The sequence below is a fragment of the Acidiphilium multivorum AIU301 genome (genome assembly GCF_000202835.1).
Classification (GTDB): Bacteria; Pseudomonadota; Alphaproteobacteria; order Acetobacterales; family Acetobacteraceae; genus Acidiphilium; species Acidiphilium multivorum.
The window spans coordinates 3,113,029-3,169,101 of record NC_015186.1 but is presented as its reverse complement, the minus strand read 5'-3'; the positions used below and the strand labels follow the sequence as shown (position 1 = coordinate 3,169,101).

At 67.9% G+C, this 56,073-nt stretch carries 55 protein-coding genes (2 of these 55 cut by a window edge); 13 read left to right on the top strand and 42 right to left on the bottom strand.

What is annotated here, in order from left to right:
- The 8 genes from ACMV_RS14390 to ACMV_RS14355 form a co-directional block, all read right to left on the bottom strand.
- A protein-coding gene (locus tag ACMV_RS14390; RefSeq protein WP_007422609.1) for a 2-hydroxyacid dehydrogenase crosses the window boundary here: on the bottom strand, positions 1 to 151 show its 5' end (the start). 899 nt of this gene lie to the left of the window's left edge; only the first 151 of its 1,050 coding nucleotides appear in the window; its start codon is at positions 149 to 151; the stop codon falls past the left edge of the window.
- On the bottom strand, positions 141 to 1,703 hold the full coding sequence (locus ACMV_RS14385; protein ID WP_012040149.1) for an FGGY-family carbohydrate kinase: 1,563 nt from the start codon (positions 1,701 to 1,703) through the stop codon (positions 141 to 143). Before ACMV_RS14385 ends, ACMV_RS14390 begins: the two co-directional genes overlap by 11 nt.
- Complete coding sequence (locus tag ACMV_RS14380) at positions 1,700 to 2,797, bottom strand: ABC transporter ATP-binding protein (RefSeq protein WP_013640888.1); 1,098 nt, start codon at positions 2,795 to 2,797, stop codon at positions 1,700 to 1,702. Before ACMV_RS14380 ends, ACMV_RS14385 begins: the two co-directional genes overlap by 4 nt.
- The gene (locus ACMV_RS14375) at positions 2,794 to 3,882 is read right to left on the bottom strand and encodes an ABC transporter ATP-binding protein (RefSeq protein WP_007422612.1); all 1,089 of its coding nucleotides are present in this window, start codon (positions 3,880 to 3,882) and stop codon (positions 2,794 to 2,796) included. Before ACMV_RS14375 ends, ACMV_RS14380 begins: the two co-directional genes overlap by 4 nt.
- Positions 3,879 to 4,736, bottom strand: coding sequence for a carbohydrate ABC transporter permease (locus tag ACMV_RS14370; RefSeq protein WP_012040148.1), 858 nt, complete (start codon positions 4,734 to 4,736; stop codon positions 3,879 to 3,881). Before ACMV_RS14370 ends, ACMV_RS14375 begins: the two co-directional genes overlap by 4 nt.
- Complete coding sequence (locus ACMV_RS14365; RefSeq protein WP_007422614.1) at positions 4,723 to 5,649, bottom strand: carbohydrate ABC transporter permease; 927 nt, start codon at positions 5,647 to 5,649, stop codon at positions 4,723 to 4,725. The genes ACMV_RS14370 and ACMV_RS14365 overlap by 14 nt, the downstream gene beginning before the upstream one ends.
- Before the next feature lie 73 nt (positions 5,650 to 5,722).
- Positions 5,723 to 7,159 (bottom strand): ABC transporter substrate-binding protein, encoded by a 1,437-nt coding sequence (locus ACMV_RS14360; protein WP_012040147.1) that lies wholly within the window; start codon positions 7,157 to 7,159, stop codon positions 5,723 to 5,725.
- Complete coding sequence (locus ACMV_RS14355) at positions 7,156 to 8,166, bottom strand: sugar-binding transcriptional regulator (RefSeq protein WP_012040146.1); 1,011 nt, start codon at positions 8,164 to 8,166, stop codon at positions 7,156 to 7,158. Before ACMV_RS14355 ends, ACMV_RS14360 begins: the two co-directional genes overlap by 4 nt.
- Before the next feature lie 203 nt (positions 8,167 to 8,369).
- Here ACMV_RS14355 and ACMV_RS14350 point away from each other — a divergent pair, with 203 nt between their 5' ends.
- Together ACMV_RS14350 and ACMV_RS14345 are read left to right on the top strand one after the other, a co-directional pair.
- Positions 8,370 to 9,641, top strand: a complete 1,272-nt coding sequence (locus ACMV_RS14350; protein WP_013640887.1) for an FGGY-family carbohydrate kinase — start codon at positions 8,370 to 8,372, stop codon at positions 9,639 to 9,641.
- On the top strand, positions 9,638 to 10,480 hold the full coding sequence (locus ACMV_RS14345; RefSeq protein ID WP_012040144.1) for a TIGR01459 family HAD-type hydrolase: 843 nt from the start codon (positions 9,638 to 9,640) through the stop codon (positions 10,478 to 10,480). The genes ACMV_RS14350 and ACMV_RS14345 overlap by 4 nt, the downstream gene beginning before the upstream one ends.
- Before the next feature lie 7 nt (positions 10,481 to 10,487).
- Here the strand turns inward: ACMV_RS14345 and ACMV_RS14340 are convergent, their stop codons facing one another.
- From ACMV_RS14340 to ACMV_RS14285, 12 genes are all read right to left on the bottom strand, one after another.
- On the bottom strand, positions 10,488 to 11,516 hold the full coding sequence (locus ACMV_RS14340; protein ID WP_013640886.1) for a hypothetical protein: 1,029 nt from the start codon (positions 11,514 to 11,516) through the stop codon (positions 10,488 to 10,490).
- Entirely contained in the window at positions 11,516 to 12,145 is a 630-nt protein-coding gene (locus tag ACMV_RS14335; RefSeq protein WP_013640885.1) for a DedA family protein, read from the bottom strand. The genes ACMV_RS14340 and ACMV_RS14335 overlap by 1 nt, the downstream gene beginning before the upstream one ends.
- A complete protein-coding gene (gene cysK / locus ACMV_RS14330; RefSeq protein WP_013640884.1) occupies positions 12,142 to 13,074 on the bottom strand; it encodes a cysteine synthase A in 933 nt (310 codons plus the stop codon). Before cysK ends, ACMV_RS14335 begins: the two co-directional genes overlap by 4 nt.
- A 106-nt stretch (positions 13,075 to 13,180) precedes the next feature.
- A complete protein-coding gene (gene ilvC / locus ACMV_RS14325) occupies positions 13,181 to 14,200 on the bottom strand; it encodes a ketol-acid reductoisomerase (protein ID WP_007422622.1) in 1,020 nt (339 codons plus the stop codon).
- Positions 14,201 to 14,373: 173 nt separating this feature from the next.
- On the bottom strand, positions 14,374 to 15,435 hold the full coding sequence (rseP, locus tag ACMV_RS14320; RefSeq protein WP_013640883.1) for an RIP metalloprotease RseP: 1,062 nt from the start codon (positions 15,433 to 15,435) through the stop codon (positions 14,374 to 14,376).
- Positions 15,436 to 15,505: 70 nt separating this feature from the next.
- Entirely contained in the window at positions 15,506 to 16,681 is a 1,176-nt protein-coding gene (dxr, locus tag ACMV_RS14315) for a 1-deoxy-D-xylulose-5-phosphate reductoisomerase (protein ID WP_012040140.1), read from the bottom strand.
- Positions 16,672 to 17,367, bottom strand: a complete 696-nt coding sequence (locus tag ACMV_RS14310; RefSeq protein ID WP_013640882.1) for a phosphatidate cytidylyltransferase — start codon at positions 17,365 to 17,367, stop codon at positions 16,672 to 16,674. Before ACMV_RS14310 ends, dxr begins: the two co-directional genes overlap by 10 nt.
- Positions 17,364 to 18,128, bottom strand: a complete 765-nt coding sequence (gene uppS / locus ACMV_RS14305) for a polyprenyl diphosphate synthase (protein WP_007421639.1) — start codon at positions 18,126 to 18,128, stop codon at positions 17,364 to 17,366. The genes ACMV_RS14310 and uppS overlap by 4 nt, the downstream gene beginning before the upstream one ends.
- Before the next feature lie 8 nt (positions 18,129 to 18,136).
- On the bottom strand, positions 18,137 to 18,703 hold the full coding sequence (frr, locus tag ACMV_RS14300; protein WP_007421638.1) for a ribosome recycling factor: 567 nt from the start codon (positions 18,701 to 18,703) through the stop codon (positions 18,137 to 18,139).
- 9 nt (positions 18,704 to 18,712) lie between these two features.
- Entirely contained in the window at positions 18,713 to 19,453 is a 741-nt protein-coding gene (gene pyrH, locus ACMV_RS14295) for a UMP kinase (protein ID WP_007421637.1), read from the bottom strand.
- Positions 19,454 to 19,462: 9 nt separating this feature from the next.
- Positions 19,463 to 20,368, bottom strand: a complete 906-nt coding sequence (locus tag ACMV_RS14290) for a D-amino-acid transaminase (protein ID WP_007421636.1) — start codon at positions 20,366 to 20,368, stop codon at positions 19,463 to 19,465.
- Positions 20,365 to 20,805, bottom strand: coding sequence for a hypothetical protein (locus ACMV_RS14285; RefSeq protein WP_007421635.1), 441 nt, complete (start codon positions 20,803 to 20,805; stop codon positions 20,365 to 20,367). The genes ACMV_RS14290 and ACMV_RS14285 overlap by 4 nt, the downstream gene beginning before the upstream one ends.
- Before the next feature lie 145 nt (positions 20,806 to 20,950).
- Here ACMV_RS14285 and ykgO point away from each other — a divergent pair, with 145 nt between their 5' ends.
- The 5 genes from ykgO (at position 20,951) to ACMV_RS14260 (ending at position 27,058) form a co-directional block, all read left to right on the top strand.
- A complete protein-coding gene (gene ykgO / locus ACMV_RS14280) occupies positions 20,951 to 21,076 on the top strand; it encodes a type B 50S ribosomal protein L36 (RefSeq protein WP_007421634.1) in 126 nt (41 codons plus the stop codon).
- Between the two features lie 167 nt (positions 21,077 to 21,243).
- Positions 21,244 to 22,704: an FAD-linked oxidase C-terminal domain-containing protein gene (locus ACMV_RS14275; protein WP_013640881.1), complete on the top strand. Its 1,461-nt coding sequence runs from the start codon at positions 21,244 to 21,246 to the stop codon at positions 22,702 to 22,704.
- Positions 22,701 to 23,879, top strand: coding sequence for an FAD-binding protein (locus ACMV_RS14270; protein ID WP_013640880.1), 1,179 nt, complete (start codon positions 22,701 to 22,703; stop codon positions 23,877 to 23,879). The genes ACMV_RS14275 and ACMV_RS14270 overlap by 4 nt, the downstream gene beginning before the upstream one ends.
- 40 nt (positions 23,880 to 23,919) lie before the next feature.
- Complete coding sequence (glcF, locus tag ACMV_RS14265; RefSeq protein WP_012040135.1) at positions 23,920 to 25,230, top strand: glycolate oxidase subunit GlcF; 1,311 nt, start codon at positions 23,920 to 23,922, stop codon at positions 25,228 to 25,230.
- Between the two features lie 88 nt (positions 25,231 to 25,318).
- Positions 25,319 to 27,058, top strand: a complete 1,740-nt coding sequence (locus ACMV_RS14260; protein WP_231844431.1) for a hypothetical protein — start codon at positions 25,319 to 25,321, stop codon at positions 27,056 to 27,058.
- 63 nt (positions 27,059 to 27,121) lie between these two features.
- On the opposite strand, the gene clpA is transcribed toward ACMV_RS14260, so the two are convergent.
- From clpA to ACMV_RS14245, 3 genes are all read right to left on the bottom strand, one after another.
- Entirely contained in the window at positions 27,122 to 29,449 is a 2,328-nt protein-coding gene (gene clpA / locus ACMV_RS14255) for an ATP-dependent Clp protease ATP-binding subunit ClpA (RefSeq protein WP_007423195.1), read from the bottom strand.
- Between the two features lie 217 nt (positions 29,450 to 29,666).
- Positions 29,667 to 30,023 (bottom strand): ATP-dependent Clp protease adapter ClpS, encoded by a 357-nt coding sequence (gene clpS, locus ACMV_RS14250; RefSeq protein ID WP_012040133.1) that lies wholly within the window; start codon positions 30,021 to 30,023, stop codon positions 29,667 to 29,669.
- 74 nt (positions 30,024 to 30,097) lie between these two features.
- Positions 30,098 to 31,093: a lipid A deacylase LpxR family protein gene (locus ACMV_RS14245; RefSeq protein ID WP_007423193.1), complete on the bottom strand. Its 996-nt coding sequence runs from the start codon at positions 31,091 to 31,093 to the stop codon at positions 30,098 to 30,100.
- Positions 31,094 to 31,371: 278 nt separating this feature from the next.
- Between ACMV_RS14245 and ACMV_RS14240 the strand changes: the two genes are divergently transcribed.
- Positions 31,372 to 31,845: a DUF2147 domain-containing protein gene (locus tag ACMV_RS14240; protein ID WP_231844528.1), complete on the top strand. Its 474-nt coding sequence runs from the start codon at positions 31,372 to 31,374 to the stop codon at positions 31,843 to 31,845.
- Here ACMV_RS14240 and ACMV_RS14235 read toward each other — a convergent pair whose 3' ends face one another.
- Positions 31,846 to 33,351 (bottom strand): Ppx/GppA family phosphatase, encoded by a 1,506-nt coding sequence (locus tag ACMV_RS14235; protein WP_013640877.1) that lies wholly within the window; start codon positions 33,349 to 33,351, stop codon positions 31,846 to 31,848.
- 183 nt (positions 33,352 to 33,534) lie between these two features.
- Here ACMV_RS14235 and ACMV_RS14230 point away from each other — a divergent pair, with 183 nt between their 5' ends.
- Together ACMV_RS14230 and argF are read left to right on the top strand one after the other, a co-directional pair.
- On the top strand, positions 33,535 to 34,731 hold the full coding sequence (locus tag ACMV_RS14230) for an aspartate aminotransferase family protein (protein ID WP_035186632.1): 1,197 nt from the start codon (positions 33,535 to 33,537) through the stop codon (positions 34,729 to 34,731).
- A complete protein-coding gene (gene argF, locus ACMV_RS14225) occupies positions 34,728 to 35,669 on the top strand; it encodes an ornithine carbamoyltransferase (RefSeq protein ID WP_007423189.1) in 942 nt (313 codons plus the stop codon). The genes ACMV_RS14230 and argF overlap by 4 nt, the downstream gene beginning before the upstream one ends.
- Before the next feature lie 6 nt (positions 35,670 to 35,675).
- Here the strand turns inward: argF and ACMV_RS14220 are convergent, their stop codons facing one another.
- From ACMV_RS14220 to purM, 4 genes are all read right to left on the bottom strand, one after another.
- On the bottom strand, positions 35,676 to 36,578 hold the full coding sequence (locus ACMV_RS14220; RefSeq protein ID WP_013640876.1) for an EamA family transporter: 903 nt from the start codon (positions 36,576 to 36,578) through the stop codon (positions 35,676 to 35,678).
- Positions 36,579 to 36,648: 70 nt separating this feature from the next.
- The gene (locus ACMV_RS20910; RefSeq protein ID WP_154653547.1) at positions 36,649 to 36,810 is read right to left on the bottom strand and encodes a hypothetical protein; all 162 of its coding nucleotides are present in this window, start codon (positions 36,808 to 36,810) and stop codon (positions 36,649 to 36,651) included.
- Positions 36,811 to 36,950: 140 nt separating this feature from the next.
- Positions 36,951 to 37,571 (bottom strand): phosphoribosylglycinamide formyltransferase, encoded by a 621-nt coding sequence (purN, locus tag ACMV_RS14215; protein WP_013640874.1) that lies wholly within the window; start codon positions 37,569 to 37,571, stop codon positions 36,951 to 36,953.
- A complete protein-coding gene (gene purM / locus ACMV_RS14210; RefSeq protein ID WP_012040126.1) occupies positions 37,568 to 38,638 on the bottom strand; it encodes a phosphoribosylformylglycinamidine cyclo-ligase in 1,071 nt (356 codons plus the stop codon). The genes purN and purM overlap by 4 nt, the downstream gene beginning before the upstream one ends.
- A gap of 154 nt (positions 38,639 to 38,792) precedes the next feature.
- Between purM and ACMV_RS14205 the strand changes: the two genes are divergently transcribed.
- Genes ACMV_RS14205 through ACMV_RS14195 form a run of 3 tightly spaced genes read left to right on the top strand, consistent with a single transcriptional unit; the run spans position 38,793 to position 42,837 of the window.
- Positions 38,793 to 39,887, top strand: a complete 1,095-nt coding sequence (locus ACMV_RS14205) for an AI-2E family transporter (protein WP_012040125.1) — start codon at positions 38,793 to 38,795, stop codon at positions 39,885 to 39,887.
- A gap of 22 nt (positions 39,888 to 39,909) precedes the next feature.
- Positions 39,910 to 40,623, top strand: a complete 714-nt coding sequence (locus tag ACMV_RS14200; RefSeq protein ID WP_007422427.1) for a P-loop NTPase family protein — start codon at positions 39,910 to 39,912, stop codon at positions 40,621 to 40,623.
- Between the two features lie 30 nt (positions 40,624 to 40,653).
- Positions 40,654 to 42,837 carry an RNA degradosome polyphosphate kinase gene (locus ACMV_RS14195; RefSeq protein ID WP_013640873.1) on the top strand — a complete coding sequence of 728 codons (2,184 nt, stop codon included), beginning with the start codon at positions 40,654 to 40,656 and terminating at the stop codon, positions 42,835 to 42,837.
- Here the strand turns inward: ACMV_RS14195 and ACMV_RS14190 are convergent.
- From ACMV_RS14190 to ACMV_RS14130, 14 genes are all read right to left on the bottom strand, one after another.
- Positions 42,807 to 43,112 (bottom strand): YajG family lipoprotein, encoded by a 306-nt coding sequence (locus ACMV_RS14190; RefSeq protein WP_013640872.1) that lies wholly within the window; start codon positions 43,110 to 43,112, stop codon positions 42,807 to 42,809. The two genes, ACMV_RS14195 and ACMV_RS14190, sit on opposite strands and share 31 nt — an antisense overlap.
- Complete coding sequence (locus ACMV_RS14185; RefSeq protein WP_013640871.1) at positions 43,109 to 43,504, bottom strand: hypothetical protein; 396 nt, start codon at positions 43,502 to 43,504, stop codon at positions 43,109 to 43,111. The genes ACMV_RS14190 and ACMV_RS14185 overlap by 4 nt, the downstream gene beginning before the upstream one ends.
- A complete protein-coding gene (locus ACMV_RS14180) occupies positions 43,492 to 43,677 on the bottom strand; it encodes a hypothetical protein (protein WP_013640870.1) in 186 nt (61 codons plus the stop codon). The genes ACMV_RS14185 and ACMV_RS14180 overlap by 13 nt, the downstream gene beginning before the upstream one ends.
- 48 nt (positions 43,678 to 43,725) lie before the next feature.
- Entirely contained in the window at positions 43,726 to 45,093 is a 1,368-nt protein-coding gene (locus ACMV_RS14175; RefSeq protein WP_013635006.1) for an IS5 family transposase, read from the bottom strand.
- 34 nt (positions 45,094 to 45,127) lie between these two features.
- Positions 45,128 to 45,307, bottom strand: a complete 180-nt coding sequence (locus ACMV_RS20020; RefSeq protein ID WP_085947342.1) for a hypothetical protein — start codon at positions 45,305 to 45,307, stop codon at positions 45,128 to 45,130.
- A gap of 16 nt (positions 45,308 to 45,323) precedes the next feature.
- The gene (locus ACMV_RS14170) at positions 45,324 to 45,677 is read right to left on the bottom strand and encodes a hypothetical protein (RefSeq protein WP_007422432.1); all 354 of its coding nucleotides are present in this window, start codon (positions 45,675 to 45,677) and stop codon (positions 45,324 to 45,326) included.
- A 5-nt stretch (positions 45,678 to 45,682) separates the two neighbouring features.
- The gene (locus ACMV_RS14165; protein ID WP_013640869.1) at positions 45,683 to 47,821 is read right to left on the bottom strand and encodes a hypothetical protein; all 2,139 of its coding nucleotides are present in this window, start codon (positions 47,819 to 47,821) and stop codon (positions 45,683 to 45,685) included.
- Between the two features lie 2 nt (positions 47,822 to 47,823).
- Complete coding sequence (locus ACMV_RS14160) at positions 47,824 to 49,716, bottom strand: hypothetical protein (protein ID WP_013640868.1); 1,893 nt, start codon at positions 49,714 to 49,716, stop codon at positions 47,824 to 47,826.
- 27 nt (positions 49,717 to 49,743) lie between these two features.
- Entirely contained in the window at positions 49,744 to 52,287 is a 2,544-nt protein-coding gene (locus ACMV_RS14155; protein WP_013640867.1) for a right-handed parallel beta-helix repeat-containing protein, read from the bottom strand.
- Between the two features lie 9 nt (positions 52,288 to 52,296).
- Positions 52,297 to 52,788: a phage fiber-tail adaptor protein gene (locus ACMV_RS14150; RefSeq protein WP_013640866.1), complete on the bottom strand. Its 492-nt coding sequence runs from the start codon at positions 52,786 to 52,788 to the stop codon at positions 52,297 to 52,299.
- 14 nt (positions 52,789 to 52,802) lie between these two features.
- On the bottom strand, positions 52,803 to 54,056 hold the full coding sequence (locus ACMV_RS21840) for a glycine-rich domain-containing protein (RefSeq protein ID WP_013640865.1): 1,254 nt from the start codon (positions 54,054 to 54,056) through the stop codon (positions 52,803 to 52,805).
- Positions 54,057 to 54,148: 92 nt separating this feature from the next.
- Entirely contained in the window at positions 54,149 to 54,823 is a 675-nt protein-coding gene (locus ACMV_RS14140; protein WP_007422920.1) for a hypothetical protein, read from the bottom strand.
- Between the two features lie 3 nt (positions 54,824 to 54,826).
- Positions 54,827 to 55,951, bottom strand: a complete 1,125-nt coding sequence (locus ACMV_RS14135) for a baseplate J/gp47 family protein (protein WP_013640864.1) — start codon at positions 55,949 to 55,951, stop codon at positions 54,827 to 54,829.
- Between the two features lie 18 nt (positions 55,952 to 55,969).
- Positions 55,970 to 56,073, bottom strand: the 3' portion of a protein-coding gene (locus ACMV_RS14130; protein WP_012040115.1) for a hypothetical protein. The gene runs 265 nt beyond the window's last position; 104 of the gene's 369 nt are visible here — the last part of the coding sequence; the start codon falls outside the window, past its right edge — the gene reads right to left on this strand; it ends in the stop codon at positions 55,970 to 55,972.

The following is a 56,073-nucleotide window of genomic DNA, read 5'->3' as shown; positions in this document are numbered from 1 at the left end:
AGCCATGCTCCATCGGCTCATCCGGCCAGGGCAGCGTCATCGAGCGAAGCGCGAGCGCATCGCCGCAGCGCGCCGCGATGGCGCGCGCGAACATCTCGGGACGCATGAAATTGTCACCGATCACGGCGCAGTCGCGTTTCTCAGCCGCCATGGAATTTCTCTCCGAACGAAGCAAACCGGTGCCAGAAGGGCGCGTTGGCGAGTCTGGCCTCCTGATAGATGGGGAGTAGCCCCTCGTAGCGCGCCATCAGCGCCGGGTCGGGCAATTCGGGTTCGCCGAGCAACGGCGCAATCCAGGCGCGCGCGCAAGTCGCAAGGTCGGGCATGATGCCGAGCGAGACGGAGGCGATCATCGCCGCCCCCAGCGCCCCGCTGCCGTGTTCCTTGACGATTCGCACCTTGCGGCCGAGCATCGCGGCGAAGATCTGCCGCATCGCCGCCGAGCGCGACGCGCCGCCGGTCAGGCTGATGATCTCGGGCGCGCCGCCGATCGCCGCATAACAGTCCGCCGCCGCGAGGGCGAGGCCTTCATAGATGCTGCGCATCATGCCGGGCAGGTCGAGCCCGCGGCCGATGCCGGCGAGGCTCGCCCTCGCCCGCGCATCGGTGAACGGGCCGCGCTCGCCGCCGGCCGAGATGTAGGGGTGCCAGACCGCAACCGCCGGTGGGGCCGCAGGCACCGCGGCATCGAGGGCTGCGAGGAGGGCGGCGGAATCCGGCTCCTGCCCGGCCAGACGCAGGGCCTGCCCGGCAATGCCGACCAGCCAGTCGATATTCAGCGTCGCCGCCAGGGTGGATTGCAGCAGCGCCGTCTTGCCCGGCACCGGGAAGACCATGCGGTAGCCGCTCAGCGGCGCATCGGCCGGGCGTTCGAAATCATCGTCGGCGAGGCGGATGTTCATGCCCGTGCTGCCGATGATCGAGGTGCCGGAATCGGCGTCGATCCCGTAGAGACCGGCACCAAGGGCGCTGCACAGCACGTCGACATAGCCGAGCACGACCGGCGTGCCGGCCGGGATGCCGAGCCGGGCCGCGGCATCGGCGGATAGCGGGTGATGCGTCGTCACCCCATCGACGATCGGGGGCAGCTTGCCGGCCTCGGGACGCAGGCCGAATGCATCGATCACCGTGTCGGAATAGGCGCGGCTTCGCCACGAGCCGAAGGTGAAGCAGCCTTCGGAGGGGTCGGTCGCGCGGGTGCCGGTGAGGCGGAAATAGAGCCAGTCCTTGCAGTGCAGGGCGGTGGCGGCGCGGGCGAGCTGTCCGGGGCGGTTCGCGCGCAGCCACAGAAGCTGGCCGGATTGCTGGCAGGCGGCGGGACCGGTGCCGGATTCGGCGAAGATCGCGCGCCCGCGGGCATCGGCGCGAATATCCTCGATGATCGCGCCCGCCCGCGCATCCAGCCAGAGCAGCGCGGGGCCGACCGGCGCGCCGGCGGCGTCGATCAGCCAGGTGCCGTCACCCTGCCCGGTGACCGCGAGGCCGACCACCTCGGCGCCTTCGAGCCTGGCGACGAGGCCGGCGATCACCGCCGCGGCGGCGTCCCAGGTCGCCTCCATGTCCTGCTCGACACCGCCACGCCCGTCCTCGACATAGTGGTTCTGCCTTGATTCGAGGGCCACCGGCCGGCCCTCGATGTCGAAGGCAACGGCCTTGAGCACCGAGGTTCCGGCATCGAGCGCGACAATCACCTGCTTTGTCATGACACGGCTCCATGCGCGAGCGCGATACCGCTCGCCTTGTCGAACACATGCAGATCGGCGGGATCGAAACCGAAGGGCACGGTGCTGCCGAGACGCGCGCCGAAACGCTCGGGATGAATGCCGATCAGCATCCGCCCCGCCGCCTCGATCGCGACATGCGCCTGATCACCGAGCCACTGGTTCGAGACGACCTCGCCCTGGAACGCCCCGGTGCCGAGATGCAGCCGGTGGGGCCTGAGGCCCAGCACCACGTCACGGCCCGGCTCGATCCCCGGAGGCAGTGGCGCGGGAATCCGCAGCGCCACCGCGCCGGCTTCATCGAGCGCCTCGAACCCCTGCGCGGTCGCGCGGCCCGGCAGCGTGTTCATCGGCGGCTCACCGAAAAAGGTGCCGACGAAGAGATTGGCGGGCCGCTCGCGCAGATCCGCCGGCGAGCCGAACTGCTGCAACACGCCGGCTTCCATCACCGCGATCCGGTCCGCCATCGCGTTCGCCTCGCCCTGGTCGTGGGTGACGAGAACGGCGGTGTAGCCGCGCTCCTTGATGCGCGCCTTCACCCGGCCGCGCAGCACGGCGCGCAACTGCGGCTCCAGCTGGCCCATCGGCTCGTCGAGCAGGTGCAGGTCGGCGCGGCGGATCAGCGCCCGGGCAAGCGAAGCGCGTTGCTGCTGGCCGCCGGACAGCCCGTTTGGCTTGCGGCCGAGGATCGGGCCGATTTCGAGCAGGTCGGCCACCTCGCGCACTTCCTGTTCCACCGCCGCCTTGTCCCGCCGTTCGCCGCGAAGGGCAAAGCCGATATTCTCGGCGATGGTCAGCGGCGGATAGAGCGCGTAGCCCTCGAACGCCATGGCCACGCCGCGGCGGGCGGGGGGCAGCGTGTCGATCCGCCTGCCGGCCAGATTGATCGTGCCGTGGCTGACCGTTTCGAACCCGGCAACCATACGCAGCGTCGAGGTCTTGCCGCAGCCGGATGAGCCGAGCAGCGCGATGATCTCGCCGTCCGCGATGTCGAGATTCATGGTGCGGACGGCGTGGACGGGATGGCGCGAACCCTCGCCGTAGATCTTGTCGACGTTTTCGAGAACGAGACTCATGCGCTCACCTCCTCGGCGACCGGGGATGTCGCGACCGCGAGGCCGCTCGCCGCGTCGAACAGCGTGCCCGCCCCGGGGGCGATGCCGACATGAAGCTCCGTCGCGGCGGGTGCGGCGGCCTCGCTCGCCACCAGTTCGGTGCCGTCCGCCAGGCGCAACAGGACGATCTGCCGCTCGTTCATCGGCGTCACCGCGAGCACACGGGCCGGCACGCGGCCTGGGCTGCCGACGTCGTGCAGCGTGACCGCCTCGGGGCGGACTCCGAAAACCGGCTCGGCCGGGGATGCCGCGGCAAAACCGAAAGCGAGACCCGCGACGTTCACCCGGCAGCCGCCGCCGGCAGCCACCCCGCGCGCGGGGATCAGGTTCATCGGCGGATCGCCGAACAGCCGCGCGACCGCGATCGTCGCCGGATTGTCATAGACCTCCGCCGCGGGCGCGCATTGCACGATTGTGCCATCGAGCAGCACGGCGACGCGCTCGCCCATCGCCATCGCCTCGCGGAAATCCTGCGTCACATAAACCGAAGCCGTTTCGCGCGCGGCAAGCAGGCGCGGCAGCTCGATCCGCATCTCGTAGCGCAGCTTGGCATCGACGTTGCGGAGCGGATCATCGAACAGGATCAGCCGCGGCTCGCCGACCAGCGCGCGGGCCAGCGCCGTGCGCTGTTTCTGCCCGTTGGAAAGCGCGCGCGGCGCATGGTCGAGCACATGGCCGATGCGCAGCAATTCCGCCACCGCGTCGACGCGGCGCGCGATCTCCGCCGCATCGCGCTTCTGCGCCCGCAGCGGACTCGCGATGTTCTCGCGCGCCGACATGTGCGGATAGAGCGCGAAGTTCTGGAAGGCGACGCCGATATGCCGCGCTTCGGGTGCGGCATCGGAAACATCCCGCCCCTGTAGCAGCACACGACCGCGCGCATTCGGCTCAAGCCCGGCGATCGCGCGGAGCATCACCGTCTTGCCGACGCCGGACGGACCGAACAGAACGACCCGCTCGGACGGCGCGACATCGAGCGCGACATCGCGGAGCACCTCGTGCGTGCCGAACCGGACCGACAATCCTGAAACCGAGAGCGCGCTCATCCCTTCACCGCCCCGAGGCTCAGCCCCTCGACCAGCCAGCGCTGCGCGTAAAGCGCGATCGCGAAGGTCGGAATGATCGACAGCACGACAGCCGCCGCTATCTGACCGTATTGAATGCCCGACGCGGTGACGAAGGCGAGCGCCCCGACCGTGACCGGCTGCTTCGAGCCTGACGCCAGCACCAGCGCGAAGATGAAGTTGTTCCAGGCGAAGATGAAGGAGAGCAGGCCCGCCGCCGCGATGCCCGGCCCCGCCAGCGGGATCGCGATCTTCACGAAGCCTCGGAACCAGGAATGGCCGTCCACCCGGTAGGCATTCTCGATGTCCGGACTGACATCCTCGAAATAGCCGCGCACGATCCAGAGGATCAGCGGCAGGGTGATGAGCTGGTAGATCCAGATCAGCCCGGCATAGGTATTGTCGAGGCCGATCTGCTGGAACTCGAGCGAGAGCGGCAGAAGCACGAGCAGCGGCGGCGCGAATTTCAGCGAGAGCAGCGTGAAGGCCATGTCCTCCCCGAGGCGGAACTTGAAGCGCGCGAAGGCATAGGCGGCGGGAACGCCGAGGATGAGCGCGAGCACCACCGAACAGGACGACAGCAGGAACGAGTTGAACAGGTTGTGCATGAAGGCGATGTTCAACTGGCCGACGGAGGTGCTGAGCCGGCCGGTGATCAGCGCGATGTAGTTCGAGAGCGTCGGGCTGAAGACCAGCTTCGGCGGCAGCGAGAGAATCTGCGAATTCGTCTGCAACGACATGACCGCGATCCAGAAGATCGGAAACATGAAGAACAGGACGATGAGCGTGAGAGCGGCGCCACGAAGCAGCCGCAGGGAGCGGTCATGCACCGGCATGGTTCCTTTCCCGCATCTTGTGCCATTGATTGACGAAGAGCTTGGAGAGCACGAAGGTAATGGCCCACAGCACCATCAGGATCGCAGCCGAACGGCCGACATTCGTGTTCTGGTAGAAATCGACATAGGCGCGCACCTGGAACACCATCAGCGCATTGCCAGGCCCACCCTGCGTCATGCCGTAAACGATCGAGAATTCCTGGATGGCCGACAGCAGGCGGAAGAGCGTCGCCGTGATGATGTAGGGCATCAGCATCGGCAGCGTGATCCGGAAGAAGACGAAGCGCGCGGGCACGCCATCGAGCCGGGCGGCCTCGAAAGGCTGGGTCGGCAGCGAACGCAGCCCGGCGAGCAACAGGATCATGATGAACGGGGTGTTCACCCAGATATCGATCAGCACGACGCTGAACATGGCCGTGCTCGGGTCGGAGGCCCAGCGGAAGCCGGTGAACCCAAGTCCGTTGACGATCCAGGCATAGACCCCGAAATTCGGATTGGTCATCAACTTCCAGATCAGCGAGGCGATGACCGGCGCCACCATCAGCGGCAGCAGCAGCGCGACCGAGATGATATTGTTGATGCGTGTGCGCTCGCGCAGCAGCATCGCGATTCCGAGGCCGAGCAGAAGTTCGAGAATGACGCTGGCGCCCATGTAGATCATGGAAACCGCGATCGTGTGGAGAAAGTCGGAACTTGTGAAGAGATCTATGTAGTTGCCGATCCCCACGAAATGCCGGCCGGCCGGAAACGCCATGTTATAGGCTTCCAGGCTGTAATACGCCGCCGTGAAAAACGGGACGAGAATGCCGATGCAGACGAGCAGCGCCGGCAGGCTGAGCAGATAGGGCAGCACCGTGCCGCGCCGGGTGACGCGGGCAGGATGCGTTTGCCCATCAATGACGGTCTCGGACATCGAGCTCTGTTCCGCTGGAGGATAGGGAGTGGCGCGGCACGACGGGAGCCGTGATCATGCCGCGCCGGCGCCTTCAGATTCCGGCGCTCTTCATTTCGTGATCGATATGCGCGGCGAGCTTGTCGAGGCCCTCATCAACGCTGACCTCCTTGGCGACCATGCGCTGCAGCGCCGCCGCCCACTCGGTGGTGACATTGAAGAAGAGCGGCTGCGGGGTGAAGTAGATCTTGGCGTCGGGTAGCGATTTTTCGAATGCGCTGTAGAAGCCTGGATAATTCTTGTCGAGCCGCGCCTTGAAGGCGGGATCCTTCCAGGTGGTTTCACGCACGGGATCGACAAGCTGCTTCTTGACGCCGCCAAAGATCCCGAAATTCTTGCCGCTCGCCCACTGGATGAAATACCAGGCGGCATCCTTCTGGTGCGAGAAGCTGCTCATCGCCAGCGACCATATCCAGACATTGGAGGTGGAGTGGTCCATCTTCGGATTCGGCACGAAGGGCGCGTAACCGATATGGCCGGATTCCTTGTTGCCGGGACCGTTCTCGAAGAAGCCGATGATATTGGCATCGTAGATCATGCCGCAGCGGCCGGCGCCGAGATCCTGCGCGACTTCGTACCACGTATAGGTCGCCCAGTTCTTTGGACCGCATTTCTGGATCATCTCGACCCAGAGCTTGTTCATCTCCTTGCTCTGCGCGGAATTGACGACCGATTTCATGCCCTTCGCGGAAACGTCGAAATCCTTCGCGCCGTAATTGGTGTAGGCCGAGAGATAACCAGGATGGATCGTTGCCCAGGACCGGCTGCCACGCACGGAGACACCGTAGGCGCCGCCGGCATCCTTGGTGATCTTCGTGCCGATCTCGATCATGTCCGGCAGGTTCTTCGGCGGCTCCAGCTTGAGCTTGTCGAAGATACGCTTGTTGTAGCTGATGTTGTAGAGCTCGAACCCGAGCGGTATCGCCCATTGCTTGGCGTTCTTGCTGCCCAGGGCCTCACCCGGCTTGCCGGACCACGCATCGGACTTGCGGAGATTTTCGATGATGCCGTTGAAGTCGTAATTCGGCGCGGTCTTCGACGAATCCTTGAGGTATTCGTTCATGTCGACAAGCCATCGCGCCGGGCCATATTGCCAGGTCTGGTAGGCGCCGGTCATCAGCACGTCGTAACGGTTCGAATGCGAGGAGAGTGCCGCCGTCACCTTGTCGAAATACACGTCTTCCGGAAAGATGTCGTACTCCACATCGATCCCGGTCATCGCCTTGAAATGCGCGAGGTCGGCGATCATCGCGTCGGCATAGGGATGCTTGTTGAGAAGCAGGCGCAGCTTCTTGCCCTTGTGAGCCTGCCAGTTGAAGTCCGCGGCCATCGCCTGCGTGACTGCCCCGCCCAGGGCGAAATTCACGGCAGCGGCACCGACGCCGAGCGCGCCCGCACGCCGCGCGAAATCGCGGCGAGAGATGTTGCCGTTCACGAAATCGGCGGCTAGATCCTTGATCTTGTCAGTCATTGGTCCTCCCATTCTCTGGTCTGGTCCTCGGAGGTGTCCGGCGACGACATGTCGTCGGCAAGCGCCGAGGCAGTTTCTTCATCGGTAATGAATGCCGTAACGATGCCGCTCTTCAGTGCGGCATCGATCGCGCGGCGCTTGGCAGTTCCACCCGCCATCGCGATCACTTCGCGGCCGCGCATCACCTCGGGATCGATGGCGATGACACGATCCTGCAATTCGGTTTCGACTCGCTGGCCCGCAGCATCGAAAAAGGTGCCGAGCAGTTCGGCCACGGCGCCATCCCGCCGCGCAGCGGCGAATTCAGCTTCGAGCACCATGCCGCTCATCCCGAGAAAGGCCGATGGCTTGACCTCGCCGATGCCCAGCAGAAACAGCCCCGCATCCGCCGCGAGACGGAACGCGTCGGCGACGCCGCGCTGACGAAACAGCACGGCGCGGTCCTCCGGCGTGTTGGCATAGAACGGAACGGGCGGCAGATAGGCGGCAGCGCCCGTCTTCTGTGCAAGGGCATGAACCACGTCGAACGGGTTGGTGCCGACGCGGCGCGGCACATCACCGAGCACGGAGACCACGGTCAGTTCGGGAAACGGCACGGCTTCGAGATGATCGACCGCCGCGGCAACCGTTCGTCCGTGGCCAACACCGAATACGGTGTGGCGGCGGGTTTCGAATACTTCGGCGAGATAGTCGGCGCCGGCACGCCCGAGTGCGGAAAAAAGCCCCTCGGGGTCGGGCGGCGTCGGCACGACCCGGCAGAAATCGAGCCCGTAGCGTTCGGTAAGCCGCCGCTCGAGCGTCACACAGGACGCAACCGCACCGCCGATCGAGATACGGACAATGCCGCTCGCCATCGCCCGCGCGATCAATCGCTGGACGCGCGTCTGCGGCATACCCAGCGCGGCACCGATTTCCGACTGGGTCATCGAGCACTCGTAGTAGAGCCACGCCACCCGTGTGGCGAGTTCCATATCGTCGTTGCCCAATCGTCGGCTGGACCGTGCCACCGCGCTTCCTCTCCTGAATAATTTTGTATCGACACGGAGAAATATTCGGTTTACAGACGTTGTCAACGGAAATCGTCGCTGCGACGCAGCAAGAAATTGTGTATACGCGTGCAATGCCGGATATATCCTGAGAAAAATGCTGAAATATTCAATGTTGAATATTCGAAATGACAATTAGGCAGCGATTCGGGGGGAACGGCAAAATGGATGAGGTGCCGGATGCGGGGCGGCTCGTGGTCGGGGTCGATCTCGGGACGTCGGGCGTGCGCGCCATCGCGATCGATGACAGCGGCACGATCGTCGCCGAGGGTCGTGCCGCGATCTCCGCCACACGTCGCCGCGATCCTGCCTCGATCTGGTCCGCCGTCACCTCCGCGCTCGACATGCTCTGCGCGGCGCTGGACCCGCGCCGCATCGCGGCCATCGCGGTCGATGGCACCTCCGGCACGATCATTCCTACCGACATGTCAGGCGCGCCGATCGGCCTGGCCACGCTGTATAATGACAAGGCCGAAGCCGCTTCCGTCGCGCGCGTCAGCGCTGCCGCACCGGAAGACAGCCCGGCGCGCGGACAATCCTCCCCCCTCGCGCGTATGCTCGACCGCGCTTCCCTTCCGGGCCTCGCCGGCTTCCTGCACGAGGCGGACTGGATCGCCCACCGTCTCGGCGCGCCCCATGGCGTTTCGGATGCCAACAACGCGCTGAAATCGGGATACGATCCGCGCGCCGGCCGCTGGCCGGGGTGGATTGCGGCCACTGGCCTCGACCTCGCGTTGCTGCCCAGCGTCGTCGAGCCAGGCACCCCGGTGGGCCATGTCGGCGCGGATATCGCCACCCGCTTCGGCTTTTCACCCGAGGCCCGCCTCGTCGCCGGCACGACCGATGGCTGTGCATCCTTCCTCGCCACCGGCGCCGACACGGCGGGCGACGGCGTTTCCGCCCTGGGTTCGACACTGACGGTCAAGCTGCTGTCGGAACGTCCGGTCTCCGCGCCCGCCTTCGGCGTCTACAGCCACCGCCTGCTCGGGTGCTTCCTGCCGGGCGGTGCATCGAATGCCGGCGCCGCCGTACTCGCCCGTTTCTTCACGCCCGACCAACTCGCGGCACTCTCGACGCGCATTGATCCGGCGCGGGATTCGGGACTCGACTACTATCCCCTGCCGAGCCCCGGCGAGCGCTTTCCGGTGAGCGATCCGGCGCTGCCGCCCCGGCTCGAACCGCGGCCGGACGACGATGCCCGCTTCCTGCACGGGCTGCTCGAAGGCCTCGCGCGGATCGAGGCGGAGGCCTATCGGCGTCTCGCCGAACTCGGCGCGCCGCCGGTTCGCCGGATTTTCAGCGTCGGCGGCGGGGCTGCCAATCCGGTCTGGACCGCACTGCGCGCCCGGATCATCGGAGTCGAGGTGACCGCCGCAACCCACACGGAAGCAGCCTATGGCGCGGCCCGCCTCGCGCGACACGGAGTCGCCACATGACGATCCGCGCCATCTCCGGACTCGCCGCTCTCGCGGATGCGGCGGATGCCTTCCTGATCGACCAGTTCGGCACGATCCACGATGGCGAAACGCCCTATCCCGGCGCGATCGAAACGCTGCGGACGCTGCGCGCGGCGGGCAAGCGCGTCATCCTGCTGTCCAATTCAGGCCGCCGCGCGTCGAACAACATCCACCGTCTCGCCGCGATGGGCATCACCGCTGACTGCTTCGACGCGTCACTATGCTCCGGCGAGGTCGCCTGGCAGGTCCTGCGCGCGGCGCCGCCGGCATATCTCCGCCGCCGCTGCCGGGTACTGCTCTTCGCCCGCGATCCGGCGCTCGACATTCTGGAGGGCTTCGACATCGCGCCAGTCGAAACGGCCGAAGAAGCCGACCTCGTGATGATCGCCGGATCGGAAGCCGACCGCCATGGCTACGATGCGCTTTGGTCACGCATGGCGCCGGCGGCCACGCGCGGGGTGCCGGCGATCTGCACCAATCCCGACCGCCTCATGCTCGCGGGCGGCCGGCTGCATCCGGGCGCCGGCGCCCTGGCGGAGGCCTACCAAGCTGCGGGAGGAACAGTGCGCTGGTTCGGCAAGCCTCATGCCGACGTCTACGACGCCGCCCTCGCTCTGTTGCCCGGCGTTCCCCACGCACGCATCTTCGGCGTGGGCGACAGCCTCGAACACGACATCGCCGGCGCCGTCGCGGCGGGTTGCCGGGGGCTTCTGGTCCGCACCGGGATCATCGACGGGCTCGACGACGCGGCCCTGCGCGTCGAAATGCGACGGTTTTCGACCCTGCCGGACGCCGTCGCCCCGCGCTTCGCATTCTGAGGCTGCTCTACGTGCCGAGCCGCGCCTCCAGCGCCTCGATCCGGCCGCGCTGGGCCGCGAGTTCGCGATGCTGATGGAGCAGGAGTTCGAGCAGGGCGGCGATCAGATCGGTATTCACCGGCCCGGAATGCGGCCGGCGGCCAAGTTGCGGCGGCACGCCGCCCCGGCGCGGCGCGAAGCCACAGAGCGGGATCAGGGCCTCGTTCCGCGCGTCGTATTCGCCGGCGATCGCGGCGGCGGCCTCATCCGTCAGGTCGATCAGGCACGGATCGACCGGATGGAAATCCCTCTGGTAGACGCCCGCTCTGGCAAGCAGTTCGATCAGGTCGCCGGCAAGGTGCGGCTCGTCGTGCTGGTCGCCGATCAGTTTGGTCAGCACATGCGCCGTATACCCGGGCGTCGGGTGCGCGCGGTCGCCCACCAGCATCCCCTCGATGCCGGCAACGGACGCGAAATCCGCCACGGCGTCGATGCCCGGTTCATAGGGCCGGACGATCACCTCGGCGGGTGAGGCCGCCTGCCGCCAGCGGGTGACAAGGGCGGGATAATCCAGAAGGGCGGCCGATTCGGCGCGATAGCGCTCGAAGTCGATCACCCGGCCCGGCGTCAGCTTGTCCTTCACGCACCATTGCAGATAGGCCGAGACCAGCCAGTCGAGCTGGTGGCGAAGATAGAGCACGATGCGGGCGCAGCCACCGGCAGTGGCGAAGTCCGCCGCAAAGGCGCCAACGGCGTCCCAGGCCGAAACCAGCGCCTCATTGCTCCAGATGATTTCGTTGCTGAGCGTCAACATCTCGTTGCTGGCATCGAAAATCCGCCCGAGTCGTGCCGCGAAACCCGGCGGATCAACGCCGAGCAAGTGGGCGAACTCGTCCGCGCCGGCGAATCCGCTGCCGCCCATCGTCCCGGAGAGCAGCCAGTGGTCGCAGCAGAACACACCGCGGCCGCGCAGCGCCGGGGCCGCGGCACGCAGTGCGTTCTGGATCGCTGTCGTCCCCGTCTTGCCCATGCCGACATGCAGGGTCAGCGTCCTCATCAGGCGTCCCGGCGACGCGGGTGATGATCGCGCCAAAGCTTGCGTGCATACCAGGCGGCAAAGATCAGGATGGCCAGCCCGGTGAGCAGGGTGAAGCCGTGCATGAACGACTGCAGGCGCGGTGAGTTGTCCCAGGCGCGCCCAAGCCTGAGTCCGGCATAGGCGAGGCCCAGGCACCAGGGCAGCGAGCCGACGAAAGTGTAGAGCTGGAACGTCCAGAAATTCATCCGTGCGATGCCGGCCGGCAGGGCGATATAGGTGCGCACGATGGGCAGCATGCGGCTGACCAGCACCGTGACCGCGCCGAATCGCGCGAAAAACCGCTCGACCAGCACGAGTTCACCCTGATCGAGCAGGATGTACCGCCCCCAGCGCTCGACCAGCGGCCGCCCGCCCACATAGCCGACCGCCCAGGCGACCGTGGACCCGAGATTGCAGCCGATCGCCCCGGCGAGGGCGACCATCCAGAGATCGAACCGCCCGGTCGAGACCAGGTAGCCGGAAAACGGCAGGATGATCTCGGAAGGCAGTGGAATGCAGGCCGATTCCAGGGCCATCAACCCCGCGACCCCGGCATAGCCGAGGGCAGAGATGACGCTGGTGATGAAATGTGCGAGCGCGGCGATCAATCGGCGAGGCCGGCGAACAGGGCGGTGGAGAGATAGCGCTCGCCATAGGAGGGGATGATCGCGACGATCAGCTTGCCCTCGGTCTCGGGACGCCTCGCCACCTCGATCGCCGCATGCAGTGCGGCGCCGGAGGAAATGCCGACCATCAGCCCCTCCTCGCGTGCGGCGCGACGGGCCATCTCAAGCGCCTGGTCGTTGGTCACGCGCACAACCTCGTCATAGACGCTGGTATCAAGAATATCGGGCACGAAGCCGGCGCCGATCCCCTGGATCATGTGCGGCCCCTTCTCCCCGCCGGAGAGGATCGCCGAAGCGTCCGGCTCGACCGCGACACAGCGGAACGAGGGCTTGCGCTGCTTCAGCACCTGACCCGCCCCTGTGATGGTGCCGCCGGTGCCGATGCCGGCAACCAGAATGTCCGCCGTGCCATCGGTATCGCGCCAGATTTCCTCGGCGGTAGTGCGACGATGGATTTCCGGATTGGCCGGATTCTCGAACTGCTGCGGGATGAAGAAATTGGGGCCGGACGCCGCGATGGCCTTCGCCTTCGCGATTGCCCCGCCCATGCCCTCGGCACCCGGAGTCAGCACCACCTCGGCGCCGTAGCCGCGCAGCACCGCGCGGCGCTCCTTGCTCATCGTCTCCGGCATGGTGAGGATGCAGCGATAGCCCTTCGCCGCGCAGACCATGGCGAGCGCGATGCCGGTATTGCCCGAGGTCGGCTCGACAATCACGCTGTCCGCGTTCAGCAACCCGTCGCGCTCCGCCGCCTCGATCATGGCAACGCCGATGCGGTCCTTCACCGAATTGGCCGGATTGAAAAATTCGAGCTTGGCGAGGACTGTGCCGGGCAGACCGGCGGCGAGGCGGTTGATCCGCACCAGCGGGGTGTTGCCAACCAGTTCGGTGGCGTCCTTGGCGATCTTCATGTGCTGCCTCCCTCGAAACGAACGATCCCCGGTCCGCAAGCGCGGCCGGGGATCGTTGTAATGAAGAAGCGCGCGGCGCGAAAGCCGCGCGGCTCTTCGCGCGCGATCAGTTGCGGGTCTTGTCGACCAGCGCGCCCTTCTTGATCCAGGGCATCATGGCGCGCAGCTTCTCGCCGACCTCCTCGATCGGGTGCGCGGCGTTGGCGCGGCGCATCGCCTTGAAGTTGGTCTGGTTCACCTTGTTCTCGAGCATCCAGTCGCGGGTGAAGCGGCCCTTCTGGATATCGTCGAGAACGCGCTTCATCTCGGCCTTGGTCTCCGGCGTGATCATCCGCGGACCGGTGACGTATTCGCCATATTCGGCGGTGTTCGAGATCGAGTAGTTCATGTTGGCGATGCCGCCCTCATAGATGAGGTCGACGATCAGCTTCACCTCGTGAAGGCACTCGAAATAGGCCATTTCCGGGGCATAGCCGGCTTCGACCAGCGTTTCGAACCCGGCCTTGATGAGCTCGACAAGACCGCCGCAGAGCACGGTCTGCTCGCCGAACAGGTCGGTCTCGCACTCTTCCTTGAAGGTGGTCTCGATGATGCCGGCGCGGCCGCCGCCAATCGCCGAGGCGTAGGACAGCGCGATGTCGAGTGCGTTGCCGGAGGGGTTCTGCGCGACCGCGACAAGGCAGGGCACGCCGCCGCCGCGCTGGTATTCGCTGCGCACCGTGTGGCCGGGGCCTTTCGGCGCGATCATGAACACGTCGATATCCGCGCGCGGCTCGATCAGGTTGAAATGGATGTTGAGGCCGTGCGCGAAGGCGATCGCGGCGCCCGGCTTCAGGTTCGCGGCGAGGCTGTCGCGGTAGAGGTCGCCCTGGCCTTCGTCCGGCGTCAGGATCATCACCACATCGGCCCAGGCGGCGGCCTCTTCCGGCGTCATCACCCGAAGGCCGGCGGCCTCGGCCTTGGCCACCGCGGCCGAGCCCTTGCGGAGTGCTACGACAAGCTCCTTCACCCCGGATTCCTTGAGGTTCAGGGCATGGGCATGGCCCTGGCTGCCGTAACCGACCACGGCGACCTTCTTCGCCTTGATCAGATTCACATCGGCATCACTGTCGTAATAAACGCGCATTGCAAGCCTCCCTCGGGCGCTGGGTAACCGATCCGGCGGATCGAATGGGGGAAAACACGCCGCTTGGCAACCACCCCGGCGCAACATGGCTGCCGTGAAACCGGGTGCTGCCGCAATTTTCGGCGTCCTGCGTGAGCCCCGCCCGCACGAAATCGGACCGGGTCGGCGCCGCGTCAGCCGAAAAGATGCGCGATATCGTGCCAGGTGACGAAGATGATCAGGCAGACCAGGAGTGCGGCGCCGAATTGCAGCGCGATTTCCTGAACCCGGCGCGGCAGCGCGCGGCCCGCGGCGGCCTCCGCCGCATAGAACAGCAGATGGCCGCCATCGAGCACCGGGATCGGCACGAGGTTGATCAACCCGAGATTGACCGAGAGCAGCGCCATGAAACTGACGAGATCGGCGAGGCCATGCGCCACCGCCTGGCCCGAGATCTGCGCGATCCGGACCGGGCCGCCGAGCTGATTCAGCCCCTTGTGCTGGTCAATCAGCTGCCAGAGTCCGTGCAGCGTCGCCGCCGTCGCCTGCCAGGTCACGGCAACGCCGCGCACGATCGCCTGCGGCGGTGACAACCGGCGCATTTCCACATCGGCCCCCTCGATGCCGAGCCGGCCGATTGTATTGCCATCGATCTTCGCGGTGCCGAGGGTGAGGTTCAGGCTGTGGGTTTCGCCGCTTCGCGTATAGCTCAGCGCGATCCGGCCATCGGGATGAGCCGCGACCACCGCGCTCAGCTGGTCAAAGGTGCGGATCGGCTGGCCATTCATGCTCATGATCCGGTCGCCCTTAGCGAGCCCTGCCGCCGCCGCCGGCGACCCGGCCATTACCTTGCTGACCACGGGCAATACGGTCGGCACGCCGGCCGTGGCGAAGACGCCGCTGAACAGCACGATCGCCAGCAGGAAATTCGCCGCCGGGCCCGCCGCCACTACCGCGGCACGGGCCGAAAGCCGCTTCGAGCCGAAACTGCCGGGGTCGGTCGCACCGGCCTGTTCTGCGCCGAATTCGGCCCAGCCTTTCATCCGCACATAGCCGCCAAGCGGGATGGCGGAGATTTTCCAGACCGTGCCGTGCCGGTCCGTGCGGGAAAAGAGCGCCGGACCGAAACCCAGCGAGAACGCCTCGACCGTCACGCCGCGCCAGCGCGCGACGAGATAATGCCCGAGCTCATGAACGGTCACCAGCACGCCGAGCACGACGATGAAGCCGAGAGCGGAACGGAGGAAATCGATCATGGAACCTTCGTGTCGTCAGCCGTTGGAATGGCCTTGGAGATATGGGATTGCGGCCACCGGGCGACAGGGGTCACGCCGCGCGCGGGTCGGACTTCGCGCGCAATTCCGCCTCCGCCATGGCGCGCGCTTCGGCATCGAGGGCAAGCACGGCCGCGAGATCGCCGATCGGGGGCGCGCCGAGGCGCTGCATGACCCGTTCGACCACCGCCGTGATGTCGAGAAAGCCGATCCGCCGGCGCAGGAACGCCTCAACCGCGATCTCATTCGCGGCGTTGAGCACCGTCGAGGCGCCATGGCCGGCTTCCAGTGCCTCGCGCGCAAGACGGAGCGCCGGGAAGCGCACCGGATCGGGGGCAAGGAAGTCGAGCCGCGCCGCGGCGGCGAGGTCGAGCCGGGGCGAGGAGGTCGCGAGGCGCGCCGGCCAGGCCAGGGTGTGGGCGATCGGGATGCGCATGTCCGGCGCGCCCATCTGGGCCAGCACCGATCCGTCGCGATAGCAGACCATGCCATGCACGATCGACTGCGGATGCACCAGCACCTCGATCTCATGCGGCGCGAGGCCGAAGATGCGCGCGGCCTCGATCACCTCCAGCCCCTTGTTGAAGAGGGTGGCGGAATCGATCGAGATCTTCGCACCCATCGACCAGACGGGATGCTTCAGCGCGGTCTCCGGCGTCGCGTCCTTCATCTCGTCGAGGCTTGCTTCCCGGAACGGGCCGCCCGAAGCGGTGAGGATGATCTTTTCCAGAGCGGCGCGGTTGCCGTCGGCGAGCGACTGGAAGATGGCGTTGTGTTCGGAATCGACCGGCAGCAGCGTCGCTCCGCCGGCGGCGATCGCGGCAAGGAACACGTCGCCGGCGGAAACCAGCGCCTCCTTGTTGGCGAGCGCGATGGCCCCACCGTTGCGGGTCGCGGCGAGGGTGGGTTCGAGGCCGGCGGTGCCGGTGATCGCGGCCATCGTCCAGTCGGCCGGCTCGGCGGCGGCGGCGATCACGGCGGCGCGGCCGGCCTCGGCGCGGATGCCGCTGCCGGCCAGCGCGTCGCGCAGGGCGGGGAAGGCGCTCTCGTCAGCAATGACGGCGATCTCGGCGTGCAGCGAGCGGGCCTGCTCGGCGAGCAGGGCGGCGTTTCGCCCGGCGATCAGCGCACGGACCCGATAGTTTTCGGGATCCGCCTGCAGCAGGTCGATGGTCTGGGTGCCGACGCTGCCGGTCGAGCCGAGGATCGTGACTGTCTTCACCGCCATAGCGGTACCCCTCCCTGGGCAAGCAATGCAAGGACGGCGGCGACCGGGGCTGCGGCGAGCACGCCATCGAGCCGGTCGAACAGGCCGCCATGGCCGGGAATCGTGCGGCCGGAATCCTTGACGCCGAGCCGCCGCTTGAGCGCGCTTTCCGCAAGATCGCCCGCCTGCGAGACGATGCTGATGATGGCACCCGGCAGGATTGCGGCAGGGGACCTTGCCACGAGCAATCCGGCCGCAACACTGATCACGAGGCCGCCAACCGCGCCGCTCACCGTCTTGCCGGGCGAGATCGCCGGGGCGAGCTTCGGGCCGCCCGCCAGCCGGCCCACCGCATAGGCCCCGATATCGGTCATCCAGACGACGACAAGCAGGAACAGCACGTCGATGAGCCCGCCCGGCCGGTCGCGCAGCCAGGCCAGCGCCGCGCCGGGAACCGCAGCGTAAACGACACCGGCGAGCAGGAAGCGCGGCCGCGCGGCGGATACGATGTGACGGCTCAAACCAGCCCATTCCCACATCAGTCCGGCGAAAAGCAACACGAGCAGCACCGCCCAGACGAGACCGCCCCATGCCAGTGCACCGAGGGCAACCGGCACGAGAACGGCGGCGGACGCCGCGCGAAGGCCGAGATCGTGAAAGCGCCGGGACCTTTCGCCGGGCGTCGGGGGGGACTCCGGCACGCTCATGGCCCTTCGCCGTCCGGCGGTGCATCAGCCGGGCCAGGCCGGGCGCCGAAGCGGCGTTCCCGACGGGCATATTCGGCAATCGCGCGGCCAAGATTGGCGGCGCCGAAATCGGGCCACAGCGCATCGTCGAACACCAGTTCGGCATAAGCGGCCTGCCAGAGCAGGAAGTTGGACAGGCGCTGTTCGCCGCTGGTGCGGATCACAAGGTCGGGGTCGGGCATGCCGGCGGTGGAGAGATGGGCGGCGAAGATGGTCTCATCGACCGTCGTGGGGTCGAGCGTTCCCGCCATGGCGGCCTCGGCGATGCGCCGCGCCGCCGTCGCGATCTCGGCGCGCGCGCCGTAGGATAGGGCGATCACCAGGTTGAGCTTGCGGTTCGCCGCAGTACGGGCTTCGGCGTCGGCGAGTTCCGCCTTCAGCGAGGAACCGAAGCGGTCACGCTCGCCGATGATGTGAAGCCGCACCCCGGCCTCGGCCAGTTCACGCAGTTCGGAGCGCAGGTAGTGGCGCAGCAGGAAGGTGAGATCGGTCACCTCCTCGACCGGCCGTCGCCAGTTTTCCGAGGAAAAGGCGAACAGCGTAAGCCATTCGACGCCGTGGCCGATCGCCGCCTCGATGGTCCGGCGCACGGCTTGCACCCCCTCGCGGTGTCCGGCCGCGCGGGGCAGGCCGTGCCGCGCGGCCCAGCGCCCGTTGCCGTCCATGATGATGGCAATGTGGCGCGGTACCGGCGGCGGTGGAACCGGAGGCGGGGCGGACATCGGGCCGCTCAGACCTGCCGGATGTCCTTCTCCTTCTCGACGAGCAGTTCGTCGATCTTCTTGATCGTCGCGTCGGTCAGTTTCTGAACGCGGTCGGCCCAGTCGCGCCCCTGATCCTCACCGATCTGGTGCTTCTTCTCGAACCCCTTGATCGTCTCCATGCCATCGCGGCGCACACCGCGCACGGCGACGCGCGCACCCTCGGCATATTTGCCGGCTGCGCGGGCGAGTTCGTTGCGGCGCTCCTCGGTCAGCAACGGCAGCGGCACGCGGATGAGCTGCCCGTCCGGCTGTGGGTTGAGGCCGAGCCCGCAGTCGCGGATGGCGGCGACCGTCGCATTGACCATGCCGCGATCCCAGACCTGAACGGTGAGCATGCGGCTTTCCGGCACCGCCACGGTGGCCACCTGGTTGAGCGGCATCAGCGTGCCATAGGCCTCGACCTTCACCGGATCGAGCAGGGCGGGGTTGGCGCGGCCGGTACGCAGGCCGGAAAATTCGCGCTTCAGCGTTTCCATCGCGCCGTCCATCCGGCGTTGCAGGTCGGCGAGAAGGGTGTCGAGATCGGCGTCCATGGCGGGCTCCTAGCGCTGTTCCACGATGCGGGTGAACTTCCCCTCGCCCCGCATGACGCTGGCGAAGGCGCCCGGCGCGTGGATGTTGAAGACGATGATCGGCAGGTCGTTCTCGCGGGCGATGCTGATCGCCGCCGCATCCATCACCGAAAGGTCGCGGGCGAGAACCTCGTGATAGGTGAGTTCGGCGTAACGTTCGGCGTCGGCCACCTTGCGCGGGTCGGCGGAATAGACGCCGTCGACCTGGGTGCCCTTGAGCAGCACATCGCACTTCATCTCGACGGCGCGCAGCGCCGCAGCGGTGTCGGTCGTGAAGAACGGGTTGCCGGTGCCGGCGGCAAAGATCACCACGCGGCCCTTTTCCATATGCCGTTCCGCGCGACGGCGGATATAGGGCTCGCAGACCGCGGACATCGGGATGGCCGACTGCACGCGGGTCGCCACCCCGCGCTTCTCGAGGGCCGACTGCATGGCGAGCGCGTTCATCACGGTGGCGAGCATGCCCATATAGTCGGCCTGGGCGCGGTCCATCCCGCCGGCGGCACCGGAAATGCCGCGGAAGATATTGCCGCCACCGATCACAAGACACACCTCGACGCGCATGGCGACGACATCGGCAATGTCCTGGGCAATGGCGGCCACGGTGTCCGTATCGAGCCCGTAGTCCCGCCTGCCCATCAGGGCCTCGCCGGAAACCTTGAGCAGGACGCGCCGGTAGCGCGTATGGTCAGTCTGGTCTTGCGCTGTCATGGGGGCGTTTCATCCGATTCCGCCGCAAGACGCAAGGCGGGGGGAAGCGGGCGGCACATTGTGCGCGGCGCCGTCGGCATGGCGGGCGAAAAGTTCGAACAGGCGGCGGGCCACCGGGCCCGGCGTGCCCTCGCCGACCGCCACGCCGTCGAGCCGGACCATCGGCTTCACGTAAGACGTCGCACTGGTCAGGAAGATCTCGCGCGCCGCGCGCAGTTCCGCCTCGGACAGGCCGCGCTCCTCGAAGCGGATGCCGGCCTCCTCCATCAGCGAAATCACCGCAGCCCGGGTGCAGCCGGGCAGGATGTGATGATCGAGGTGGCGGGTACGCAGCACCCCGTCTTCATCCACCGCCCACACGGTGGTGGATGACCCTTCCGTGACATTGCCGTCGCGGTCGATCAGGATCGCCTCATAGGCGCCGGCCTCGCGCGCCTTCTGCTTGGCAAGACAGTTGGGCAGCAGATTGACGGTCTTGATGTCGACCCGCCCCCAGCGGATGTCCGGCGCGGTGATGGCGGTACCGGTCCATGTGTCGATTTCGCGCGGGAAGGCCTTGCCATGACGCGCCGTGACCACCAGTGCGGGGGCGACATCGCGCGGGAAGGCGTGGTCGCGCCGGGCGACGCCGCGGCTGACCTGCATATAGACGATGCCCTCGCGGATTCGGTTGCGACGCACGACCTCGCGCAGCACGACGAGCAGCGCGCCATCCTCCATCGGCTTCGGGATGGCGAGTTCACGCAGCGAGCGGGCGAGCCGGGCGAGGTGCAGCCCGGTATCGACGAAGCGCCCGTCATGGACGTGGATGACTTCGTAGACGCCGTCGCCGAACTGGTATCCCCGGTCCTCGACATTCACCGAGGCCTCGCGCTGGGGTACGTAGCGTCCGTTGACATAGGCGATGCGGCTCATGGTTCGGGTGCCTTCATGATGATGGGAGTGGGCCGGCTTTCGCCGATGCCGAGCAGGGCGATGCCGAACAGCGCGGCAAGCACGCCGATCACGATCACCAGCAGGCGCAGCCGGTAGGAAACAAGGCCGCTCGCCAGCTTCGTGTCGGCGGCGACCAGGCCGGCTGCGCGGGCAAGCCCGGCCCGGTCGGGCGTGAGCGTGGCGAGCGTTTTCTGCGCGGTCACGCCGAGCAGCGGGCGAGCCTCAGCGAGCGCGGATTTCATCGCCGCCGGGTCGCCCGTGGCGGCGGCGCTGGCGATTGCCCGCTCCGCCAGGACGCCGCGCATGGCGGGGATCGGCGCCGCAAAGGTCGCGAACACACCGATCAGCGTGATCATCAGGAACGCGGTCAGCATCAAGCCGATCCGCTGGGCCGAAATCCGCATCCGCTCCGCCATCGATGTCACTCCTCGCCGATTTCCGATCCATGCGGCCCGCCAACCGCCGCGTCAATCGGGGCCGATCTGCGCCCCGACGGTTGACAGATGGCGCCATGCTTCCCATAAGCCGCCCCAACATCCTGAACAGCCCGAGAACCGTGTCATGAAAGTCCGTAATTCGCTTCGCTCCGCCAAGGCCCGCGACAAGAACTGCCGCGTCGTGCGCCGTCATGGCCGCGTCTACGTGATCAACAAGAAGAACCCGCGGATGAAGGCCCGCCAGGGCTGACCTGCCCCGCCGGTTCGCCGGCGCACCGCAGCGTGACGCAACGCCCGGACCGCGAGGTTCCGGGTGATTTCGTTCCGGGCAATCCTTGACCGCGTCCGGCGGGCTTCCTCTTTCCGTTTCCGCCGCACAGTATTATCTCACAGGCGGGTGAAGGGGAGAAAGCCGTCGTGATAGCCTTGCCGCAACCGAAAGCCGATGTCCTTGACCGGCGCGATGCCGTGCATGAGGGATTGCGCGCCCTGCTGCCCGCGCGCGCGGTGATCACCGACCCGTCACGTCTCAAACCGTACGAGACCGATGGGCTCTCCGCCTATCGCCAGATGCCGCTCGCCGTCGTCCTGCCCGAAAGCACCGAGCAGGTCGCCACCGTGTTGCGCTTTTGCCATCAGAACGGGGTCCGCGTCGTCCCCCGCGGGGCTGGCACCTCGCTTGCCGGCGGCGCGCTGCCGCTGGCCGACGCCGTGGTGATCGGCATGATGCGGATGAACCGCATTCTCGACGTAAATTACGCCGACCGTTACGCCGTGGTGCAGGCCGGCGTCACCAATCTCGGCATCACCAAGGCCGTCGAGGCGGATGGATTCTTCTACGCCCCCGACCCCTCCAGCCAGCTCGCCTGCATGATCGGCGGCAATATCGGCATGAATTCGGGCGGCGCGCACTGCCTCAAATACGGCGTGACCGCCAACAACGTGCTCGGCATCAAGCTGGTCACCATCGAGGGTGAAATCCTCGAACTCGGCGGCGCGCATCTGGATACCGCCGGCTATGACTGGATGGGGATCGTCATCGGCAGCGAGGGCCAGCTCGGCATCGCCACCGAAATCACCGTGCGCCTGCTGCGCGCGCCGGAAGGCACAAGGGCGATGCTCGCGGCCTTCAAGTCGAACGAGATCGCCGGGCGCTGCGTCGATGCGATTATCGGCTCGGGCATCATTCCCGTGGCGCTGGAATTCATGGACCGTCCGGCGATCCACGCCTGCGAGGCCTTCGCCAAGGCCGGCTATCCGCTCGATGCCGAGGCCATGCTGATCATCGAGGTCGAGGGCTCCGTCGAGGAGCAGGACGCGCTGCTCGGCCGGATCCGGGAAATCTGCGGCCGGTTCGACCCGATCAGCCTCAAGGTTTCGCAATCGGCCGAGGAATCGGCGGCGATCTGGAAAGGGCGCAAGGGTGCGTTCGGCGCGATCGGGCGGATCAGCCCGGACTATCTCTGCATGGATGGCACCATCCCCACCAGCACACTGCCCGAGGTGCTGCGCCGCATCGGCGAGATGAGCGAGCAATATGGGCTTGGCGTCGCCAACATCTTCCACGCCGGCGACGGCAACCTGCACCCGCTCATCATGTTCGACGCCAACAATCCCGAAAGCATGCACAAGGCGGAAGCGTTCGGCGCCGATATCCTCAAGCTCTGCGTCGAGGTCGGCGGCTGCCTGACCGGCGAGCATGGCGTCGGCGTCGAGAAGCGGGACCTGATGAGCGTACAGTTCACCGAAACCGAGCTCGACCAGCAGCGCCGGGTCAAGACCGCCTTCGACGCTGGCTGGCTGCTGAACACGGCGAAGGTGTTTCCGCTCAAGCCGGGCACGGACACGGCACCGGCGCCGATGCCGCACGCGGCATGATCGCCCCCTCCGACGAAGCCGGGTTGGTCGCGGCGATCGAGGCGGCGGCGGCGTCACGTACCCCGCTGACCATCGAAGGGCTCGGCTCGAAGGCCGGGTTCGCCCGCCCGGTGCAGACGGCCGAAACCCTGTCCACCCGCAACCTCACCGGCATTCCGCTGCATGCGCCGCAGGAGCTCATCGTCTCCGCGCGCGCCGGCACCACCCTGGCCGCGCTCGAGGCGAAGCTGGCGGAAGCCGGCCAGCACCTGATCGCCGAGCCGCCGCATTACGCCTTTCTCGGCGCCGAGGCGCAGACGGTCGGCGGCATCATCGCGACCAATCTGTCCGGCCCGCGGCGGATCGCCTGGGGCGCGATGCGCGACCATGTGATGGGCATCCGCGCCGTCACCGGCCGGGCGGAGGTGATCCGCTCCGGCGGGCGCGTGCTGAAAAACGTCACCGGACTCGACCTCTGCAAGCTGTTCACCGGTTCCTACGGCACGCTCGGCGTGATGAGCGAGATCACGCTGAAGGTGCTCCCCGCACCGGAAGCAACAGGCACCGTGGTGCTGGCCGGGCTGGATGCGGCAACCGCCGTCAAGGCGCTGTCGGCGGCGCTCGGCTCGCCCTTCTCGGTGACGGGAGCCGCGCATTTGCCCGAAGGCGCCGCGGCGGCGCTGGGCCATGCGCGCCCGATCACCATTGCGCGGATCGAGGATTTCACTGACTCCGTTCACTACCGGATCGGCCGCCTCGCCGAAATCTGGGGTGCGTTCGGCATGGTCGAGCAGCTCGACACCTCGGCCAGCCTGGCGCTCTGGCGCGCGGTGCGCGATGCCGCGCCGCTAGCCGTGCGCGAGGGTGATGCGGTCTGGCGCATTTCCGTGCGTCCATCCGCCGGCCCATCCATTCTCGAAGCGGCACAGGCCGCGGGACTCGATGGTTATCTCGACTGGGGCGGCGGTCTGGTGTTCCTGAGCGGGCCGGGAGATGAGGCGGCGCATGCCGCCATCGCCAACGCTGCGCGACGTGCTGGCGGTGAATGGTGGCTGTTGCGCGCCCCGGACGCGCTACGCCATAGCCCTGACGCCTTGCCGCGCGAGCCAGACGCGCTGGCCGCGATCCGCCGCCGTGTTACCGCCGCATTCGACCCGGCCGGAATTCTCAACCCCGGGCGGCTTCACGCCGCCTGAGCAGGAGCAGCGGGCGCCTTGCGCTCGAGGACGAAGACACATGCAAACCAATTTCACGCCCGACCAGCTGGCCGATCCCGACATCGCGGTGGCCGACCGGATCCTGCGCTCCTGCGTGCATTGCGGCTTCTGCACCGCGACCTGCCCGACCTTCGTGACCGTCGGCGACGAGGATGACAGTCCACGTGGCCGCATCTACATGATCAAGGACATGCTGGAGACCGGCGCGCCGGCCAGCGAACCCGTCGCCTTCCATCTCGACCGCTGCCTGTCATGCCTCTCGTGCATGACGACCTGCCCCTCCGGCGTCGATTACATGCACCTGATCGATCACGCCCGCACGCGGGTCGAGGAAACCTATGACCGCCCGGCGCATGACCGTGCGCTGCGCAGCCTGCTCGCGGCAATCCTGCCCTATCCCACCCGCTTCCGCGCGGCTTTGCGCGCGGCGGCGCTCGGCCGGCTCGGCCGCAGCCTCGTGCGGGGTGAGGGCACGTTGGTGCGCCGGATGCGCGCCATGCTCGATCTTGCCCCCGCAAAGCTGCCGCCGCCAAGCTCGACGGAGCGGCCCGGCGTCTTCCCCGCACACGGAGAGCGGCGCGCGCGCGTCGCCCTGCTCGCCGGCTGCGCGCAGCAGGTGCTCGACCCCGGCATTCACGACGCGACGATCCGCCTGCTCAACCGGATGGGTGTCGAGGTCGTCGTCGCCGCCGGCGCCGGATGCTGCGGCGCCCTCACTCACCATCTCGGCCGGCACGAAGCGGCGCTCGGCTTCGCCCGCGCCAATGTCGCCGCCTGGACGCGGGAGATCGGCGCCGGCGGGCTGGATGCCGTGGTGACCGATACGTCTGGCTGCGGCACGGTGCTGAAGGATTATGGCTTCCTGCTCCGCAACACGCCGGAAGCGGCGGATGCCGCGCGTATTTCCGAACTCTCGGTCGACATCACCGAACTTCTGGTCCGGCTCGACTACCAGCCGAGCCGCACACTCGCGGCGCCGCTGACGGTGGCCTATCACGCGGCCTGCTCGCTGCAGCACGGTCAGCGGGTAACCGATGCACCGAAAACCTTGCTGCGCCGCGCCGGCTTCGCCGTCGCCGAGCCGCGCGACCCGCATCTGTGCTGCGGTTCGGCCGGCACCTACAACATCCTCCAGCCCGAAATGTCCGAACAGTTGCGCGCGCGCAAGCTCGGGACGTTGCACGCCCTCAAGCCGGACCTCATCGCTGCCGGCAATATCGGTTGCCTCACCCAGCTTGCCGGCGACGGTCTGCCGACGATCCATACCGTGGAACTGCTGGACTGGATGGCCGGCGGCCCCCGCCCGGCCCGGCTGCCAACCGGCGGCTGATTCCGCCTGATTCATTATCTGTTAGGCTGTGGTGTGAAATAACCGCGGCATGAAAGCGGCGGGCCGGTTACAGGATCGAAGGGCAACCTTGTCTGCCGCAACCTGTACCGCGCTTGCGCTGGTCGCCGCCGCCATTACGATCCTTGCTTCGGCACGGACGATCCCTGCCGTTCTGCACGGCACGTTGTTCGATCCTGACAGTTACATGCGCCTGGTCAGAATTCGCCAGGGTTTCGCCGCGGGACATCTCGTGAACATCGTTCTGGGCGACGATTCGGGTCACCCTCTGGTCGTGGAATGGTCGCGACTTTTCGATGCAGTCATCGTCGCGCTTGCGGCCCCTCTCGCCCCGTTCATTGGCTGGACCCGCGCGCTCTTCGCGGCCGGCGTGGCCACCGGCCCGCTCTCGGCCGGGCTGCTCGCCGTCGGCCTTGCTTTCGCGGCCTCCCCACTGACCGGAGGCCGATGGATCTGGGCGCCGGCAATCATCGCGCCGCTGCTGCCTGGCATCCGCAGCTTCAACGTCGTCGGCATCGTGCATTACCACATTGCGCAGGTCGCGCTGACCGCCATCGCCATTGGCTGCACGCTGCGCGCCGGCGCGGGAGACAGGCGGATGGCCTGGGCCGCCGGTCTGTGGGGCGGGCTGGCGATCTGGATGATGCCGGAGACAATGCCATTCGTGGTGCTCGGCTTCGGCGCGCTCGGCTATCTGTGGCTGTTCCGCCGCCTTGGCTTCATCCTGGTCCGGATTGGCGCAGGATTCGCGGCAACACTATGGTTCGCGCTCTGGATCGACCCGCCGCACGGCGGCATGCTGACGCCGGAGATCGACAGGCTGTCGATCGTCTACGCCATGCTTGGGCTTGCGATCGCGACCAGTTGCGCCGGGCTCGCCTGGCTGGACCGGTATGCGCCGGAAACGCGCCGTGCCTCGCTCGGCCTCATCGGCGCCACCTGTGTTTTCGCGGTCTGGCTGGCGGCGTATCCGGAAGTGGCGCTGGGGCCCTACGGCCTGATCCCCGCAAAGGCGATGCACATCTTCTTCGGCAGCATCAACGAGGACCAGCCGACCGACACACTGGCGCTCGCCGCCAGCCGGCTCGGTCCTGCACTGCTCGGGCTGGGATACATTCTCCATCGCTTTTGGCGGTGCCGACACCTACCGGCCTTCGCGGGCATCTGGCTGATTGCCGCCGTCGGGCTGACGCTCGCGGCGGGTCTTACGGCGCGGATGATGATCTTCCAGCAATATCCGGCCGCCTTCGCGGCCGGACTGGCTCCCGTCGCGCTGCACGATATTTCCGCCCGCTTTGCCTCAACGCCGCGGCGAGCGGCGACATTGCGTCTGGGGCTGGTCTGGCTTCCGGTCGTTCTCGCCTATGTTCCGGCGCTGGCGCTGGCCGCGGGCCGAAACGCGACGCCGGGCAACCAGGAACGCTGTTCTCTTCGCGCAGCTTCCGCCTTGCTGGCCCCCGCAACCGGCCGGATCGTGCTGACAGATCCCAGCCTGGTACCGGAGTTGCTTTACCGGACACGGGTCATCGGCGTGGGTTCACTTTATCATCACGGGCTCCGCGCCTTCATGCGCGACTGGAAGGCGTGGCGCACTCCGGCGGGCGTGGCCGAGCCAGCTGCGGTACGGGCGACAGGCGCGGCGTTCGTCTTGTTCTGCCGGGCTGACGGAGCACATTCGGCTCTCGGTCACGGAGCCGCCGACGACGCCCTTTGGCCCCTGCTTACGTCGGGCCAGACGCCTTCCTGGCTGCAACCGCTTGGGCATGCCGGTGGCTATCGACTATACCGGATCCGGATTTCGGCGCGCTGACAAAAGAAAAGACCGGCACGCCTTTGCGCGTGCCGGCCCATCCCGTTCCAATGAAAGAAACCTTCAGTCGACTTCCTGCGGCGGCGCCGACTCTTCCTGGTCGCCATCCGGCTTTGGAAGCGCGGGCTTGGGTGCCTCGGCAATGTCGAAAGCCAGTTCACCGTCACGAACCGTCACCTTCACGCCGCCGCCGGTTGCCAGCCGGCCGAACAGCAGCTCCTCGGCGAGCGGCTTCTTGATCTGCTCCTGGATCACACGGGCCAGTGGCCGCGCGCCGTAAAGCGGATCGTAACCACGCTCGGCGAGGAATTCCTTTGCGGCCGAGGAAAGCTCGATCGTCACGTTACGATCCGCAAGCTGTGCCTCAAGCTGCATGACGAACTTCTCGACCACTCGGGCGACGATCTCCGGTGTGAGCCCCGAGAACGGAATGACCGCGTCGAGCCGGTTGCGGAATTCCGGGGTGAAGAGGCGCTTGATCGCCTCTTCGTCTTCTCCGAGACGCACATCACGACCGAAGCCGATCGCGGTCTTCGCCATATCGGCCGCTCCCGCATTCGTCGTCATGATCAGGATCACATTCCGGAAATCAACCGTCTTGCCATTGTGGTCGGTCAGTTTGCCGTGATCCATGACCTGCAGCAGGATGTTGAACAGGTCTGGATGTGCCTTTTCAATCTCATCGAGCAGCAGCACGCAGTGCGGATGCTGGTCGACCGAATCGGTCAGCAGGCCGCCCTGGTCGAACCCGACATAGCCCGGCGGCGCACCGATCAGGCGGGAGATCGAATGGCGTTCCATGTATTCCGACATATCGAACCGCGTCAGCTCGATCCCCAGGGTGGAGGCCAGCTGACGGGCAACCTCGGTCTTGCCGACGCCTGTGGGGCCGGAGAAGAGGTAGCAGCCGATCGGCTTCTCGGCGTCGCGCAGTCCCGCGCGGGCCAGCTTGATCGCCGCGGACAACGCCTCAATCGCGGAATCCTGGCCAAACACCATCGACTTGAGATCCCGCTCAAGCGTGCGCAGAGTCTCTTTGTCGTCGGCCGAAACCGATTTGGGCGGAATCCGCGCGATCTTGGCAACGATTTCCTCGACATCGCGCAACGTGACGGTCTTGCGCCGCTTGTTCTCGGGCAGCAGCATCCGCGAGGCGCCAACCTCATCGATCACATCGATCGCCTTGTCCGGCAGTTTGCGGTCGTGGATGTATTTCGCCGAAAGCTCGACCGAGGCGCGGATCGCCTCGTCGGTGTAGCGGACCTTGTGATGCTTCTCGTAGGTCGTCTTGAGGCCGCGCAGGATCTTTACCGCATCATCGATCGAGGGCTCGTTCACGTCGATTTTCTGGAACCGGCGCACCAGTGCGCGATCTTTCTCGAAATAGGAGCGGAATTCCTTGTAGGTCGTCGAGCCAATGCAACGCAGCGCGCCGGATGAGAGCGCCGGTTTGAGCAGGTTCGAGGCATCCATGGCGCCGCCGGAGGTCGCACCGGCGCCGATAACGGTATGAATTTCGTCGATGAACAGCACCGCTCCGGGCATGGCCTCAAGCTCGGAAACGACCGCCTTGAGCCGCTCCTCGAAATCGCCACGATACCGTGTCCCGGCGAGCAGTGCCCCCATGTCGAGCGCATAGATCGTCGCCTTGGCCAGCACTTCCGGGACCTCGCCGTCGACGATGCGCTTGGCCAGGCCCTCGGCGATCGCGGTCTTGCCAACGCCGGGATCGCCGACGAAGAGCGGATTGTTCTTCGAACGACGGCAGAGAATCTGGATCGTCCGCTCGATCTCGGTTTCGCGGCCAATGAGCGGGTCGATCTTGCCGGATTGCGCCTTCTTGTTGAGATTGACGCAATAATTCGCCAGTGCGTCCTGTCCGCGCTTCGGCTTCTGCTCGGGTTCGGCCTCCGTGCCCTCGGCGCTGCCCGAAGGGGGGCGCGGCACGGAGCGGCCGGGCGACTTCGCGATGCCATGGCTGATGAAATTGACGGCGTCCAGCCGGGTCATGTCCTGCGCCTGCAGGAAGTAAACGGCATGACTCTCACGCTCCGAGAACAGCGCGACCAACACATTGGCGCCGGTCACCTCGTCCCGACCGGACGACTGCACGTGGATCGCGGCACGCTGCACGACGCGCTGGAACCCGGCGGTCGGCTTCGGGTCGCCGCCACGGTCGGTGGCAAGTCCGGCCAGTTCCTTGTCAAGGAATTCGGTCGTCTCGCGGCGCAGGCGCTCAATGTCGACACCGCAGGCGCGCAGCACCGTCAACGCATCGGCGTCGTCAATCAGGCCCAGCAGAAGATGCTCCAGCGTCGCATATTCATGCCGGCGCTCAGCGGCGAAGCCGAGGGCCCGGTGCAGCGTCTGTTCAAGATTGCGAGACAGCATATCCGATACTCTCCAAGCCGGTCTTCCGTCGGGCAGCCCGTGCCACCCTGGTCAAGCCCGATGCGGCCCAAGCCGCGGTCCTTTCGTCAGGCCGGTTTCCAATGTCCTTCAACAGGCCTGTCGCAATACTGACATGATACGCCGAAAATCTTTCGCAATAGTGACCGGGAACAACACTTCCATGCCATCATCGCGCCCGGCGGCGGCCTGCACCGCCCTATTCCTTCTCGATCGTGCACTGCAGAGGATGCTGGCTCTGGCGGGCAAGGTCCATGACCTGCGTCACCTTGGTTTCAGCAACCTCATAGGTGAACACGCCGCACACCCCGACACCCCGCCGGTGCACATGCAGCATGATCCGCTCGGCCTCCTGGCGGCTCTTGCCGAAGAACCGCTCAAGCACATGAACGACGAATTCCATCGGCGTGTAATCATCGTTCAGCATCAACACCTTGTACAGGGACGGCTTGCGCGTTTTCGTGCGCGTCCTGGTCGCCACTCCGGTGCCCAACCCGTTTCCGGTTCCTCGACGATCTGAGCCTGACATCAGCGTATTCTCGGTCCTCACCACCATATCCTATCCATACGCCCCGGCGGTGGGAAAGAGAAAATTTTCGCCCGACCGTCGATTCGCCGTGAGGGGTCCGGTCAGAAGCGGACCGAAGCGGCGAACGAGCCGTATTCGTGGATCCCGCCGGTCTGCCCATGGAAGCGCTCGGTCTGGAACACCTGCGTGTAGGTCAGGCGCACTCCGCGCCAGATGACCGCCACCCCGGCCTCGACCGAGCCGACCACCCGGTAGGGCTGCACGGACCGGCTCGGCTGGAACAGCGTCCCCTGTAGATATTCGTCATGCGCGACCAGCTTCGCCCCGGCGCCGGCGAAGACATACCAGGCAAAGCGGCGTGCGCTGTAGGCATCGCCGCCGGACGGGCCGGGGCTGATCAGGGGCGCGCCGAAATCGGCGCCGAGCCCCTCGCCGACGCGGAAGACCACGCCCGGTTCGGCATAGATTTCGGTCGTGCCGGCCATTGCCGAAATCTGCGGCAGCGCATCGGCCTCCAACCCAGCGCCCGGGCTCGTCAATGGCAGCCGCCAGATGCGGGAGGCGAACAGATCGAAGGCCGGCTCGCTCGGCAACTGATAGGCCCAGCCATGCGTCCGCCCCTGGCCAATGATCGCATGCGTCGTGTTCTGGACGATCTCGGCCCCGGCATCGCGCCCGAACACGCCGGTGTCGAACCCCATGATCGTTCGCGTCCGGTGCGTGTCCTGGATGAGGCTGAAACTTGCCAGCAGCGAACCGGCATAGGGTTCGTCATTGACCGGCGGGTTGATCAGCGTGGTCGCCGCCGGCGTGAAGATCTTCTGGGTGAGGCTGATGCTGACGCGCTGGCGCCCCTGGCCGAGCACCGCATGCCCCCACGCCGCCAAGCCCTGCGGCACCGCCCCTGGATTCGACGTCCAGCCGAGATGAAATCCATTCACATAAAAGCGATCGGTCAGGCTTTGCGTGCTGATCGACGCGTTCTCGTCCTGCAGCGTCCAGATGCCGCTTGGGAACGTTCCCCCCGCACGGGCCGGCGCGGGAATCAGCGCAAGCATGGAGACGGACGTGGCGAGAGCGGCCAGGATTCGGTTCATCTGGAGCGTCCTGCTTGGATGATCGGGCCGCAAGGGCAGCCCGAAGGATGGAAAAATGTTCGAAGGAGAAATCGTTCCCGGTGGAACGATTGCAAGTCAAGTGTTGAATGCGGGACACAGCTGCCGCCGAAAAGACATCGGGATGCGCATAAGACACATGTGAAGACTTGCGATTTTCACCGCCGGATGAACAACCATTTCACAGTCAAATGATAACCCTCGTGATCAGGTCTCATACCGAACGAATTGGCCGGGCAGCCCTGCGCCGTATCGTGCTGATGCTGGCCCTTCTGGCCGTGGTGCTCGCAACACCCGTATTGGCGCGCGCGGCCTCGCCTGTTGGCGACTGGCTGACCGGCGAGGGGGGCGCCGTGGTCCGCATTGCGCGCTGTCATGATGGGAAGGCTTTGTGTGGACGCATCGTCGGCATCATGCTCGATAGCGGCGCGCGTATGCCAGTTGACTGGCAAGGCCGGCCCCAATGCGGGTTCGAGCTGATCCGTCCATCCGTTCGGCGCAACGGAGAGCTCTGGCGGGGCCGCATCGTCAATCCGCGCAATGGCAACCGTTACCACGCCCAATTCCGCGTCGACCGCGCGGGCCAGCTGGCGCTGCGCGGCTATATCGGCCTGCCGATCTTTGGTGAGACGCGGCACTGGATGCGCTACGACGGACAGGTGCCGGACTCCTGCCGGATCGATCAGACCCAGATCGCCGCCGCCGGGCGGAATGGCGGCCGCGCGCGGGAGTGATTACCCCGCCGCGCGGATTTCGGCCTCGAGCCCGACCAGCGAGCCCAGCCTCGCCAGGCGCCGCTCGATCGGATCGCCGGCGAAGACCCCACTCCGCGCATCGAGAAACAGAACGAGCCGGCTGTCGTCGCGTAGCAGTCTCGTCGCCGCAAGCAGCGCCGGCGTGCCGGCCGACAGGGTGTAGGCGAGGCGCAACGCCGCCCCCAGCGTTTCGGCGCGCCGCGCCGTCGCCATGTCGAGCAGCGCCCGGGCCGGCGCCAGAAACGCGCTTTCCACCGGCGCCTCGTAACGCAGCGCGAGAGTGAGAGCGAGAAAGGCGCGGGCGTGATGGTCGAGCCCGACACCGGTCTGCCGCAGCACCCGCAGGAAGGCCTGCTCGGCGCGATATTCCGGATGTTCGTGATTGCCGATATCGGAGAACCAGCACGCCCCTTCACGCAGCCTGCGGTGCGAGGCGGATTCGTCGGGGAACAGCGTCGCTGTCCAGGCAATCAGCGCGCCGGGCAAAGCAGGGTCGCGCAGCAGCCCCACCGTGAGGTCCCGGCCGGCCGCGATCAGCGGATCCTGGGTGCGCATCGCCTCGGGCAACTGGCGCAGGAACCAGCCCTCGCGCAGGCCGTTGGCGCTGAACACCACACGGCTGGCCCCCGTCGCGCGCAGCAGGCGGCGCAGGATGATGGCGGCAAAGGGCAGATCGTCGATCCGCTTGCGCGCCACCCCCGGCATTCGTTCGATGAGCTTGCGGCTGGCATCGCCAACCACCGCGGACAGGTCGCGCGCCTCGTCCCGGCCGACCGTGTAGTGATGCACCATCGCCAGCGGATAGCCGGTCTGGGCGATATGGATGCGCGCCAGCGCACGGAAGGCCCCGCCCGACACGAACAGATCCCCCCCCTCGCCATCGCCGAGAAAGGGCACGCCCGCCAGCTCGTCGGACACGATCGCGCGGGCCCGGGCGCGATCTTCCTGGGCGCGCTCGGCCAGTCGGATCACGCCGATCGGCACCGTCGCCGCCGGGCCGATCCGCCCTTCGGACAGGCGCACGAGTTCGAGCGAACCGCCGCCGAGGTCGGCGAGAATGCCGTCCGCTCCCGGAATGCCGCACAACACGCCCTCGGCGGACAGCCTCGCCTCTTGCTCGCCACTCAGGATGATGACCTTCAGGCCGGGAATCTCGGCCTCGAGACGGGCGACAAAATCCGGCCCGTTCTCGGCATCGCGCACGGCCGAGGTCGCCAGCGCCTCGAAGGGGGCGGCCCCCATGGCGCGGGCGATGGCCCCGTAGCGACGCATCACCGTCACCGTCTCGTCCATCGCCGCCTCATCGAGGCGGCCGGTGCGGATCAGTCCGCGCGCGAGGCGCAGCACCGCCTTTTCGTTGAAGATCTGCATCGGGTTTCGGGACTCGCCCTGAAAAACCACGAGACGGACCGAATTCGACCCGAGATCGACGACGGCGCGGCGGCGCAAAGCGCCGGGCGCCGGTTCGTGAAGCATGCGCGTCATGTCGTCTGCGTAGCGCAGCCGGAGTACGGACGGTAGGGGGGGGTGTGGCCCGTGACGCAGACCGCCGCTATTCGCAACCCAGCCGCGCCGGAAGGCATTTGCCACCCCTGAGCGCCCCTTCGCGTTTGACTTGGCGGCCCGGCTCCGCACAATAGCGTGGTTGCGAAAGAAAGTGACCACGACATGATCCCTTCCCTCATGCCGAACTACAACCGGATCGACGTCGAGTTCAGCCACGGCGAAGGCGCCTGGCTGACGGCCGCCGACGGCCGACGATTCCTCGATTTCGGCGCCGGGATCGCGACCTCCTCGCTCGGCCACGGCCATCCCGGCCTGACCCGGGCGATTGCCGATCAGGCGGCGAAGGTGATCCACGTCTCGAATCTCTATCGCGTGCCGCAGGCCGAACGCCTCGCCGCCCGCCTCGTCGCGGCGAGCTTCGCCGATAGCGTCTTTTTCTGCAATTCGGGCGCCGAGGCGAACGAAGCTCTGGTCAAGGCCTTCCGCAAGACCATGGCGCGCGAGGGCAAGCCCGAGCGCTACCGCGTCATCTGCGCGCAAGGCGCGTTCCACGGCCGCACGCTGGCGATGATCAGCGCGACCGGCAACCCCAAATATCTCGAAGGCTTCGGCCCGCCGGTCGACGGTTTCGACCATGTGCCGTTCAACAATCTCAACGCGCTGCGTGACGCCATAACGCCCGAGACCGCTGGTATCCTGGTCGAACCGATCCAGGGCGAAGGCGGCATCCGCCCGGCGACAATGGAATATCTGCGCGGGCTGCGTGCCGCGGCCGACGAGTTCGGCCTTCTGCTCGGCTTCGACGAGGTGCAGTGCGGCATGGGCCGTACCGGGAAGCTCTTCGCCCATGAATGGGCGGGTGTCGTGCCGGATGCGGTCAGCACCGCCAAGGGCATCGCCGGCGGGTTTCCGCTCGGCGCCCTGCTCGCGGGCGAACGGGTCGCGGCCAGCCTCGTGCCCGGCAGCCACGGCACGACCTATGGCGGCGGTCCCCTTGCCTGCGCCGCCGGCAATGCCGTGCTCGACACGGTTCTCGCCCCCGGCTTCCTCGATGCGGTCGAGCGCACCGGCCGGCGCCTGCGCGCCGGACTGGAGACACTCGCCGCCCGCCATCCAGATGTGTTTTCCGGTGTGCGCGGCCAGGGGCTGATGCAGGGGCTGGTCTGCACGGTGCCGAACGGCGAGGTGCAGAACGCCTGCTTCGCCGAAGGGCTGCTCATTGTCGCCGCCGGCGACAACGTCGTGCGCCTGGTGCCGCCGCTGATCGTGCGCGATGCCGAGGTGGACGAGGCCCTGGCCCGGCTTGACGCCGCGGCCCGGCGCTGCAAACCGGCCACCGCCCGGGACGCCGCGCAATGAGCGCCGCCATCGATACCGGGCGCCCCCCCGCGGCGCCGCGCCATTTCCTCGATCTGTCGCTGCTCGACACGCCGACGCTGCGCCACATGCTGGACACGGCGACGCGCTTCAAGCGCGCCGGCCGCGCCCTCGGCCATCCGCTCGCGGGGCGGGCGCTGGCGCTGATCTTCGAGAAGCCCTCCACCCGCACCCGCGTCAGCTTCGAGATCGGCATGCGCCGGCTCGGCGGCGAGGTGATCATGCTTTCCTCGCGTGAAATGCAGATCGGCCGCGGCGAGACGGTGGCGGACACCGCCCGCGTGCTCTCCCGCTATGTCGACGGAATCATGCTGCGCACCGACCGTGAGGAAAAGCTGCGCGAACTCGCAGCACACGCCACCGTGCCGGTGATCAATGGACTCACCGAGCGCTCCCACCCCTGCCAGGTGATGGCGGATGTGATGACCTTCGAGGAACAGCGCGGCCCGATCGCCGGCCAGCGCATCGCCTGGATCGGCGACGGCAACAACATGGCCAAGAGCTGGATCGAGGCTTCGGCCCGGTTCGGCTTCCAGCTCCGCCTCGCGTGTCCGGAAGAGCTGCTACCCGACGCCGAGGCACTCGCCTGGGCGCGCGCGCAGGGCGCCGACATCCAGCTCACCACCAGCCCGGCCGAAGCCGTTGAAGGCGCGCGCTGCGTCACCACCGACACCTGGGTCAGCATGAGTGACGAGGACGTCGAGAGCCGGCACAACATTCTCGCCCCATACCGGGTGGACGAGGCGTTGATGGCACGAGCGGCGCCGGATGCGATCTTCATGCACTGCCTGCCGGCCCATCGCGGCGAGGAGGTCAGCGCCGGCGTCATCGACGGTCCGCAATCGGTCGTGTTCGACGAGGCGGAAAACCGGCTCTTCGCCCAGCAAGGTATCCTGGCCTGGGCACTCGGCGCGGCGTGATCCGGTTCAGGCCGTCCGCAGCCGCTGCGCCGCCCGCCAGCGCGGATAGAACACGCTGATCGCGAGCCCGGCAAACACCAGCCCGGCCGCGCCCAGCTTCCAGGCCGGCATCGGTTCGCCGAGCCAGAACACTGAGGCGGCCATTCCGAACACCGGCACCAGCAACGCCATCGGGCTGACGGTTGCCGAAGGGTAGCGCGCCAGCAGGAACGCCCAGCTGCCATAGCCGAACCAGCTATTGCCGACCGATTGCCAAACCACCGCTAGCCAGCCGGCGGGCGTGGCATATGTCACCGAATGGAGGATCGCCGCCGGCCCTTCGCGCAGCAGCGCAACGAGAAGAAGCGGCGGAGCGGCGAACAGGCTCGACCAGACGACATAGGCGAGCGCGTTGCGCGCCCCGCTCTCCCGCGCAACGATATTGCCGATCGCCCAGGACGAGGCGGCCAGCAGCACCAGCAGCAGGCCGAACAGGGTTGTCCCGCCGCTCACATGCCGCATGATCACACCGATGCCCGCGACGGCGAGCAGACAGGCGACGATCTGAAAGACGCGCAGACGCTCGCCGATGCGCGCCATCGAGAGAAAGATCGTGAAGAAGACCTGTGTCTGGATCACCAGCGAGGCGAGGCCGGGGGAAATCCGCCCGTCCATCGCGAAGAACAGCAGGCCGAACTGGCCGGCGCCGATCAGCAGGCCGTAGGCGGCAAGATTGGACCACTTCACCCGCGGCCGAGGCAGAAAGAAAACACCCGGCACGGCTGCCAGGGTGAAGCGCAGTCCGGCAAGGAGAAACGGTGGAAACTGGTCGAGAGCCAGGCGAATGACGACGAAATTAGTGCCCCACACGGCCACGACGGCCAGAGCGAGCAATGCATGGCGCGGACTTAGAACTTGCGACTCGCTCACGACCGACCTTGTCTGACACGTGGCGGCACGGCCGGGCGTGCCAGGACGAAGCGGCGGAGACGGTCCGGCGTCAGCTCCAGACGGTAAAGGCGGCGATCAGCAGGATGGTGACGATCACGCAGATCGTGGTGACCGTGATGAAGCGCGAGAAGCTATTCCAGCCCGTCTGACTGGACTGTTCAAGCTGTTCCAGACCGATCGGGAACTTCTTGGGGCCTTCCGTGTCAGCCATCATACGTGCCTTGAACCTTTCTTGCCGCCGTCACCTTGCGTGACCGTTGTGTTCTCTCGCAGCCACGCCGGACATGGCCGCGCCCCCGCAACGGCGAAACACATCCTTGTGACTTCTCCGGTTGATATTGCGTCCCGCAGTCAAACGCAAGGGTTGAGTAGACTGGCCCGTGGGTCGGCGGGCACCTGTTCGCCGCAGATGAGGTTGCGCAACGCCTGCGGATAGATCCTGTGCTCCTGGACGAGCACACGGGCTGCCAGGCTCGCCTCGGTATCGCCGGGCAGCACGGGAACCGCCGCCTGCGCGAGTATCGGCCCCTCGTCCATCACTTCCGTCACGAGATGAACGGTGCAGCCATGCAGCCTCACACCGGCGGCGAGCGCGCGGGCATGGGTGTCGAGCCCCGGAAACGCCGGCAACAGCGAGGGGTGGATATTCAGCATCCGCCCGGCCCAGCGGCCGACCAGAAATGGCGTCAGCAACCGCATGTAACCGGCGAGGCAGACGAGTTCGCATCCCGCCTCGCGCAGCGCCGCATCGATCGCCGCCTCATGCGCCGCACGGTCCACGCCAAAATCCCGCGCCGGAATAGCCCTCGCCGGAATGCCGGCGCGGCGGGCCGTCTCGAGCCCCGGCGCCGCAGCCCGGTTCGACAGCACGATCGCGATCTCGGCCGGAAAGTCCTCCGCCGCCGCCGCGGCAACCAGAGCCTCCATGTTCGAGCCGCGCCCCGAAATCAGGATGCCGACGCGGCTCTTCATGCGAAGAGTGCGTCCGCCCGCTCGATCGTCACCTCCGGCGTTCCGGACGCGCTGGCGATACGGCCAAGGCGGTGTGACTCGATCCCGGTTTCCGCCAGCAGTGCCCGCGCGGCCGGTTCGTCCGCAGGACGGACCACCAGCACCATGCCGATCCCGCAGTTGAACACGCGCAACATCTCCGCCGCCGCGACATCGCCGGCCCGCGCCAACCACGAAAAGACCGGCGGCACCGGCCAAGGCTGGTCGATCACCGCCGAGGTGCCCTCGGGCAGCACCCGCGGCAGATTGCCGGGCAGGCCGCCGCCGGTGATGTGCGCGGCGGCGCGCAGCAGCCCCGCCCGCGCCAGCGCCAGCACCGGGCGGACGTAAAGCGCCGTCGGCGCCATCAGCGCGGCGCCGAGCGTCTGCCCAGGCGCGAAGGGCGCCGGGGCGTCAAGCCCAAGCCCGGCGGTTTCGATGATCCGGCGGACCAGGGAAAACCCGTTGGAATGCACGCCGGTGCTGGGCAGGCCGAGCAGGATGTCGCCAGGCGCGACACCCTCGGGCAGCAGGCGACCGCGCTCGGCGGCGCCGACCGCGAAGCCGGCAAGGTCGTAATCCCCCGCGCCATACATGCCCGGCATTTCCGCCGTCTCGCCGCCGGTCAGCGCGCAGCCGACCTGCCGGCACCCCTCGGCGATACCGGCGATGACCCGCGCCGCAATCGCGGGGTCGAGCCGCCCGGTCGCGAAATAATCGAGGAAGAACAGCGGTTCCGCCCCCTGCACGACCAGATCGTTGACGCACATGGCAACAAGGTCGATGCCGACCGTATCGTGAATCCCGGTATCGATCGCCAGCCGCAGCTTGGTGCCCACGCCGTCGGTCGTCGCGACCAGGACGGGATCGGTGAACCCCGCCGCCCGGGGGTCGAACAGCGCGCCGAAACCGCCGATGCCACCGACCACGCCGGCCCGGGTCGTCGCCTTCGCCAGCGGCTTGATGGCCTCGACCAGGGCGTCGCCCGCCTCGATATCCACGCCGGCGGCACGATAGGTTTGCCTCTTGCCGTCGTCCTTGCTGGTCATGCCCGCCTCCGATGCGCTAGTCTCGGTTCATGGATGCTTCGGCCACCCTGCACAGCGGCACCAGGCCGCCCCCCGGGCCAACCCCGGCCATCGCGATGGCGCGGTTATCACCACAGCGCGACCTGCAAGGCAACTCGGACGGCCGACCCCGCCCATGAGCGACATGACCGGAACCGGCTTCCGCTGGCAGCGCTTCGGCTGGATCGCGGCAGGACTGCTGCTGCTCGTGCTGTTCCTGCGCCTGTTCTCGGCGATCCTGCTGCCCTTTGTTGCGGCGGCGGGCATCGCCTATTTCCTCGACCCTGCGGTCTCCGCCCTGCACCGGCTGGGCCTGCCCCGATCCCTCGGGGCAATCATCATGCTGCTCGCGATGATCGCCGGCGTCGGCCTCTGCGCGCTGCTGCTCTATCCGCTGATTTCGGCACAGATCAGCCTGCTCGCCCAGCAGTTGCCGGGCATGATCGCCGGGTTGCAGAAATTTACCGCCCATCAGATCAGCCTCATCCAGGCACGATTCGGCTCCGGCTTCGTCTCGAACAAGCTCCAGTCCCTCGTCAGCAACGAGGCGGGAGCGATCGTGAATTTCGCGGGCTCGGCGGCGCGCCAGGTGCTGGGAACCGGCTTTGCGCTGTTCAACATCCTCACCCTTCTGGTGATCACGCCGATCGTCGCGTTCTACTTCCTGCGCGACTGGCCGCTGGTCATGGGACGGCTCGATTCATGGCTGCCTCGCTCATATGAAAGCGTGATCCGCAACCTCGCGCGCGAGATCAGCCGGATCCTGAATGCCTGGCTGCGTGGCCAGGCGATATGCTGCCTGTTTCTCGGCGTCTTCTACGCGGCCACGTTGACGCTCGCGGGTCTCAACCTCGGCCTCGTGGTCGGTCTCACCGCCGGGCTGCTGTCCTTCATTCCCTATGTCGGCACCATCGTCGGCGCGGTCTCCTCGATCGTGCTCGCCCTCGGCCAGTTCGGCGGCCTCGACCACGTGCTGGTCGTCGGCGGCATCTTCGTCATCGGCCAGTTGCTGAACGACTATGTGGTCGCACCGCGCTTTCTCGGCGACAGGCTCGGCCTGTCCTCCGTCTGGGTGATTTTCGCGCTGTTCGCCGGGGCGGAGACGTTCGGCTTCCTCGGTGTCCTGCTGGCCGTGCCGGTCACCGCGACGCTCGGCGTGCTCGCGCGGTTCTGGCTGCGCCACTACCTGCAGAGCCCGCTCTATCTCGACCCGCCGCGGCACAGTGCGTAGCGCCGGATACGAGCCGCGGCAGATGGCCCTGCCGTTCGACGAGCCCGAACGCTTCGCGCTGGCCGATTTCATCGAAGCGGCGTCGAATGCCGCCGCCCGCGCGGCGCTCGCCGCACCGGGCGACTGGGTGAATCGCCGCCTGGTCCTCTGGGGTGAGGCGGGCAGCGGCAAATCGCACCTCGCCTGGATCTGGGCCGCCCGAACCTGCGCGACGCGGCTTGACGCCGCCCGCCTGCGCACACCGGCAAGCCCCGGGGGGGCGCCGCTGCTCATCGAGGATATCGATGCCGCAGCAGCCCCACTCGCCCTGTTCGCAACCCTTGAACGCGCCACCCAGGCCGCCGTGCCGGTGCTGATGACCTGCCGCACACCGCCGGCGCGGCTGCCCGTCGAACCGCCGGATCTCGCCAGCCGGTTGCGCGCCAGCCTGACCATCCGGATCGAGCCGGCCGAACCTGAACTGCTCGACGCCCTGCTGCACCGCCTCGCCGCCGCGCGGCAGATGAGCCTGCCGCCGGCGCTGCACCAGTTCCTGCTGACCAGGCTGCCGCGCCGCCCCGCGGTGCTGCGCGAAGCCATCGCCCGGCTCGACCGCTACGCCCTCGCCCTTGGCACCGCGCCGTCGCGCCGCCTCGCCGAACGGCTGCTCGACGAGCTCGCCGACCCGGAGGAAAACGACCTCGAACCCCCTCCGCCCGCCGAGGCGCCGCCCGCCGCGATCATGTCTCTGCTTTAGTCGGCCGGCCTTTCGTGGCAGACTGCCGGCATGGACCAGGAAACCCTGCCCCGAACAGCCACCGAGCCGATGCCGGCCGGCGATTCCGACCGCTTCATCAACCGCGAGCTATCCTGGCTGGCATTCAATTCGCGCGTCGTCGCCGCCGCCGAAAATCCCCGCTATCCGCTGCTGGAACGGCTGCGATTCATCTCGATCAGCGGCTCCAATCTCGACGAATTCTATTCCGTCCGCGTTGCCGGGCTGATCGGCCAGGCGCGCGCCGGCCTCGCCCTCCGTTCGTCGGATGGTCTGACGCCCACCCAGCAACTCGGCGAAATCAACCGCTGCGCCCGCGCCCTGATGGAGACCCAGCAGCGTGTGCTCGGCACCGTGCTCGCCGAACTGGCCGGCGCCGGCCTCACCATCATCGCGCCGCACGAGCTGAACGAGGCCGACCGCGCCTTTCTCGACCAGCATTTCATGGAGCGGGTCTTCCCCGTCCTCACCCCGCTCGCGATCGACCCCGCGCACCCGTTCCCCTTCGTCCAGAACATGGGCCTCGTGCTCGCGCTCAAGCTGATCCGCCAGGAGGATTCCGGCGTGATGCGGGCGCTCATCCCGCTGCCCGCGCAGATCCGGCGCTTCATCCGCCTGCCCGATCCGTCACCGGCGACGATCCGGTTCGTCAAGCTCGAGGATCTGGTGATCCTCTTCCTCGACCGGCTGTTCCACGGCTTCCGCCTCGCCGGCTCCGGCCTGTTCCGCGTCTGCCGCGATACCGATGTGGAGTTCGAGGAAGAGGCTGAAGATCTCGTCCAGTCCTACGAAACCGCGCTGAAGCGCCGCCGCCGGGGCGCCGCGATCGAACTCACCCTTGCCGCCGACCTGCCGGACGACCTGCGCACCCTCGTCATCGACGAGGTCGAGGCGCCCGAGGACCAGCTCTTTGTCGAACCCGGCATGCTCGGCCTCGTCGATCTGAAGGAGATGATCGTCGACGACCGTCCGGAACTGCTCTTCCCTGCCTATACGCCGCGTTTTCCCGAACGCATCCGGGACTTCGGCGGCGACTGTTTCGCCGCCATCCGCAACAAGGACATCATCGTCCACCACCCGTTCGAGAGCTTCGACGTGGTGGTCCAGTTCCTCCGCCAGGCCGCCTCCGACCCCAACGTGGTCGCGATCAAGCAGACGCTCTACCGCACCAGCCGCGACTCTCCCATCGTCGGCGCGCTGATCGAAGCCGCGGAATCGGGCAAGAGCGTCACCGCCATGGTGGAGCTGCGCGCCCGATTCGACGAGGAGGCCAATATCCGCCTCGCCCGTGCGCTCGAGGCTGCCGGCGTGCAGGTCGTCTATGGCTTTCTCGGACTGAAGACGCACGCCAAGCTCTCGCTCGTGGTCCGGCGCGAGGGCAGCGCCATGCGCGCCTACGCGCATTTCGGCACCGGCAACTACCACCCGATCACCGCGCGCATCTATACCGACCTGTCCTTCTTCACCTGCGACCAGCAGCTGACGCGCGACGCCGCCCGCCTGTTCAACTACATGACCGGCTATGCCCGGCCCGAGCAGATGGACCAGCTCGTCTACAGCCCGATCACGACCCGCCGCGTCATCGCCGCGCTGATCGACGCCGAGATCGAGGCGGCGCGCGCCGGCCGCCCGTCGGGCATCTGGCTCAAGCTGAATTCGCTGGTCGACGAGCGGCTGATCGACCATCTCTACCGCGCCTCGGCCGCCGGCGTCCCGGTTTCCTGCGTGGTGCGCGGCATCTGCTGCCTTCGCCCCGGCGTGCCCGGCCTTTCCGAAAACATCCGCGTCAAGTCGATCATCGGCCGCTTCCTCGAGCATGCGCGGATCGCCGTCTTCGCCAACGGCGCGCGGATGCCCGACCGCGAGAACAAGGTCTTCATCTCCAGCGCGGACTGGATGGCCCGCAACATGGACTGGCGGGTGGAAACCTTCGTGCCGATCCACAACCCCACCGTCCACGCCCAGGTGCTCGACCAGATCATGGCCGTCGACCTGCGCGACGATGTCGACTCCTGGACGCTCGGACCCGATGGCGTCTGGACGAGGGTCCTGCCGGGCGATCCGCCCGTTTCGGCGCATGAATATTTCATGACCAATCCGTCCCTGTCGGGTCGCGGCTCGGCGCTGCGCGGCCCGCTCACCCAGCAGCAACGCGACCAGATCCGCTATCGCAAGACCTTCCTGACCAACGATTGATGGGTGACAACCGGCGGCACGGGATGTGGTCGCAACGCGCCGGCCACCGCCGCCAGATGGTTCCGGCAGATCTCGCCCGCCTCCCATAATTCCGCGACATAGGTCGCCACCTGCGATTGCCGTTGCACAAGCGGCACGGCCGGGGCCGGCGGGCATGCAAGCAGCGATGGCGGAATCCGCGGCTCGACGACCCGGATCCGGGTGACGACCTGCGGGGGCGGCGCCGCGCATCCCGCAAGCAGCACCACCGCCAGCATGAGACCCCGCGCGGTCATGGCTTCACCCTCCCGTCCTGCGCCGCCGCAAGCTGCGAGAGTGCGCCGGCCAGCACCGGAGCCACCGCGCCATCCTGTGTCGGCGGCGCTGCCGCCACAGCCGTCAGAATCCGCTGCGAGAGCGCAACGCCGCGCGCATCCGCCGCCGCAGCGGTGGTCAGCGCCGTTTGCCAGGCCGTCTCATCGGCGGTCAGCCGCGCGAGTTCGGCGCGGTTCTCGGAATTCGTCGCCATCAGCCGCGCGATCGTCCCCTGCCCGCCCCGCACCTCGGCCCGCGCCGCCCGCAGCGCAGCCTCGAGGTGCCAGCCATAGAGCAGCAGGCCGGCGAGCAGCACCACACCCAGGATCCATGGCGCGAACCGGCTCAGCAGCGGAAGGATCACGGCTGGCATCGCGCATTGCCCCCGAACCGGGCCTTCAGACCCATGCCAAACGCCCCCGCGGCGATCGCGGAGCCAAGCCCCATCCCATAGGCCTCGGGCGCAAAGAGCTGGCCACGCACCACCACGGCGAAGACGCCGAGGCAGATGTAGCTGAGCACGCCCAGCACCGAGAGCAGGGCCATCCCGTCCGACCGCCCGGCGGCATCCGAGACTATCTCGTCGTCTGTGAATTAAGCGATGTGGTAGTTCGGTAGGCGAAGGTCTGGAGAGGGTCTTGCGGCCGAGAGCCATGTGAAGATGGCGCAAAGAAGCCTGATCAGCCATCTGCGGAGCAGCCGGAGGTTGTGGCCGGCGCCGGCAAGGATGGCGTTGATGGCATCACCGTCGAAGCCGAGCAGGAAGTTTCGCCCCAGATGGCCATCGGTCTTCATGTGGCCGATGACGGGTTCGATGGCTGTGCGTCGGCGCAACTCGCGGCGGATGGTGGGGGTGATGCCGCGTTTCTGGCGGGAGATGAAGATCCTTCTGCCCTCGGCTTCGACGCCGTGGCCGCGATAGCCGCGGTCGACATAGGCGCGGGCGACGGCAACGCCGGTGATCCGCTCGACCTGCTCGATCTGGCCGGCCAGGGTGTGGCCGTCATAGGGATTTCCCGGCTGGCTCTGCATGCCGAGAACGAACTGACCGCCGGGTGCGGCGGCGTTGGTGGTGGCGATGGAGACCTTCACGCCGAATTCGAATCGCGTCCTGGCCTTGCCCTTGCCGATGCACTCCACCTCAGGCGCGTGCAGGGAATAGAGCTTGTCGGCACCGCGGTCGGAGCGCTTCTGGCGAAGCAGGCGATTGATCAGGCCCAGCGTTTCGGCGAAAGTGGCCTTCGCTTCAGCGTTGCCTGCGATCTTGCGGGTGATGTCACGAGCCAGCCGGCCCAGCCAGGTTCGCAGCTTGCGCACGCGAGCCTCGGCCTCGCGGCGTTTGCCACCATGGTGCAGGCGCGCCGCCTCCTGCCTGGCGTAGCGCGCGACCCGGCGATACGACTGGCGTAGCGTGATACCGTGCTTGCGTGCCATCCGCGCCAGTGTCTCGATGCCGCTGTGCAGGAGCTTGCTGTCGGTCGGATGCGTCACGGCCTTTGGCTGGACCGTGGTATCGATGGTGACCCGCTTGTAGTGCTTCTCCGCCACGGCCCCACCCCGCTCGGCGGCCGCCAGCGTCTCGGCGAGCAGGGCCTCCATCCGCTCGGGCCCGATCCGTTTGCGCCAGCGCGTCATCGAGGATCGGTCAAGCGGCAGCGTGTGCTGGAAATGCGTCTCGCCGCAGAATGCCTGGACATACGGACTGTCGAGATAGCGCGCGCAGATCGCTTCGTCGGACAGCCCATCCATGTGCTTGAGAAGATGCAGCGCCACCATCAGGCGGGTCGGCAGTGCCGGACGTCCCGCCGCCTCGGCGTAGAGTGAGCCGAAGCGTTCCTCGAAAACCCGCCAGTCGATCAGCCGGGCCAGCCGCACCAGGGGATGCCGCTGGTCGATGATGTTCTCCAGCCGCGAGCGGAACAGTTCGAGATCATCCTGCGAGGCATTCAGCTTCGGCGGCATTCTTTCCTCCACGCCAAACGCATGATGTTCGACATCAAAGGGAGAGAATCACGATCGCGACCACCGCGCAACGCTCCAACGGTTTTGCAAGGTTTTTCCCCTCAGCTCGCCCAGACCCTGCAAATCCCAATATTGCCAGCCACCAAAACATCGCCCCCAGATCAGCAAAGTTCGATTTTTCACGGGTGACTATCTCGTGGAGAAAGCGACGCATCAGATCCCCTCCATTGTCATCCGACGAAACGCAGCCAGTGATCGGCAACGCTGCCGATCACCGCCGAAATCACGCCGATCACCACCATGATCACCCGATGACTGCCCGACTGTTCGCCACGGAACTGCGCCAGCTCCGAGCGGAACCGCGCGAACGCGTCGACGAGTTCGTCGGACTTGTCGATGAACCGCTCCTGCGTGCCCGCCACCTGCAACTCGAAGCGGTTGCGCCAGGCCTCCAGCGCGAGGTGCCTTGCCTCGATCGCGGCAATATCGCGCCGCGCCGAGGCGATCTCCGCCTGCAACAGGCCAACCTCCGAGCGCAGGTCGCCCAGAGCGTCCCGCAGGAACGTGACCGTATCCTCTCCCATGGCGCTTACCCCGGCGTCGTCGAAAGCGGGACGCCGTAGGCGGTCGCCTGCAGCGGCATGTCGATTGCAAAAGCCGCTCCCAGATCCGCCGCCATCGACCATCCGGCCGGCGGCGCGAGGCTCGAGAGATTGTCCGTCACCGCATCGCGCCGGCCGATCTGTGTGCTGCCATAGGGATAGTAGAGCAGGCACGACGCCGCCGGGCTTACCGGCGCGCGCTGCAGCGTCACCGCCACATGCGTCGCATCGACGCGCGAGGCGGCGGTGGCCGGAATCATCGGCCCCGGGTTCGCCACCGTGCCACCGTCCATCACCGCGAACCCCGCCCCGTTTGCCGCCTGCAGGTTCACCCGCAGATCGGTGCCGGCGTCGTGCCGGATGGTCACGACCACCTGGTCTGGCGCCGCCTGATACGCATGCGTGATCGACGGCCCGCCCGCGACCGGCAGGCCGCTTGCCGGCACGGCCGCCGCCGGAATGGAGTCCGAAAGCCCCATCGCCAGCGCCGCCCGCGCCGCCGCATGGGCGCCGATCCGGCCATAACGCAGCAGGTCCGGCTGGTCCCGATGCTGCGGATCGCCACCGGAAAACAGGCCGGTTGCCGGGTCCCAGGTCGCGTTCAGCGGATTGGAATCCGCCGTCTGCGCCACGAAGATCACGGCGTTCCCGGCCGGGTCGAGCGACAGGTCGAGCACGCTCTCGCGCACCATCTGCACACCCTGATCGGTCTCGTAGGGAATGGCGCTCCAGAGCAGCAGCGGCAGCGAGGCGGCGCTTCGCCCCAGCATCTGCCGCGTCAGCGCCGCAAGCCGGCTGACACTCTCCTTGTAAAGCGTCTTGTTCGCATAGGGCATCGTGCTGTCCTGCTCGCTCCACGGCCAGAGGAGGAAGGCGATATCGGCCTCGTCCACCGCCGGGACCAATGCCTGCGAGCCGGTCAGATAGGCCGAAAGCGCCTGCCCGTCGGGCCCCAGCGCCCAGGTCGCGGGTGAAGACCCGTCGCCAGGATTGGTCAGGAACGTGCCGTTCGCCGCCCCGGGCGGGAACAGCGGCGGCGAGGAGTTGGACACCGGATGCCCCGCAATCATGGAATACCGCGCCGGGCTGACGACATTCCCCGCCGGCAGCGACGTCGCCGCCCAGGCGGCCGCGCCCAGATACCACGCCACGCCCTGCGCCAGCGCCAGCGCCCCGCCCGCCTGCACGAACCACTCGGCGTTCGACTGGCCCATCACCAGAAGGTTGACGCCCCGCCGCGCCCCCAGCACCCACCGCCCCTGTGCGGCCACCAGGGTCGTGACCTCCACGGCATCCAGCGCCCGGGTCCAGCACGCCGCCTCGTGAAACCAGCACTGCGCCGAGCCCTGCACCGTATTGTCGTGGAACAGCAGCACATTGCCCGCCGCCGACGCCGGCAACGGATTTGCGACACCGCTCGCCACCTGCGCGCCGTCCAGCCACACATCCACGCCCGTCCCCGGCGTGTTGCGCAGGATCAGCGCATGGGTGTGCCGCCGTTCGATCGTCGCGGTGATGCCGCGGCTCGCCGCCGTGCCGGGAAACAGCGTCAGCCCGCCGCCACCCGGCCCGCCGGCCTCGATGATGGTGGTTCCCGTCGCCATCGCATGGATCAGCGGGATCGGCGCATTGTCGACCTCGATCGTGCCCTGCCGCCAGTTCGGCCGGGTCCAGACGAGATAGAGCGTCCACGCCGCCCCGCTGCCGAGGTCGAACCGCGCGAGCGACAATCCCCAGTCCGGATCGAGCGTCGGCCCGTACTGCGCGATGGCCGGGTCCGGACTGCCTGCCGCGCCGAGAAACCCGTTGACCCGCGGCACAGCCATCATCGTCGCCGGCGCGGTATCCGCCGCGATGTGAAACGGCAGGAGCGTCGCCCCGTTGCCGGACTTGTCGGCCAGCGCCGCCGCCGGCGCATTCCACGCGACGAGCGGATTGCCATTGGCATCCAGCACGGCGCCAAGCGCGCCGGCATCCCACCAGCCGGCCAGCCCGCTGACCGAGGCCGGCGTCGGGCCGGCGAAGGCGCTCCCCGCCGGCACCGAATCCGCCGTCTGGGCGCGCGCGAACAGCCGCCCCGTTCCGTTCCGCAGCGGCGCGGCCGGGCGTACCGAAAACAGGTTCATGCTCAGGTCACCGTGATCGTGAAGCCGGACACCACCGCCGCCTGCCCCGTCGCGGTCTCGACCCACACGTAATAGGCCCCCGCCGTTGCCGGAATTGTGGCGTAGACCGCCCAGAGCCCATTGTTGTCGATGATCGAGGCCGCCTGCCAGCCGCTGGATGGCGGCGTGGTGCCCGAGGTCGAGAACGCCACCTGAGTCGCGATCGCCTGCGCCGGGCTGATGCCGCCGTTCAGCGCCAGCGTGCCCGACCCGGCGGCGACCGAGGTGGTCGCCGGCTGGTTGACCGTATAGGTCACCGAGGGCGTCGCGGCCGTCACCGCGATCGCGCCCGAAACCGCCGTCACCGCCGTATCCGCCGTCTGTTCGGCCCAGAGATAGGCGGTTCCAGCCGCACTGCCCGCCGGCAGCGTGGCCGACCAGGTGCCGCCACTCACCGTCGCGGCAACGAAGCTTGCCGGGGGCGTGGTCGCGCTCGCCGAAAGCCCCACCTGCACCGCCGCCCCCGCCGGGGCCACGGCGCCGCTCACCGCGATATTGCCGCCAGCCGTGGCGCTGGCCGGCACGATCCCGAGCGAAACCGCCGCGGCGACCACGCTGAACGGCGCGCTTCGGCCGACCACGCCGGTCGCATTATGGTCGCGCACCGCGATCGTGTAGGTGCCCGCCGGCAGTCCCGGCATCTGGAACGAGTAGGATCCCGCGCCGATCGTCGGCGCAGCCGCGGCCGTCCAGGTCGTCCCGTCGGTCGAATAATCGAGCGCCGTGGGCGTCTCGTCGAACAGGTCACCGCTCACCGTGAACGCGGCATTCGCGAGCGGAGTACCCGGGGCGTTCACCGTGATCGTCGGCGTCGGCATCGCGATGCCATCCCACCACACCAGCGACCCGCCGGAATAGGTCAGCGCCGTCAGTTCCGCCGCGGTGCCCGGCGGCAACGCGCCGACCCCGGTGCCCGAGGTGATGCCGGTGCCCATCTTCACCGGCCCCGAGGCGAGGTTGATCACCCGGCAGGTGAAGCCGCTGCCCATATTGGTGAAATTGGCGGTCAGGGTAATCGGCTGGCTGACCACCAGAATCCGCTGGTTGTGCGTCGTCGCGTCGAGCACCGTGTTGCTGTTCAGCTCGACGACCTGCCGCCGCATGGTGGGAATCTTCTGCGCCACATAGGTCCAGATCGCCGCGAAGCTCTGGCTGGCCAGCGCGTTGCCGCCCTGCGCGACCAGCATCAGGTCGGAATCCGCCGCCGGTCCCGCCGCCGGCAGCTGGTCGATCGTCTGCCCGCCCACCAGCTTTTCATAGGACACCCAGGCATTGGCGCCATTCTGCCAGATCGCGACGAAGTCGCCCGTGCCGATGGTGCTGGCCGAATTCGTGGCTCCCGGCGCGGCGAGTCCCTGCCCCGTCGGACCCGCCGGACCCGCCGGACCCGCGGGCCCGGTCACTCCGGCCGGCCCAGCCGGTCCGGTCGGCCCCGCGATCGCGCTGGCCGTCACGCTGAGCGTGCCGTTGGCGTCGATCGCAAGGCCGGCACCCGCGGAGAACAGCCCCCGCAGCTCCGTCACCGGCAGCCGTCCCGGTGCCCCTTGCGCGTTCACCACCACCTCGTCGGCGGTCGACAACGTGCCAAGCACCGGAAAGCCGAGATGATCGGTGCCGGTCGCCGAAAGCGTGCCGCCGCCAAGCGCAAGGCCGGTGCCGGGTGCCACCGCTTCGGGCGTTCCCGCCCCGGCGCTGTTGCGCCCGAGCAGGTCACCGGTCGGCAGGCTGATCTCCTGCTGCAGCCCGGCGGTCACCTGCTGCACGCTCGCGGCATAGAGCACGCCGTTCTGCGACAGCGGCAACAGGTCGGTCGGCCCCACGCTCGCGGCGGTGGGCAGTTGCGGTATCGTCGTCATGGTTCGGGAATGTCCTCTCGCGCTGCCTCAGGCGATCGCGACCCAGCCGGTCGCGTCGGTCGCGGTCTGCTTGATCCAGAAGGTTGCCCCGGCGCCGCCGTCGAGGTTGCGATAGCTCGATCCGGGCGGCGCGCTCACCACGCCGAGCGGCGAACCCCGCCCGATCAGCACCACGCACCCGGTCGGCTCGGTCGGCGATATCAGCCGCACCGCGCCACCCGCGGCGGGCCCGAGCCGCACATCGCCCGCCTGGCTGCCGAGCGTGACGCTGCCGTCCGCGGCCGGCACAAGATAGTCCGACTGGATGAACCGCGCCGCCTGCCAGGCCCCGGCATGGCCCCGCCACTCGATCGTCGCGCCGGCCGGCACGGTCAGCGGCGCGCCGGTCCAGTTCTCCTGCGCCGGCGCGCTGCCGGCAGAAGCGAAGCTCACCGGCGCCAGACAGTCGATTTCCAGCCGCCGCCCCTCCAGCACCGGCAGGCCGACCTGCACGGTCGCGGTCGCGCCGGTGCCATCCCCGGTGATGCTCACCTGGGTGCCGGGTCCGTACCCGCTGCCGCGCGCGGTGATGTAGACGCCGATGACCGCGCCGTTGGCGATCCACGCGCTCGCCGCCGCGCCACTGCCCGTCCCGCTGATCGACACCGTGGCATTGGCGTAGTTCGACCCGCCATTGGTCACCTTGATGTAGGTGATCATGCCCTCGGTGCGCTGCGCCGTCGCGCTGATGATCGACTGCACCGCCCCCGTGCTCTGCGACACCGTCACGCGGTCGAGCAGATCGGGATAGACCAGCGTGTTCACCCCGTTCGCGGCCACCGGATTCACCGCGAAGGTGTCGTCGAAATTCACGATGTTATTCCGCAGCACCACCGAATCCGTATAGGGAACCAGCGCGTTCAGCGGGTCGCCCGACGTGCCGGACGAGACGATGTTGTCCCGCACCACGACGAGCTGCGGCGCATCCTGCAGGACGATGCCATAGCCGCCGGCGCCGTAATTGATCCTGTTCCCGGCAATCTCGAGATTGTTGCAGGAAATGCCGAAATTCGTGCCCCGCCCGTCGGATTCGACGTTGAGCGCCATGATGCCCGTGGTGCAGTCCTGGATGAAATTGCCGCGCACCGTGCAGTTCTGGCTGCCGCCGATGCCGATGCCGATCGTCTGCCCGTCGCAGTAATTGCCGCTCAGCTCGACATGGATCGACCCGCCGGCATCGATGCCGAACCCGCCGGAATTGATGATCATGTTGTTGGCGACGCGGCAATACCCGGTGTTCACCAGCATCCCGCCGCCGGCCGGCCCGTTATCGACCAGCAGGTTCCCGGTCACCAGGATGTTCCGCCCCGAAATCGAAATGCCGTAGCCGCTGTTGGAAAAGGCGCAGTTCTGCGCGACCAGCGCGCCCAGCACGTCCGGATTGGCATTGCCATAGGTGGGCGGCTCGCGGTTCGTCTGGTTGAAATTGCCGATCACGATGCCGGTCTGGTTGTTCCAGCACGTGTTGCCGACCACCTGCACATCGCGGATCTTCAGCGTCAGCGTCGGATCCTGGTTGTCGACATAGATGCCGTTGCGCGCGTTGTCGTGCGCCCGGCAGCTTGTCACCGCCACGGCATCCGTCGCCGCGACCCAGAGCCCGTCCACCGCGTTCGCGGTGAACTCGCAATCATGCACATGATGCCTGGTCACCGTCGGATCGCTCGGCGCGATCGCGAGACCCCAGCCATAGATCGATCCCTTGGCGTTGCGGAACAGCGAGCGCGTGATGTTCGAGGCCGTGCAGCCCGCCTGGATCACCACCCCCCAGGTCTGTGCGGTGATCGCGGCATTGGCATCGAAGATGATGCCATCGGCATTGAATGTCGCAGCACTCACGCTGATCCACGCCGCCTGGCTCGATGTCCCGGCCACGCTCTGCGCGCCGCGCGTCAGCACCGTCTGCCCCGGCACGCCGATCAGCGTCGCGGCGGTGCCGCTGATGTCGCATTCGCCGTCGATCCGGTAGGTCTTCGGCCCGAACCTGACCGGACTGCCGGCGGCAAGGGCCGCGCGCAGCGCCGGCGCGTCGTCGGTCACGCCATCGCCCCTCGCGCCGAAATCCTCGATCGCGACGGCATTGGCCGCCAGCTCGGCAATCGAGCGCACCGCGCTCGCCCCGGCCGCGACCGCCTCGAACCCGCCCGCCTGCACGCCGGGCAGGGTCGAGATCCCGCTCATGAACGCGCCATAGGCGAGCGCGACATTCGCCCCGCCCTGCCCGAGCGGCACGGCGTCGCCGGCGGCGGGCGCCGCCCCTGCGGGCAATGCCGCAATTTCGAAGGGCGCCGCGGCGGCGGCCAGCGTCGTGCCGCTGAGCGAGAGATTGGCGCCGATGGTGATCGGCACCGGCGCCGCCGTTCCGGGCCCGACACCGCCGAGCAGCGTGCCCTGCGGCAGGGCAAGCTGCTGCTGCATGCCGGCCAGAAACTGCGCGCGCGTCGCCGCCACGGTCTGTCCGGCCTGGTAGAGCGGCAGTTCGTCGCTATCCGAAACCGAATTCGCCGCCGGCAATTGTCCGATGGTTGGCATGCCGCCTCCTCAGTTCGCGGTGATGGGCTGGCCGAACGGGCTGGTGATCGGCGCGCCGCCCGGTGTCGTGATCGCGCTCGCCGGCGCCGGCACCGACGCCAGCGAAACGACCGGCAGGGCGATGCTCCGCGCGAGATTCCGTCCGGCCAGCGTGGTGATGGAAACCGTGACCGTATAGATCGTGCCCGGCTGCCCGCCGGCGAGCCACAGCACGGCGCGGGTGCCATCGATCGCCGTCGAGGCGATGGTGACATCGCCCGGATTGTCCGGGCTCACCGTGGCCGAAACGGTGGCGATCGCATCGCCCGGGCTGCCCGCGAGGGCGGGTGCCACGTCGAAGGTGTAGTCAAGCGTATCGCCCGGATCCTTTTCCGGCCAGGCCAGCGGCCGCGGCGGCAGCAGCGCGATCCCGCGCGGGGTCGGAATGAACCCCTCGATCTCGATCAGCCGTGCCGAGGCGGCCTGCCAGATCCGGCTGGCCGGTGTCGTGGTTGCGCTCATCTGGATGGCTCCGCTCAGTATTCGACGATGACGATGCCAGGCGCGCCCGCCCCGCCGGGGCTGCCGACGGGCGCGGCGCCGGTCGAGGCGCCGCCGCCGCCGCCGCCGCCGCCGAAGCCGGTGGCCGACAGGCCGGCCAGCGGCCCGCTCGCCCCGCGCCCATGGCCCGGCCCGCCGCCATCGCCGCCGCGCGAGGCGACGACGATGCCGTCACCGCCCATCGCCCCGCCCTGGATGATCCGCGCCCCGGAACCGATACCGCCGGCACCGCCCGCCGTTGCGAACAGCGAGCCGGAGCCGCCTTCGCCGCCGGTGCCGCCGGTGGCCGACATGTAGCTGCCGAAGCTCGACGTGCCGCCATTGCCGCCACTGGCCGGCGAGGTGGGCGCCACGCCCCCCGCGCCCACCGTCACCGCAACCACCTGCCCCGGCACGAGGCCGGTGACGATGTCGATCGCCGTCCCACCGGCGCCACCGCCGGCGCCGGGCATCGAGACGTGGTATCCCGCCGCACCGCCGCCGCCGACCACCGTCACCTTCGCCTGCGTCACCCCGGGCGGCACGACGAAACTGCCCGAGCTCTCGAACACCTGCATCTGCGAGAAGCCCGGCCGCAGCTGCGGCAGCTTGAAGGGCAGGAACGGCGCCTGCGGCAGCGTGACGATATCGGCCGCGGTAATCGCGCTCTGCCCGTAATTGACGGTGACGACGTAAAGCCCCACCCACCCCGCATCCACCGGCGGCGTCACCTGGGTTCCCGCCGCCGCCGCCGCACCCGGCTTGACCTGCAGCTGAACCCGCTGCAGCCGCTGCGTGTTCTGCGCCCCGCCCGAATTGCCCGGCCCGGAATACGGCACCGAAGGATCGGCGGCGTTCACGTAGGGCAGCACGACCGGATCGGCGTCGGCCTCCGAAAACGTCGCCTCGATCAGGTAATTCACCGACTGGCCGGAACTGGCCGGCGCCGCGAGGGTGAACGTGACCGGATCGAGATTGATGCCCATCCGCACCGTCTGCTGCGCGGTATCCTGCGGCAGGCTGCCATAGCTGTTGGCATCGACCGGCCCGAGCTGGGTGATCGATCCCGGCGCCACCGTCACCGTCAGCGAGGCCGGCACGGTCGGCGTGCAGGCCAGCCCGTCCGCGACCATGCCGCCGCCGAGCACCGCTTCATTGAGCGCGCCGATCGCGACCATCACGTTGCGGTTGAGGTTCAGAATGTCGGTATCCAGCGGGATCGCCCCCGGATAGACGATGGTCCTGTCCATGAAGATGTCCTTGTCATGAGGCCGTGCGACGGCACCCGCCGCATCAGGGCGGCGGCCGGCCGGCAGGGATGAAAACGGCGCGGGATCGCCCGTCAGTTCAGCAACCGCGTCCAGGCGATGGCATTGACCGGCAGCACGCCGGCGATGGTTGCGTAGATGTCGGCATCGGTGGCCAGCCCCACATCCTGGGCGAGATCGCTCCAGGCCAGCGGCGAGGTCGAATACCCGCCCGGCCCGTACCCGAACCCGCCGGACGCGCCGCTGCCGGCCACGAGCGGGCGATAGGCCGTCACGAAACACTGATAGGGCAGGGCAAGGCTGCCATAGCCGCCGCGCGCGCCATACCCCAGCGTGTTGGCGCCATAGCCGCCGGTATCGCCCGTGTTGGCGGGCTCGAAGATCGCCGGCGCCCGCCCGGTCTCGGCGGTGATCGCCGCCGCCAGCGCCGCCCGCGTTGCCTTCGGTGCCAGCAGATTGGCGCGGATCCGCATGCTGAACGCGGCATCCGCCTCGCCCGCCCGCCGGACGATGCGCCCGCCCAGATAGTCGCGCGCGGCAATGTCCAGCATCGGCCCCGAGGCCGTCGCGATCCGCGTCTGCCGCCGCACCGCGCCGATCAGCGCGTAAAGCCCGGCCCAGAGCGCGCCGAGCCCGCCGAGAACCTGGTCCAGCACCGGCGTCGCATCGGCGAACCAGCCGGCCGGCAGGACCATTTTCAGCCGCGCCGCCATGTCGGCCGCGCTGCCGGGGGGATTCGAACCGCTCATGGCTCAGCTCACGCCGATCGTGCCGGCCCGCACCACCCCGAACGCGGGCGGCGCCAGATCGGCCGTGCCACCGTTCAGCAGGGCGTCGGTCACGTTCACCACGGCGTCGGACGCGTCATAGGCAATCTGCAGCAGCTTCGAGTAAGGCAGCGTCGCGCCCACCGGCAGCCCGCCGATATAGGCCGCGATCGCCGCTGTCACCGCGGAGATGGCGGCCTGCGGCACCGTCCCTGTCGCCAGCACCAGCGTCATCGACACGTCCGCCGTCACCACCGTCGGTCCCTGCACCGCGAAACGCGTGCCCACCGGCCGCACCGCGTCCACCGCCCGGCCCAGCGTCGCCAGCAGCGAGGCCGGCGGATGGCCGGTTCCGTCATCCACCGTGACGATGAAATTGCCCATGCTGACGGCCCCGGTCTGGTCGACATTCTCGCTGATCGTCACCGACAGCCCCTGCTGCACACCGGCCACCGCTTCCTCGATGGCGCCGGTCGTCGCGCGCGACAGGCTGGCGAGATAGTTGCCGAACCGCGCCTTGAACGCGGCATCGCTCTCCGCGTCCACGCCGCCGCCCATCGGCGCCGCGTTGCTCACGGTGTCGATCCCGGCGATCGCCGTGGTCAGCAGCGAAATCGCCCCCGCCATCACGTTGCCGGCCGCCCCCGGCACCACCGCGCTCACCGGCAGGTCGATCGAGGCAACACCCGCCGCCAGCGTGTATCCGCCCTGCGCCGCCGAAAAATCCGGGTTCGCCGGGTCGGCCGTCACCGCGAAACTCTGGCTGCCATCGGCGGTCATCGCCGTCGCGCCGACCGGCACGAAGGCCGACAGCACGGGAGCGAACCGCGCGAAGGTCACCGTGCCGCCGGCCGCCACCGCCGGCAGCCGGGCGAAGCCGAAATCCGCGCCGAAACTGTCGCAGTCGGCCCCGGTGCTGGTGGCAAGCCGCGTGGTCAGCAGCACCTGCACGATCATCCATTGCAGCCAGAGGCCGAGCGAGGCGTTCGCCTCGAGCAGCGCCCGCAGGACCGACCCGACGGTCAGGTCCAGCGCCTGGCTCGCCGCCCCCTGCAGGGCAGCGGCCATCTGCTCCACCATGGCGGTGAAGCTCTGCAGCGATAATTGCATCGGAATTCCCTGTGCTGATCAGACGGAACCCGGCAGCGCGAGCACCCGCGCCCGTCCCGTCGCGGCGTCCTGATAGGCGATGGTCATCGCCAGCCCGCCCGGATTGCCCTGGCTGACCGTGA

Coding starts and splice junctions, on each gene's coding strand:
- ACMV_RS14385 (WP_012040149.1), bottom strand. CDS start 1,703: ATGACAAAGCAGGTGATTGTCGCGCTCGATGCCGGAACCTCGGTGCTC.
- ACMV_RS14380 (WP_013640888.1), bottom strand. CDS start 2,797: ATGAGTCTCGTTCTCGAAAACGTCGACAAGATCTACGGCGAGGGTTCG.
- ACMV_RS14375 (WP_007422612.1), bottom strand. CDS start 3,882: ATGAGCGCGCTCTCGGTTTCAGGATTGTCGGTCCGGTTCGGCACGCAC.
- ACMV_RS14370 (WP_012040148.1), bottom strand. CDS start 4,736: ATGCCGGTGCATGACCGCTCCCTGCGGCTGCTTCGTGGCGCCGCTCTC.
- ACMV_RS14365 (WP_007422614.1), bottom strand. CDS start 5,649: ATGTCCGAGACCGTCATTGATGGGCAAACGCATCCTGCCCGCGTCACC.
- ACMV_RS14360 (WP_012040147.1), bottom strand. CDS start 7,159: ATGACTGACAAGATCAAGGATCTAGCCGCCGATTTCGTGAACGGCAAC.
- ACMV_RS14350 (WP_013640887.1), top strand. CDS start 8,370: ATGGATGAGGTGCCGGATGCGGGGCGGCTCGTGGTCGGGGTCGATCTC.
- ACMV_RS14345 (WP_012040144.1), top strand. CDS start 9,638: ATGACGATCCGCGCCATCTCCGGACTCGCCGCTCTCGCGGATGCGGCG.
- ACMV_RS14340 (WP_013640886.1), bottom strand. CDS start 11,516: ATGAGGACGCTGACCCTGCATGTCGGCATGGGCAAGACGGGGACGACA.
- cysK (WP_013640884.1), bottom strand. CDS start 13,074: ATGAAGATCGCCAAGGACGCCACCGAACTGGTTGGCAACACCCCGCTG.
- ilvC (WP_007422622.1), bottom strand. CDS start 14,200: ATGCGCGTTTATTACGACAGTGATGCCGATGTGAATCTGATCAAGGCG.
- rseP (WP_013640883.1), bottom strand. CDS start 15,435: ATGATCGATTTCCTCCGTTCCGCTCTCGGCTTCATCGTCGTGCTCGGC.
- dxr (WP_012040140.1), bottom strand. CDS start 16,681: ATGGCGGTGAAGACAGTCACGATCCTCGGCTCGACCGGCAGCGTCGGC.
- ACMV_RS14310 (WP_013640882.1), bottom strand. CDS start 17,367: ATGAGCGTGCCGGAGTCCCCCCCGACGCCCGGCGAAAGGTCCCGGCGC.
- uppS (WP_007421639.1), bottom strand. CDS start 18,128: ATGTCCGCCCCGCCTCCGGTTCCACCGCCGCCGGTACCGCGCCACATT.
- frr (WP_007421638.1), bottom strand. CDS start 18,703: ATGGACGCCGATCTCGACACCCTTCTCGCCGACCTGCAACGCCGGATG.
- pyrH (WP_007421637.1), bottom strand. CDS start 19,453: ATGACAGCGCAAGACCAGACTGACCATACGCGCTACCGGCGCGTCCTG.
- ACMV_RS14290 (WP_007421636.1), bottom strand. CDS start 20,368: ATGAGCCGCATCGCCTATGTCAACGGACGCTACGTACCCCAGCGCGAG.
- ACMV_RS14285 (WP_007421635.1), bottom strand. CDS start 20,805: ATGGCGGAGCGGATGCGGATTTCGGCCCAGCGGATCGGCTTGATGCTG.
- ykgO (WP_007421634.1), top strand. CDS start 20,951: ATGAAAGTCCGTAATTCGCTTCGCTCCGCCAAGGCCCGCGACAAGAAC.
- ACMV_RS14270 (WP_013640880.1), top strand. CDS start 22,701: ATGATCGCCCCCTCCGACGAAGCCGGGTTGGTCGCGGCGATCGAGGCG.
- glcF (WP_012040135.1), top strand. CDS start 23,920: ATGCAAACCAATTTCACGCCCGACCAGCTGGCCGATCCCGACATCGCG.
- clpA (WP_007423195.1), bottom strand. CDS start 29,449: ATGCTGTCTCGCAATCTTGAACAGACGCTGCACCGGGCCCTCGGCTTC.
- clpS (WP_012040133.1), bottom strand. CDS start 30,023: ATGGTGGTGAGGACCGAGAATACGCTGATGTCAGGCTCAGATCGTCGA.
- ACMV_RS14245 (WP_007423193.1), bottom strand. CDS start 31,093: ATGAACCGAATCCTGGCCGCTCTCGCCACGTCCGTCTCCATGCTTGCG.
- ACMV_RS14240 (WP_231844528.1), top strand. CDS start 31,372: ATGCTGGCCCTTCTGGCCGTGGTGCTCGCAACACCCGTATTGGCGCGC.
- ACMV_RS14235 (WP_013640877.1), bottom strand. CDS start 33,351: ATGACGCGCATGCTTCACGAACCGGCGCCCGGCGCTTTGCGCCGCCGC.
- ACMV_RS14230 (WP_035186632.1), top strand. CDS start 33,535: ATGATCCCTTCCCTCATGCCGAACTACAACCGGATCGACGTCGAGTTC.
- argF (WP_007423189.1), top strand. CDS start 34,728: ATGAGCGCCGCCATCGATACCGGGCGCCCCCCCGCGGCGCCGCGCCAT.
- ACMV_RS20910 (WP_154653547.1), bottom strand. CDS start 36,810: ATGGCTGACACGGAAGGCCCCAAGAAGTTCCCGATCGGTCTGGAACAG.
- purN (WP_013640874.1), bottom strand. CDS start 37,571: ATGAAGAGCCGCGTCGGCATCCTGATTTCGGGGCGCGGCTCGAACATG.
- purM (WP_012040126.1), bottom strand. CDS start 38,638: ATGACCAGCAAGGACGACGGCAAGAGGCAAACCTATCGTGCCGCCGGC.
- ACMV_RS14205 (WP_012040125.1), top strand. CDS start 38,793: ATGAGCGACATGACCGGAACCGGCTTCCGCTGGCAGCGCTTCGGCTGG.
- ACMV_RS14200 (WP_007422427.1), top strand. CDS start 39,910: ATGGCCCTGCCGTTCGACGAGCCCGAACGCTTCGCGCTGGCCGATTTC.
- ACMV_RS14195 (WP_013640873.1), top strand. CDS start 40,654: ATGGACCAGGAAACCCTGCCCCGAACAGCCACCGAGCCGATGCCGGCC.
- ACMV_RS14190 (WP_013640872.1), bottom strand. CDS start 43,112: ATGACCGCGCGGGGTCTCATGCTGGCGGTGGTGCTGCTTGCGGGATGC.
- ACMV_RS14185 (WP_013640871.1), bottom strand. CDS start 43,504: ATGCCAGCCGTGATCCTTCCGCTGCTGAGCCGGTTCGCGCCATGGATC.
- ACMV_RS14180 (WP_013640870.1), bottom strand. CDS start 43,677: ATGGCCCTGCTCTCGGTGCTGGGCGTGCTCAGCTACATCTGCCTCGGC.
- ACMV_RS14175 (WP_013635006.1), bottom strand. CDS start 45,093: ATGCCGCCGAAGCTGAATGCCTCGCAGGATGATCTCGAACTGTTCCGC.
- ACMV_RS20020 (WP_085947342.1), bottom strand. CDS start 45,307: ATGCGTCGCTTTCTCCACGAGATAGTCACCCGTGAAAAATCGAACTTT.
- ACMV_RS14170 (WP_007422432.1), bottom strand. CDS start 45,677: ATGGGAGAGGATACGGTCACGTTCCTGCGGGACGCTCTGGGCGACCTG.
- ACMV_RS14165 (WP_013640869.1), bottom strand. CDS start 47,821: ATGAACCTGTTTTCGGTACGCCCGGCCGCGCCGCTGCGGAACGGAACG.
- ACMV_RS14160 (WP_013640868.1), bottom strand. CDS start 49,716: ATGACGACGATACCGCAACTGCCCACCGCCGCGAGCGTGGGGCCGACC.
- ACMV_RS14155 (WP_013640867.1), bottom strand. CDS start 52,287: ATGCCAACCATCGGACAATTGCCGGCGGCGAATTCGGTTTCGGATAGC.
- ACMV_RS14150 (WP_013640866.1), bottom strand. CDS start 52,788: ATGAGCGCAACCACGACACCGGCCAGCCGGATCTGGCAGGCCGCCTCG.
- ACMV_RS21840 (WP_013640865.1), bottom strand. CDS start 54,056: ATGGACAGGACCATCGTCTATCCGGGGGCGATCCCGCTGGATACCGAC.
- ACMV_RS14140 (WP_007422920.1), bottom strand. CDS start 54,823: ATGAGCGGTTCGAATCCCCCCGGCAGCGCGGCCGACATGGCGGCGCGG.
- ACMV_RS14135 (WP_013640864.1), bottom strand. CDS start 55,951: ATGCAATTATCGCTGCAGAGCTTCACCGCCATGGTGGAGCAGATGGCC.